This window comes from Pelagimonas phthalicica (genome assembly GCF_004364805.1).
GTDB classification, from domain to species: Bacteria; Pseudomonadota; Alphaproteobacteria; order Rhodobacterales; family Rhodobacteraceae; genus Pelagimonas; species Pelagimonas phthalicica.
Genome location: NZ_SOAP01000008.1, coordinates 1 through 42,299, shown reverse-complemented (window position 1 = coordinate 42,299; position 42,299 = coordinate 1). Strand labels below are relative to the sequence as shown.

Genomic DNA, 42,299 nt, shown 5'->3' with positions numbered 1-42,299 from the left:
ATATCGGATTTAAAGGCAAAATATCATATTTAAGGGCAAAGCAAGGCCGTTGATTTCGTTGGATTTCTCATCTCACAATTAAGGGCTACGCGACACCAGGCCTTCGTCCATCAGACGATAGATCTCGGTCAGCATGGCGAACTGGATCCGGTTCACAAGAAAGCCTGGACGTTCGAGGATCGCGACACCAACATGTTCGATGTTCTGCACCAGCTTGCGGCTCCATGCCACCAACTCCGCCGGTGTATCGGCCGCGTGGATCAACTCGATTACCGGAACGATATGACCCGGAGTAACATAGTGAATGCCCATCATCCGCTCTTTGCGCGTCATTTGCGCGGCGATGTCGGAGATCAGGAAGGACGAGGTGTTGGTTGCCAGCACCATGTTTTCTGGACAGATTCTGTCGAGTTCCGCGAACAGGGCCTGTTTGACTTCCAGGGATTCCTGCACTGCTTCATGCACGAGGAAGGCCCCTTCGACTGCGCTTGCAAGATCCGGCTCAAGTGTCACTCCGGCTAGCATGGCCTCCGATGCATCCGAATTCTCGACCAGTCCTGCCGCGATCGGGCGGGCCCGCTCCACATAAGTGTCAAGCATGGTCTGATTGCTGTCGCAGATCACCGCATCATAGCCGTGATGCGCATAGAGTGTCGCGATGACGCATCCCATGAATCCGGCCCCGACGACGCAAATCCTACCGGACCCGGGCGGCTCCGTACCGAACGCAAATTCCTTCAAACTTTCCTCCTCCCTTGAAATGGTATGAACCTTCGCCTCTTCTGGACGACAGGCTTATAGCCGACTGTTTCACCCGAGCCGCTGCGATAGCCGCGCGAGGATCAGGAATGTTCCGATTGTGCGATGCCGAGCGGCCTCGCGTCCAATACGCAAACGTCGACAATATATATGGCTATGGTTATGATTTAATGCCGGGCGCTCAATCAACTGAGTTGATTCCTGAACTTGCCCGACTGATTTATTGTGGTTTTGGTATGCTTCCGAGCCATCAAACCGGATGCCTGACACAGGAGAACAGGAATTGCCCAAAGATCGGCCAGAAGAACCGAACGACACGCTGTCGAAAGACTTGCTTCGGTCGCGCAACCTCACGCTGCACAAGCTGCACGTCTTTTGCACGATCGCCAAATTCAACAGTGTAACCCGCGCGGCGGAGTATCTGAATATCGCGCAACCCGCAGTTACCGCCCACCTGCGCAGTCTTGAGAAGAGCCTTGGTGTCAAGTTGGTGCGCAAGGCTGGGCGCAACATCGAACTAACACAAGCCGGGCGTCGCACTCTTGCCTGGGCGAAGGAAACTATTCAGCGCAGCTCAGATATGTTTCTTGACCTTGCAGACATCAAGAAAGGTCTGGTTGGCCGAACGCGGATCGCCTCGTCGATGGTGGCCGGCACTTACAAATTGTCTGAAACTATAATTGCGTTCAAAAAGGAATTCCCATCAGCCAGGATTTCGGTGTCGATGGCCAGCCCCTACCTTGCCACGGAATCAGTACTGCTTGGGGATTGCGACTTCGGGATCACTTTGGTTGATCACAATCGCGACACCTCACGGTTGGAGATCGAATTGCTCTGGCGCGAGCCGCTTTATCTGGTGGCCGCGATAGAGAGCCGATTGGTCGGCGATGTCGCTTATATCGATGAGCTAGGGACATTGCCGCTGATCACCCCGCCGAAGGGGCAAATGGCGCGAGAACTCATCGACGAGGTGCTGCGCGCCGCTGGGGTTGTGAGAACCAACAGCGTACTGGCCTTCGGGCATCCCGAGCCGATCCTAAATGCGATCCGCGCCGATGTCGGGGCCGGTTTCGTCTTCAAGAGCGCATTGCCGAGGGACCCAGAGGCGTCGGGGCTTCGCCTTGTGGATACACCAGAGCTGGAAATTGCGATGCCACTGTTCCTAGTCTACGACAAGAAGACGGTGTTCTCCGCGCCGCAAATTCAGCTCATGGATCGAATCCGCCAATCCTTCGCCGAGCCTGCATGATCATGTACAGAAGGCCCCGCGCGGGGGGCGACACTGCGAGCCATGCAAAGGACACCCTCCGAAGGGCACGACGATGCGGTCAGTGGGACATGAACACCGGCACTTGGCTGCTCCTGATGACTTCGTGGGTAACGCCCCCGAACAGGTCTTGCGAAAACTTGCTGTGTTCGAAAGCCCCCATCACGATCAACTTTGCCCCCAACTCGGCAGCGGTCCGTTGAATAACGTCGGCTATGCCGTTCTTGCCTTTGGGGCGCTCGACCTGTTCCACGTCAACACCATGGCGTCGGAGGTGGGTGACAATGTCTGTTCCTTCGGGCATTTTCGGCAGGCTCGCGCCAACGCTCAAGATCGTGACCTTGCGCGGTCTCTCCTCCAAGATCGTCATAGCGTCGTTGAGCGCTCGGGCTGCCGAGCGCTTTCCATCCCAGGCGACGAGAGCATGTGAACCAAGTTTGTCGGTGGAGTATCCATTGGGTACAACAAGGACTGGGCGGCCGCTTTGTAGTGCCATGAGATCGGGGTTCACAGCACGAAATTCATCGGTAGGAAGGTTCGAGTGGTAGCCTGTCACCACAAAATCAAAATTACGTGCGATTTCGGGCAAACTTAACTTTCCGATCTCGCTTGGCATAACAAAACGCGACCGTTCGGCCACTCCAGCCGAAGAAGCTTGCTCCTCAAAAAAGGCTCGAGCAGCTTCGATTTTCTCATTCCGCACATTTCCGAGCTTGCCGAGAAGGTCTTCGGTCAGGCCGAGAACATGTTCGAAGTAGGAAGAAGTGCTGCCATATACCGCCGTCAGCCATGCATCGTGCTTGGCCGCAATTTTTGTCGCATGACCTACGCCACTCGGGAATCCAGCACTCCCGGAATGCGTAATAAGGATATTCTTGATGCTCATCTTCGCCTCACTGATCGAACGCTAAGGCACGCTATCATCTGATTACTTAGATGTCTATGTTTTTTGCCGCACTTCAAGAGATAGCCGGGTCGCGATCGCCGCTAGTAAGCGTCCGATAGCCCCGGCCATCAGCGGTGCGGTCCTGGACGAAGTCGTAGGACCAGACATGGTTGGGTCGCTCGGGCCGCAGGCGCACACACGACCCGTCGTTCAGCCAGAGCCGTCCCTTTTTATTCTGCTTTTTGGGGTCCTTCAGCCCTTCGCGTCGCCAGATGCGCTCGACCCGCTTGTGGTTCACCAGCCAGCCCGCGTTGTTCAGCGGACCCGTCACCATCCGATATTCATAGCGCCCATATTAATCGGCCAGCTCGATGATGTCGCCTGTCAAACGTGTCTCATCAACACAGCCCAGCGGAATTTTACACTGCGTGAATCGGTGCTGGGCCAAAGTACGGCAGGCGCGGCGCTCAGACACGCCCAGTCCCTGCCGAACTTGGTCAATGCACTTGCGGCGACGCGAAGGTTAAGAAGTTTCCCCTGGTTGCCTCGGTTGGAATGAGCTCGTCCAAGCTCAGATTAGACACCGCCCGTCTCAGCCTCTGGTTCTCTTTCTCAATCTCTCTCAGCCGAGCAAGTTGTGACTGCTGCATCCCGCCATAAAGTTTACGCCATCGATAAAACGTTTGCTGCGTCACGCCGATCTGACGCACCGCCTCGACAAGTGTCACACCTTGTCCCTGCAGCACTTCAACCTGTCGAAGCTTAGATACAATATCTTTCGGCTTCTCTCGTTTTGCAGCCATCGCTGATCCTCCAATCTATGGGACAAAGCTATCCCAGTTGGTGGACCACTTTCAGGGGGCTGCTCCAGAGTCACAGGTTCAATCCCTGTCATACCCACCATTTTCTCAACTGGACGAGCGCTGAGCAGAGCCCGTATCCTGTGTTTGCGTTGGGCTGATTCTCTACGACTCGTTGATAAGAACTAGGATAAGATCAAGGATCTGATCGCTGTTGCGTTCGAGCATCATCATGTGTCCGTTTCCGGTGATGTCATGGTCGGGTAAGTATACAAAGCGGCTGATCATCCCCTGTTCCGTCAGGAAATCGCCGATAGCGGAGTCCGTAGCGGGGGGATGATCGGGGTCGCTGTCGCCGGTGACAATCAGAACCTGGGTCCCGGCCAGTGCATTTGGGGTCAACATTCGCAATTGCTGACCTTCGAAATTGACACGCTCCAGAAAAAGTTGTCGAGGGACTGCCTGCAGTCCGGCAAGGTAGCTGTCAGTGTGTTGACGGGGAAACTGCGTGCTTGAGCCTATGAGTTTGGCGCGGGCTGCCTCATGGCTGAGCACAACCGGCCCGTTCGGATGTACATCGAGTGGAACGCCGGCAAATTCCATGGTCAATCGATCCGGGCCTTGAGACATCAGTTTGGCGACTGGCTGGATGTTGCCAGGCGGGCCAGGCGCGATCGCGACCAAACGGCTGAGCCGGCCGGCCAGCAATTCGGCAATCCGCCAGCCAATGGCGCCGCCCATAGAATGGGTCCAGAGGATGATTTCGCCCTTGAGAGTTTTTACCGCCGCAGCTATCTGGTCGGCAACGAGCTGTCCCGTCAACTTTTCGGGCGGGACATAACCGCTGCGGCCGCACCCCGGCCAATCGACGCATATGACGCGATCACCGGTGCGAGCGAGCCGTAAAGCCCAACCTTCCCGGTTATCCGGCGTCCGCATCCAGCAGGCGCCAGTGTGCATGCCGCCGTGTACCATGACGTGGGTTCTTGCGAAATCGGTGTCAGCCGGGGCAATGATGTCGGCGTAAACGCAATCCAGCCCAAGGGGGCCGGATGTTTTGGACAGGCATGCGTCCTCAATCATTGGATTCCATTGCCTTGGGGCAACCTGAAGCTGCACCCTCCAGGGATCAATGCATTGGGACGCATCAGAGGACGCTGTCGATGGCGTCGGCCAATTCGCGTGGGCGTGTCATCATCGCCTGATGGCTGCCGGGACTTTCGGCGGTTTTGGGATTTTCCAGGCGGGACGCCATGTTGCGATAGACCTCAGCAGGCATGGCCATATCTTCTTTGAGGAAGACGTAGGCAGATGGGTGTTTCTTCGCCCAGAAGCTGTTGAGGCGGATCGGTTGATCGAGCCATCCCATCGGGCAGGGTATCAACCGCTGCGCAAGCCGGTCCAAGCTTTCCGCATTGGCGTCCTGCATGAAAGCTCTGCCCCACAACTCCCGGGTCATGGGGACCGTGTCGTCAGGAGATGCGCTGGCCATCGCGGTCAGACCTCCCACGAGTTCTGCGGGCAGTACATCATTTATGCATTCGCCATCGTGCAGGACCCAGGCGTCCACAAAGGTAATGTTTTTTACTGCATCCGGCATAGCGTCAGCCACCAATTGCGCCAGCGGGCCGCCGCCGCTATGTCCGACTATTGCGAACTCTGTCCAGCCTTGGTCCTTGATCCTGGCAATGAGGTCGTCGGCAATTTTGGAAATTGTCACCCCGGCCCTGTCGTCGTCCTTTTCGTGGCCCAACATTGTGGGGTGGAAGGTCTCATGGCCCTTCTCTTCAAGCGCTGCGGCGACGTCGTCCCACGCCCAGCCGCCCTGCCAGCCTCCATGCACCAATATGATTTTCATGATTACCTCCCATGGCGTTAAGATGTTATTCAGTGTATATATGATAGGATGAATTCGTTCCATATGCAACTATAATTAGTCCCAATTGCAACTATGAAACCCGATGAAAGCAAAAATGAGAAGGATGTGGGTTTACAGGACCGCGATGTGATCCTGAACGGTACTGAAATACCGTTCGCCTACAAAGCCTCCTATATTCTCAACTTCTATCGAGAGCCCTTATTCAGGGTTATTGAAAATGAGCTTGGCCTGAAGCGATCCGAGGCGATCTTGCTGCTTTTTTTGTCGTTTCGCGATGGCGTGGCGGCCCAGGAAATGTGCGATCTGACCGGTCATTCCAAGACCAATGTAAGCCGTGCAGTTAACGCGCTGAACAAAAATGGCATGATTACACGAGATGTCGATCCGGGTGATAATCGCCGTCAATTGCTCTACCTGACCGATCTGGGACGGCGTGCGTATAGTGCATTCATTCCCGAACTCATGGCCAGGGAGGCGTCCATGCTGGCGCCCCTTTCAAAGGCGGAGCGGCGGCAATATATGTCGCTACTGACGAAGATCGCTGGCGGCGTTCCAGGTTGGACTGGCAAGAGCGACGATCTGGATGCGAGCGCACGGCGCATGCGCCGTAAATTCGTCGATTAACCCCAAGCGTCAAAGGGGCACTTCTTATTGCATGTGCAGTGGGCGGCTATTTCCTTTGGAAACCTAGGACCTCACCCGTCAGCGATAAAAAAGCCGACATTCCAATCGGCGGTGACCAGTCAAGTGGGCAGAAAATTGCTGAAGAGTGGAACCGCAAGAGCATGCTCACCTAAAATCAGAGGCCATTTCGAATGACCGCAGATCGGAGGAAGATATAGACAACAACGACCAGATTTTCTCCATCAAACGTGTGACAGAAGATTTCCTGGGCCGCCTATGTAATGTGCTACCCAACGCGCCCTCGGCGGTTGTCAGAGTTTCCGCCCTTTGATCAGGTACACGGGCTGGTGTCGTGCGCTGTTTTCATCAGGTACGCCGGGACTTTGTGCCCGATGGCGCTGTGCGGCCGTTCCTCGTTGTAGTCTCTATGCCAAGCCTCCAACTTTTCCGCCGCATCTTCAAGGCTCATGAACCAATGGCTGTTCAGGCATTCTCCCCGGAATCGCCCATTGAACGCCTCGATGAAGGGATTGTCCGTCGGTTTGCCTGGTCTCGAGAAGTCGAGCGTGATGCCGCGCTGGTAGGCCCAAAGGTCCATGTCGCGCGAGATGAACTCGCTGCCCTGGTCGACCCGGATCGTGGCCGAATAGCCGATACGGCGGCATACCCGCTCGAGCGTAGCGACCACATCCTCGCCTCGATAGCTGAACCGCGGATCAAGCACCGGCACGAAGCCTGAGAAGGTGTCGACAACCGTCAGAACTCTGATCTTCCGCCCCGTTGCCAGTCGGTCATGCACGAAGTCCATGGCCCAGACATCGTTCGGCCCAACGGCTTCCGTACAGTCCTCTCGTAGCTTCGCCTTCACCCGCCGCTTGGGCGTCTTGTTCCTGAGCTGCATGCCCAATTCCTTGTAAATGCGATAGGTCTACTTAGCATTGATCTCCTAGCCCTCGCGCTTCAACAGCACATGGACACGACGGTATCCGAACCGGATCACCGCACAGGCCTGGCGGATCGACACCTGCCAATCCGCCAGCATCTCATCGACCAGCGTCCTCTTTCGGGCAGACCTCCGCGACGGGCGTCCCGTCCTCGGCCTGCTTGATGATGAACGCCTTCTACGCGTCCGTGAACTTCGATGCCTTCATGCGTTTCCGCTCCTCTCCCAGCCTGGGAAATCTAGCGAAAAACCCTAACCAGAATCGAGGGCGATTCCGGGGGTCACATCATCCTCGACACCGTTAGGGCGGGTTCAACGGACGCTCACGCCGTTAGACAAACTGCGCGCCGCTCGAGCATGAAAAAGGCCACCCGGATGTTCTCCGGGCAGCCTCGCAGCGATCCGTATATGCGTGTCCTGTTGGAAACGGACGACGAGAACGGCGTCAACCTTTGGCGTTTGCCTCCAGTTTCCACTCGGACATAACTGGGTCAAGATTGAACAGTTTCTGCGCGTTTCCACCTAGAATGCTCCGCTTGGCCTTCTCGTCCAAGAACGGAAGATCATAGATCGTGCTCGGAAGATCCATATCCCAATGCGGGTAGTCGGACGAATAGAGCAACTGCGATTCTGCGTTTATCATCTTGAAGGTGACCTCCAACGCTTCGCGGTTGTCCACCAGCTCCATCGGCTGCGTAGAGTAGAACATCTCGCGCATGTAATCGCTGGGTTTTTTCTTCAAGAGCGGGGCATCGGATGTACGCATCATGTACTCGTTGTCCAGCCGTTGCATCAGGAAGGGAACCCAAGCCAGACCACTTTCGATCCACATGGTTTTCAATTTTGGGAAACGCTCGGGCATGCCGTTCATAACCCAGTTGGTCATGTGGATGATGTTACAGAAGCTGAAACCAAGCGCGTGAACTGAGATAAACTTGTTCAGCTGTGCCAACGAGGTGTCGGCCCAGTGATAAGCCGCGTGGAAGCCAAGAGGCATTCCATGCTCTTCCAGTTTGGCATAAATACGCATGTTTGCGCTGTCATGCACTGGCCGCTTGAGATACCCAGTCGAAAGGAACCCAACGACGCCTTTCTTTTCGGCGAACTCGTCAATCATCTTCTCGGCTTCGTGCGGCTCGTTCATGGGCAGATAGACCATGGATACGAGGCGATTGTCTTCTTCAAGAATGCGCTCGCTCAGCCAACGGTTATAGGCGCGGGCCATTGCCACCTCGACCTCGACTTGGGGGTGCGTTGCCAACAACAGCATTGGGGTTGGGAAAAGGCACGCCATATCCGTACCCATCGCGTCCATCCAGCGCCGTGCCAAAGTGATGTCGCGGTGCGGCTCTTCGGGGACAATTTCCTTGTTCCGACCCGCATAGCGCGTCACGCGCCCAGCCATGTCCTGCGAACCGATCGCCTGCGGAATAAGGCCGGCGCGGCCAACGTTACCGGCTGACAAGCCAAGATGGCGCATCACCGGGTCGTCCATGTATTGCAGGATTTCCGGCAAGGCCTCAGTCTCATAGTGGTGGCTGTCCACATCGCAAATGAAGAAGTCTTTGTAATTGCGATCTTCCGCTTGCTTACGTGCGTTCTTCAGCAGCTTGCTGGTGTTAAATTCCTGGATTGCCGGATCGTTATCCGAGCTGTAGTTCATCGTGGTGCCCGTTAAAGACATTTTATCTCTCTCCCCTCGTGTTACGGATTCAGCGTCTGCCACATGCCCAACTCGAACACCGCCATATCGGCAGCATCGAGAATGCCGGTCGCGGCGATGGCGACAGCTGTCGCCGAGACATCGTTGTCTCGTGGGAATGCGGGCAAGCCGTCATTGGTTTCGCGAAGTTTCGCATATGCGGTCACAGCGTGTGAAAGCAGCGCCTGAAGTTGCTCGGCGCGCAGGCCACTGCTTTCGGGGTTGCGAAGTGCATTCAGGACAGCATCGACCGATGCCTCCAGAGCAGGAGCTTCAGCGGTTATCTGGTCAAACTTCGACATAGACCTCTCCTCCTTTTTCCACCACGTTGTAACGTTTCATTTTGTACTTCGGATCGCCGACGGCTTCGCCCGTCGCAATCTTGAATTCCCAGCCATGCCACGGGCAAACGAAATGCAATTCGTCTTCGTTGAAGGTCTGCCGGAGCGCGCGCTGCTGGTCGTCGAGTTCGACGCAGACCTGCGGCATCTTTAGGCCTTCGCATACCGGGCCACCTTGGTGCGGACACACGTTCTTATATGCAACGATGTCTCCTTTGTGCCGAATGACCCCGATCTCGACCCCGTCGACCTCGCAAATCTTTGCCGTCTTGTCGCTCAAGTCCGACACCGCACATAGCAATCTTTCTGGCATTATAGCTCCTCCGTCTGTTGCCCAGTCTTGCTTCAAGTTAGTAAGATTGCCTTACTATAAGAGTGGCTTTAGAATTGTCAAGAAATAAGACATCTAAATTAGGGGGCGCAAATCGTGCCGCAATCACCTTCTAGGAAACGTGGTCTTGGGGCGTCACTCCGCCTGGCGCATCATCTTTATGGTAAGCTGCTGCAGGAGCAGTTGCGCGAAACCGGGCTCAGCATGGCGCAGTACATTCATCTCCGGTGCCTGAGAGAGGAAGGCAAACTAAAACAATCCGAGCTTTCCGGGTTGCTGGGCATCGAAAAGGCGTCATCTACACGCGTACTGGACGAGCTCGAAAAGCGAGATCTTATCACGCGTAACCGCAGCCAGTCCGACCGGCGCGTGGTTCATGTCGACCTGACTGACTCAGGCCTTCGAAGGATAGATGGCGCAATGAAATCTGCGCGTCTCGCGGCAGATCACGCCTCGACGGGATTTGAACCCGACGAGTTGGGTCACCTTTTCGCTGCGATGGACAAGCTTCTAGATAATCTCGCAAGCGCGTGTTGCCAGTCCCGCTAACCAAACCTTGGCGCAAGGGCGAGAAGTGTCACACCGGTCGCGGCTAGTGCAGACGACAGGTAGAATCTGGGACCCGGGCGCCGTTCGGTTTTGAAGATGTGGCCTGCGAGCCAGGCGGCAAAGAACATCTCGATCGAAGACATGATCGCGACGACGGTCACATCAGTGAACATAAGTGAAAAGAACAGCGCCACTTGCCCAACGGTCATCGAACTGCCAGCCAGCAGTTGCCACCTGCTCGGCCGCTGAATTCGCCAGGACAACGCGTTGCGCGATTTGAACCGGAACACCCAGGAGACCGCAAACCACATTAGACCCGTCATCGCACCGATGAAAACTCCGGCCAGAGGGTCCGGCAAAGTCTGCATCGCGAGCTTTCGGGAGACGAAAGAGCCGCCATACCCGGCGGCGGACGCTACGGCCATCGCCCGGCCCTTGTTCTTCTCTCGAGGGTCAGGATCTCCGACCGCCAAGTCAGAAGCCGATTTGACCGAAGCGCGTGACATCATGATTACCACGCCGCTGGTAACCAGGAAGAAGGCGATGACCACAGGTGTCGTGATGACCTCACCGAGCAGAAAGAACGCCAACAGCGCCGCAAACACTGGTATCAGGCGTCGGATGAAACCGGTCTCGATGGCTCCGGCAAGCTCTACCGAGCGGAACAGCGTAAGACGGCCGACAACGTTGCCAAGCACCCCGGCTGCAACGAAATAAGCCGCACCAATGAGCGCACCGAGTCCAAGTTCCGGCATCGTTGGGCCCAGGAGCAGCCAAAGCGCCCCGGAGACAACGGCGGTCATCAGCACAGAGATAAGAACGTCGTTGCCGCGGCCCTGAACCGATTGCGAACTCTTGGCAATGGAAACCGAACTCAAGGCGTAGCAGAACGCTCCGAACGCGGCCAAGAGGCCGCCGAACCCTGCGGTGGTCATCGCGCGTGTCGGCGCGGATTGTACCTGCTACTTGTCATGGGTCAGCAACTGATCCAGGAAGTGGTCTGAAGACATAACCTCGCGCATTGGCAGCGTCTCCTGCTGCGCCATCAGCTCGGTAGAATAGGTCAACCCCTGGCCGTCCCAGAACCACCAATAGATGATCTTGCCTTGCTTGTCGCGAATCGGCATCCGGAAAATCGGGAAACTTCTTTCCGAATGCGGAATGTCCGACCGTCCGGCAAGCGCGTGCTTCAACCCTAACCGATTCAATGCCCCCGTTAGGGGGACCATGGCCATCGGTGCGGGTTTTTCGGCCAATACAGTCACATTGTCGGGCCGGTGTTCGTAAGACCCCGGGAGGAACTTGACCACGGGAGGATAGCTCGGGTGGGTATGCGTGAGCTGTACGTAAGCCAGCCCCTTCGTTGTTTCGACCTCGACGATATCTCCGGGTGCGTACTCTTCCATTGTGGCGCTCCTCTTAAAGGCTGTAGGCTTCTAGGGTCGAGGGATGGAACAGTTCTTCGATCTCCACTCGGCGCGGCGACAGTCCCTGACTCGCGTGGTAATCCAAAAACTTGTTCAGGACATGGGCGTTGCCGCCGACGCCATAGCTCCAGGGGTCGTCACCCATTAGCGCATGCACGCGGTTGAGATTATCCTCGACGAAGGGCATCGTTACTTTCGTTGCAGAGGTATCCGACAGGGCCTCTTCTGCTAGCAGCTTCGATTGCGTGAACGCCTTGAGCAGGGCGGCGGGTAAGAACGGGTATTCCTCTGCGAGGCTGCGGCGCACCCCAAGAACATGCATGATCGGAAAGATCCGGGTCTTTTCGAAATAGGCTTCGGCCGTAGCGATGCTGTCTGCAAAAAGCCGACCTACGTGCGGATGCCGCTCGGCGAAACAACGCGGCCAACGCGGGCCGACGAAGCCGTCGATCTCACCGGCTTCGAGCATGCCATTCAACGTGCTGCCGACCGGCGCCTCTTCCATGCGGATATCGCCGGGTAACTGAACCTTGATCTTTTCGGGCCGGCCCGGCGTATCCATACCGCCGCGCACCCAGATGATGTCGGAGGGTTTGACACCGTATTCCTCTTCGAGAATGCCGCGCACCCAGACATTGGCGGACAGCTGATATTCGGCGATACCAATGCGCTTGCCCTTCAGATCCTGAGGCGTTTCGATTCCTTTGTCGGTTCGAATGTAGACAGAAGTGTGACGGAACGCCCGGCTCAGAAAGACCGGGATCGCGACATAGTGCGGATTTCCGCGGGCGACCGAGATCGAATAGGAGGACAACGAAATTTCGCTGATATCGAACGCTTCGTGGCGGAACGCCCGGAAGAACATTTCCTCTGGGGACAGGAGCATGGGCACGGGATCGACACCGTCTATCTGCACTCTTCCATCCACGATGGCACGCGTTCGGTCATAATTTCCCATGGCAAGGGATAGTTTGAGATTGCTCATCCTGTTTGTTCCTCCTCATTTGTTTTGCATTGTTGCCGCAGGTCGACAGGTTGGCCGGTCGAGGCGGACTGCAGGATCGCATGGCAAACCTCCAGGCTTGCCAGACCCCACGCGCCCGTCTGGACGGGGGCCTTGTTCTGGCGGACAGCGGCTACCAGTGCATCGTTCACGGTTCTACGTGGCGCGGGCCCGAATGTCGCTTCGATGAAGCCACGCTCGGTGTCACCAAATACTTCAACTCCGTCCGGAGTCAGCTTTAGGTCGGCACGGTCGCAAAGCGCGATGACTGGGCCAAAATGCTCGTTGTGCTTTGCGTCGACCGTCTTACCGCTGCCGAATGTGCGCGTCGTCTTGAGGCGCGCCTCGTCATCGGGATCGAGGGCCATCAGCGCCCGCCTTGCATCGCCATAGGCGCCGGCGAGTTTTCGCTGCCCCAGCTCTCCGACGTCGTTCATCCAAATGTCGCTATCGAAATGGGCATAGCCCGAATAGGTGAGATTGGCGACGCATCCACCCTCAAAGTTCATCAGCGCCGTAAAGGCGCCTTCTGTTGGACGCTTTGGATCCCATGCCCCCGTCATGGCATAAATCTTCTCTCCCATGCCGCCCGCAAGCCGTCGGACCACGTCGATCTGGTGGATGGCCTGGCTGAACAGCACCCCTCCTCCTTCTTCGGTGCGCAGCTCCTCCGGGCGTCGGGGACGATACAGGAAGTCGGTGTAGTTAAGGGCCTGGATCATTCTCAGCTGGCCGAACTTGCCGCTCGCGATCAACTGCGCGGCCAGCTCGACCGGCGGATCGAAACTGTGGCTGGGCCCAACGATCAGGTGAACCCCCGCCTCGTTCGCGGCGGCGACCATGGTCTCGGCGTCTTCCATCGAGATCGCGAGCGGCTTTTCCACGAGAATGTGCTTTCCAGCGCGCGCCGCGGCCAGAACGTGATCTACATGCATTTGGTGCGGGGTGGCGATGTAGATCGCTTCCACAGATGGATCGGCGCATAGATCCTCGACAGTCGGATAGGCGACACCGCCGTATTGCTCTTCGAATGCGGCCCGGCTTTCCGCCCTCGGCGCGGCCGCGGCCGTGAGCTTGACGCGTGCGTCGGCATCAAAGGTGGGGACCATCAGCATGAAAGCCCGCCCCAACCCCGCAACTCCGAGGCGGACGGGATCAGAGGTCAAGAACCAGCCTCCCCGATAGCGCGCGGGATACACAAATCATTATATGGTCGCTTTTTTCCTCTTCCATAAGCACCATGTCGCGATGGTCAGCTTTCCCCTCGAGGAGGCGGGTCTTGCAGGTGCCGCATGTGCCACTTTCACAGGAGCTGGACGTTGCGAATCCGGCGTCACGCAATGCCTCCAAGATCGAACGATCTTCGGGCACCGTGACGGTTTCGCCACTTTTTTTCAGCTCCACTTCGAAAGAGACATCGTCTTGGCGCACCACATCGATGGGCTTGAAATCCTCGAAGTGAACTCGCCCCTCCGGCCAGTGCCCGGAAACGGCCTTGATTTCATCCATCAGCGGTTTCGGACCACAACAGAAGACGTGAGTGGCACGGGGCGTGACGAGATCGTCCCAGAAATCGTAGACTGCATCCGGAGCGCCGCCGTCATGGTGCACAATGATCCGGCCATCGAAATCTCTCATCAGTTCATCCAGATAGGCCGATTCCTCCGGACTGCGGCTGACGTAGATGATTCTGAGCATCTTGCCCTTCTTGTCGAGATACCGTGCCATCGACAGAATCGGCGTGATCCCGATACCGCCGGCGATGAGCAGGTACTTCTGAACATCGGTTAGCGGGAAATCGTTTTCCGGGAATTCGACTGTCAACTCGGACCCGACGGTCGCCTGTTCGTGCATCGACGCGGAGCCCCCACGCGAATTCGGTTCTTTTTTGATCGCGACAACAAATTCCTTTGGGTCGCTGCCATCGTTGATCAGCGAATAGCGACGCATCGCTCCGGACGGAGTTTCCAAGGTGATGTGAGCACCAGGATCGAAACTAGGGAGCACATCGCCCCCAACCGGCACCAGGGTGAATTCGGCGATGCTCGGGGTCAAGTCACGCCGTTTCTCGACGCGCATCTTGATATTCTCCATGAGGTCCTCCCATTTGGTCGTGATTGTGAAATTGTTTAGATAGCTAAGTTATGTGTGTCAACAGACCATGTGCTGCGCAGTCATCCTCAACCTTGGGCGAGCCATCGAGAACGTGCAGGTGCTACTAGTGGAGGAACCTGTTATGGCCGTCGCGTTTCGACGTTGACACCTGAGACAGCGGACACGGATCTTGCGCCCACAAAGGTCATGGTCCTCGTCATCTCCTCTTCAAGGATCGAAAGCGCCCGTGACGCGCCCGCCTCGCCTTGCGCCGCCAAGCCATAGAGCGGCGCGCGACCCAGCAGAACGCCCTTCGCGCCCAGGGTGAGCGCTTTCACGATGTCACTGCCGCGACGAATGCCGCCGTCCAGCAGAACCGGGAACTTCCGATCAAGAGCCGCGATGATATTTGCGAGTACGTCGATGGTGGCAGGAGCGCCATCAAGCTGACGGCCACCATGGTTCGAGACGACGATTCCATCCACACCGGCGCGTTGCGCGTCAATCGCATCTTCTGGGCACATGATACCCTTGATCAGCAGCGGGCCTTTCCATTTCTCCCGAATGCGGCGAACATGTTCCCATGAAAACTCCGGGTTCCGCTGAGATCGGGTAAACTCGGCCAGTTCTCTGTCGCTCGCGCTGTTTCCGACAAAGTCCAAGAGGTTCTCAAGTCTGGGACGGTGCGGCCCGAGCCATACGGAGGTCAGCCAAGCAGGATGCAGAAGCCCATCGAGAACAGTCCGGGGGCCAATGCGGATTTCGTGGGCGAAGCCGTGCCGCAGATCACGTTCGCGCTTGCCGCCCACGAGTGAATCGACAGTCAGTACCAGAGCCGAGTAACCGGCCGCCTGCGCCCGGTCGATCAGCGCATCAGCGAATGCGCCCTTCCCCCAAGGATAAAGCTGGAACCAGAGGGGACCCTTGCTCCTCCGCGCGATCTCTTCCAGCGTCGTGTTCGAGGCGGTCGAAACCGTGAAACCGACCCCAGCCCGTTCGGCCGCAGCGGCGAGGTGCAGATCTCCCTGGGGCCAGTAGAGCCCATTCAGCCCTGTCGGCCCTATGAAAAACGGCTTCGAGTATGTTTCCCCGAACAGCTCCAAGGTGAGATCGACGCTCCCCCCTTTGAGGATTCGCGGCGTGAGAACGATATTCGTGAAGGAACTGCGATTGCGCCGCAGCGTCACCTCCGATTCCGCGCCCCCATCCAAATAATCGAACACCACCCGTGGCAGGCGACGCCGTGCCTGCGCTCGCAAGTCTTCGATATTGATTGCTGTCGTCATAACGCCTGTCGCCCGTCGAGCAGAAACCGTCGAGGGAAGCTATGAAAGTCCGACGGCACCACGAAAAAAGAGCCGCCCAAAACCCCTTGAGGCTTTGGACGGTTCAGGGAGGAAACATGTGCGCAAGTTATTCGGCCGCTTCCGTCTTGCTCGACGTGTCTACCAGTGTTCGCCAATCGACGTCCTTAGGATACACGCCCTCGTGAGAGGCGATTACCCTTTGCGGAATCTTCGAGTCGGTGCCGATTGCCTGGCCACCTTCGGCGACTTTCTTTGCCGCATCGGCCATGAGCCGGCGGAACTCGACAATCGCTAGGTCGGAGGCCCCAAGAATGTCCGTGTGACGCTGCACGCGGCTACCCATCGAAACCCACATCACAATATCTTCGTTCGGAATGCCGTCCACGCCGGTAAAGTGGCCCTCTTTCATCCTTTCGCGGTCCTGCTTGAAGTCGTTCTCCAACGTCCGGAGAGAGCGCCATTTATGGTCCACGTCCTCACCCGGTACGGCATGGGCAAACTTGCGCCACTCTTTGGTGGAGGGAACGTTCGGTCCGTCGAAGGCTATGAAGTGAAACGCTGTCTCATCGTCATTGATCGGCACGATGACGCTGGCGACCCGGTAGTTGTTGTTCGGCGGAATCAGCGAATAATAGGGCGCGATAAATTCGGTGATCCGGAGATAGTTATGCGTCTGAGCGTTTTTGATCGGCTTACGGATCGCCGCGTAATGGAAACCGTAGCTCGTGGTTTCAGTCTGCATACGCGGAGATTTGTCTGTCGACGGGCGGTACCATGATTTGTCGTCCGCCGCGGCGCCCTCGACCCGTGCCGGAACCATATTCGAGGAATGGAGCGATGATGAATGCGCGCTATCGATCTGGCCCTCGTGAATCTGCGCCCAGTTGGCGGGCACGCGAATCTTCAGGATCGAAACTGGGGTGTCTTCGGTTGGCGCAAAGGCCGGCGGCTGGAACTCGGGCATATCATCTTTCTCGCCGAGCCAAGCCCAGACGAAGCCGCCCCACTCCCGCACGGGGTAGGAACGATGTTTGACCTTGTCCATCAATGGACTGCCTTCCGGCTCTGAAGACATTGCGACGACATTGCCTTCAACATCCATCTTCCAGCCGTGATAGAGGCAGCGCAGCCCACATTCCTCGTTACGGCCATAGACCAGAGAGGCCTTTCTGTGCGGGCAAAGCTCATCCAGCATTCCCAGACGACCCTTGGTATCCCGGAACGCGACATAGCTTTCGCCGAGAACTTCGACTCGAAGCGGTTTGCCGTCCGACTCTTCAACCTCTTCGATCAGGCATACAGGCGTCCAATGCTGACGCATAAGTCGCGCCATCGGGGCATCCCCCGTTACGCGTGTAAGCAGTTCATTCTCTTCGGGTGTAAGCATCTGGGCTCCTCCAATGGCATCCGACTCTTTCAGTGGATGAGTGGTTTTCGACCTCTCAATTATTCTTAGCTCTCTAAGTTTTATCTGTCAACGTAGCCTGCCACTTTTTTTGCCCGCGTTGTAGGTATCGACCTAACTTGTTGTCCGAAATAGCGGGTTCTGAACTAGATCAAGCTGACGAGATCGCAAAACCGAGATACTTTCGCGCAATTGTGGTCCGGAACCTCCCCGACAGCGGCTTGCCGGGCCCGTCACTGAGGTGTCATGGCGGCCAGCCTGTGCATGAGTCCCGGCAAGCGCACCATCTCGCTTCACCGTGAGAGCCATGGATGCAAGCTTTTGCCCAGAAACGGCGCAACGTAGACACCGTTCACTCCGGTGAGCACCAGCGCAACAAGAAACAGAGACATCGGCCCTGGAAGGTTTTGCGTGAGCGGTTGCAGCGCGTAGTAGATAAGGATCAGCAGAGGATAGACACCCAACATGCTGGCGACCCAGGCCTTCCAGTAGCGCGGCGCGGCTGGCGGTTTCGGGTCCGTATCGTTGGCCGACACCTGGTGTCCTTCCGCCACCAAAGCAAAGCTCAGTCTCTCTTCGAGGTCACGGGCCAATGCGGCCATTTCGTCTCGGAGCGACTCGGATATTTCTTCCCCACGCAGGGTAAGCAAAAAGGTGAACTCCTCAGAGCTAGTCTGGTTCTGCACCGACACTGGCCTGTCAGGTCGGCAGCAATCTAGGTGATCGGGAACGAAATCGTTGATCGCCTTCGCGACGACCGCAGCCTGTACAAGGGGCGCTCTGATTGAAACCGACAGCTCGGAGATCGCGTCGGCGCCAATACTAAGCTGTTTTGGCCCAAGTTCTTCCGGCCCCCGTGTTTCATTCATTTTCTGAACCTCGACATACTTTGCGCCGGTTGCGAAATGATCAGTTCCCACCTACGGAAGTGGCCGCCTGTGTTCGGTGTCATAGGCCGACCGGCCCGGACCAACCTTAAAAATTGGCCCAGACCAAATGCCGCCTCTGGGTTGAATCCCTCGATGACCAGACTGCACTTCAATAGGGGCAACCTGCTGAGGCGCCACAGCTAGGCACTGTCGACGTGGGCGCTTTCTGTCGTGAAAGCGATCTGCCGGATTAGCATTGCGACAATCACCAAAATACAGATCGCGGATACCGCCAAATATGGGCTTACGGCGCCAATCGCAGCGATGGGAAGTACGCCCCTTTCGATTGCAGTGAGTTGCGTCTTGACCAAGCCTTCCAGAGAGGCTGCGACCGCGAGGGCTCCGGCAAACGCACCCACGACGGCCAAGGTGTTTGCCAGGGGGCCAAGTTCTAGGAGGATACCCGGGTTCCACACGAAGGCGAAGGGCAGCAGGAAGCCGACGACGGCTAGCCGGACTGCAGAGAACGCGATCTTGAAGGGGTCTTCGTCGGCAATCGCTGAGGCCGCGATTGCAGCCACAGCAATCGGTGGCGTCAGTGCCGAGAGAATCGCGTAGTAGAGCAGAAACATCTGGCTCGGCAACGTCGGGAAACCGAGCTTTGCCAGCGCCGGTCCGACCAGCACGGCTGCCAGGATATACGCACTGGGCGTTGGCATCCCGAGACCGAGAACAATCGTGACGACCGCGGCGATAACGAGTGTCAGCAGTGGTTGCATGTTGCTGACAGTCAAAATGACGTTCGCGGATTTCATTCCAAGGCCGGTCATCGACAAGCCGCCAATCACAAGACCGGCCGCGGCACAAGCGCCGGCGACTGGCAGAATCTGGAGCGTAGTCGCCCCCAGCCCTTCCACCAACTGCCACAGTGACAGCCGTGTGTCTTTCAGCATCATCGCGGACAGGATGGTTACCAGAACTCCGACACCGGCTGTGAAGGTCGGGGAATACCCCAGAATGAGGGCGACGATGATGCCGATGATCGGCAGCAGGAAAACCCATCCGGTCCTGAATGTTTCCTTTGCTGAAGGTATTTCGTCTGCAGAGGGTCGAAGGTTGTGCTTGACTGACCGGAAGTGAACCTGAGCGAAGACACCCGTGTAGTATAGAAGCGCCGGCACCAGAGCGGCGAGCACGATGGCGTTGTAGGAAATGCCGGAATACTCGGCCATGATGAAGGCTGCTGACCCCATGATCGGAGGCATCGCGCTTCCGCCAGACGACGCCGCGACTTCCACCGCCCCCGCGAACCGTGCCCGATAGCCGAGTCGCTTCATGACAGGGATCGTGATCGACCCCGTTGCAACAACATCGGATGTTGGGCTCCCGGACATCGTGCCGTACAGGCCCGACGAAATGATCGCGATTTTGGCGGGGCCGCCGCGCGCATTGCCGGTCACAAGCGCTGCAAGGTTGAAAAAGAAGTCCCCTCCCCCGGCCTTGGCCAGGAATGTTCCAAACATCACGAACAGGAAAACATAGCTGGCAACGACCTGAAGCGGCACGCCAAAAAGTCCATCGGTGGTGAAAACCAGAATATCCAAGAGATAGCTGAACTCGCTGACGCGATGCCCGAATGGCGGCGGCAGAAGAGAGCCAAACAGATTATAAATCAGGAAGAGGGCGACAACGCCGGTCAGGCCTAGGCCGGTGGTCCGGCGGGTCGCTTCGATGGTCAGAAACAACAAGGCTGAGCCAAAGAAAAACTGATCGGTTGTGAATTCGTCGAGTAGACTGATCCGGTCCGCAATCGCTCCCGAGGTCACGTAGAAATACACCCCTGTGGCCAGGCTCAGCGCAGAGAGAACCCAATCATAGATCGGAATGCTGTCCGGCGCGCGCGAGGTCGCGCCGATCGCGAGGAAGAGAATCGTGAAAATGCCCGATACGAACAGAATGCCCTGAATGAGCGGATCGGAGATGATGAAGAGGTTCGAGTGGATTACCCAAACCGCGAATGCCGCCGCCAGAACCATGACGATGGTTCTCATCGGCGAGCCTAAATTTCTACGACGACCGGTTTCTGTAAGCGAAGGAAAATTCATGTAGACCCCGTATAAGGCAGAGAAGAGAAAGAACCGCGATGTATGGGCCGCGCGATGACATGACGTGACATCTCACGTAGCCACCGCGGGGCATTGCTCTGTGCAGTCCATGAGTGGGCCGGCGCGTGTCGTTGCAGCGCGCGCCGGCCGGATCGCGGGATCGACCTTACTTGAGCAGACCCAGTTCCTTGTAGGCACGCTCCGCACCAGGATGGAACGGCAGCGTGGTCTGCGACGTCAGAAGTTCCGGTGTGAGCGCCTGCATCGCCTTATGCACGCCGCGGATCTCGTCGATATTGGACGCGATGCTCTTTGCGAGCATGTAGCCAGTTTCTTCCGGCAGTACATCGGAAGTGATTACCATCGCACCCAGTGCGAGCGTGACGACATCTTCGGTCTGGTTCTTGTAGCTGTCGGCTGGAATTGTGAACGTGCCGGTTCCGAAACGCTCGTTGGTCGCAGCGATGATGTTTTCGGGAACGCTGAGCAACACGACGTCATTGCCCTCGTCAACTTTACGGAACGACGAATGTCCGATGAAAATGCCGTTGATCACCATATCGGTGCGGCCGTCTGCAATCAGATCTGCTTGCTGTGACGAACCACCGCGGACAAGCACGCCGCCATTGGACTCGATCGTGGCTTCGTCGTAGCCCGCCTCTTCGAGCATGAAGGTCGTGATGTTGGCGACGATGTTCCCGGCATTGTTGTTCGCAACACGGATCGCCGCGCCGGACGTCGCGAGGTCGTCAATGCTGTCGATGCCATATTCTTCGGCAAGAGACTTCTTGATGAAGAAGTGCATCGGCGCCCAGTTGTACATGTAGCCGATGGCTTGAAGGTTCTCGATCGGCGCGTCAAACGGTTCGTCCCCTGCGAGGGCCAGCTTGATCTCGGCATCATGTGCCATCCCCAGGTCGGTCCGTTCACGGCCCAGAAGGCCGATGTTCGCAAAGCCACCCCCGGTGGCCTGATAGGTCACCACGCCGCTCGGGTCATCCGCCTTGACGGCACGGTCAATACCAGCGCCCAGAAGCGACCAAAGCCCCGAGGGATTGCCGCCTGAAAGGGTCACATTAACGCTTTCTGCGGAAGCAGCGCTCGCAAGAACCGCAAGGCCGATCGATGCGGCAACGGCTTTGATTGGAAATTTCATGTCTTCCTCCCTGTTTTCAGTAGACATCTAATATTAGATATCTATCTTTAATGCCAATAGTCTATCCACTCGCACCCGTCAACCCTGATTGAAGTCGAGATTATTGTTCAGCGAAAGCCACTCAGGTCATAGTTCCTGACGCGGAACACGCCGAAGCCGTGTGTCCGGCGTAGGTGCTTTGTCGTGACGCACTATCAACCCGTGGAGCCCCGGAGCAGCAGGCCTCAAACCCCCGCCCCCATAGGCTATCTATGTCCGCCACCGCCATTGAATGGCCCGCGCCGGACCCTCGGCACGCATGGCTCGCGATTCAGTTTTCTGTGTTGCCCTTGGTCGGGGGAACACGGACCCCTCTGGCGGCCGCATCCTGTTCGTCATTTTCGAGGTTCCGGATCATCACGGCAAGTGCGTGTCGCAAGTCTTCCTGAGCTTTCTTGGACAGTCCCGCCATCGCTGCATCGTTCACTTCGAGCGCCAGAGGTTCGAGAACGTCGCGCAGCTCCAAGCCCTTCCGCGTCAGAAACGCGTGCTGGCGCCGTTTGTTGCCCTCGACGTTGCGTCGCTCTATGAAACCCAATTCTTCCATTTTGATGAGCGCGGTGTGGGCGGTGGGTTCGGTGAGATGCGCCCGGTCGCTCAGTTCGCGTTGCGACAACCCGTCTTCCTGCCAGAGGATGCGCAGGAAAATCCACTGACCGAACGTAACATTTTCCGTTTGCAGGCGAAGTTGAAGAGCCCGGTTGAAACCGCGGGCCGCCAATCGCACCAGTCGGGCCAAGCGCTCGTCGGGGCGGACAGGCACATGGCTTGTTTGCTTTTCTTTCATCGCATCGCTCACGGCCTGTCTCCACACATGGTTTTTATCCAAACAGCGCGCCCGCCCGGACTTGATAGCTAGGAACTCCAGAGTTCTGCCGCACGCCTTTGGCGGCGGCACAACCCTAGCGTGGCGCGCGCAACATAGGTGCCGAGCCTTGGTGCAAAGTCAAGACATGGAAGACGGGGTGCCTATCGTTGGGCCCGAGTATGGACTTTCTTCCGGGGTGGTTTTGCCCCTGTGTCGGGATTGTGCGCCGGTTGCTTTCCAGAACGCGACCATCATGCGCCGACACCTGCCTTGCACCACTGTGCCGCACAGCGCCGGGCAACCGTTGTGTAACGCCTCCGGCAAACCCGGCGCGGTTCACGGCCATTCAATAGGTGCAAGGAACATAGGCTCTGCAGTTCAGCTGTGCACACCGTTCGCGCGGAGGGGCTGGTCAGTTCAGATCGTTCAACTTTTGTCGCCAGCGTTCCACCACATCGGGGTTCCTGACATATGTCGGCAGATCACCTTTCATGATGCGTGTTGCGTTTTCGACGAGGACGTCGGGCATGACCGTGTAGAGATCAATGGTGTGGCCCAGGATATGCGGGGTGAGGATCACCCGGTCGAGGCCGCGCAGCGGGTGGTCGGCGGGCAGCGGTTCGGTTTCCGTCACGTCCAGCCCCGCACCAGCCAGGTGCCCTGCGGTCATCACCCGCACCAGCGCATCCTCGTCAATGAGACCCCCGCGCGAGGTGTTGATCAGAACCGCATCCGGCTTCATCATGCGCAGTTCAGCCTCGCCAATCATGCCCCGTGTCTGCGCGTTCAACGGCACATGCAGGCTCACCACATCACACGTGGTCAGCAGCGCGTCGCGCTCCACCAACCGTACGCCCGTAGGCGCGGTATCCGGTGTCAGGAACGGATCGTGCACCAGGATCTGTGCCGGCTCGAACGCCAGCAGTCGCTCGATCACCCCGGCCCCGATCCGGCCAGACCCGATCAGGCCGATCGTCCGGCCCCGCACCATCCGCGCATACATCTGCTGCGGCCGGCCCGCATTTTCGCGTAGCAGGCGTTCGGATTCATGCAGCCGGTACAGCAGCACCAGCATCAGCATCACTGTCGCCTCTGACATCGCCAGAAAGTTCTCGGGCGTTGCACCATTGGCCACGATCAGACCACGCGCGGCACAGGCCTCCAGATCGACCGCATCCACCCCGATCGTCGGAAAGACCAGCGCCCGCAGCCGTGGCGAGGCATCCAGATCCGCCTCGCTCAGCCGCGACCGCGAGCTGGCCACGATGATATCAACGTCCGACAGCAGCGCCTGCCGTTGCTCTCCCGTCAGCCGCAGCGGAACACCCGGGGTGATCTGGGGGCCGCGAACGACCTCCCAGCCTTCGGCCCGCAGCCGATCCGTTGCGGTGTCCAACACCTCTTCCAGCACAGGATCCTGCGCAATATAGATCTTCGGGGTCATCATCAGTCGCTCCGCGTCAGGCCAGCGACCATGTTGGGGTTATACCCCGGCTGGACACGTGCATCGATCACTACGCTCTTGCCCGCGCGCACCATCTCGACGCCCTGTTTGATCGCCTCGACCAGCTCGCCCGCGGTAAAGACCGGGCCGATCCCTTCGCAGCCCTGCGCCCGCGCAACTCCGGCAATGTCGATATCCGGATCACCGATACGCTGGCCGATCCACTTGTTCTCGACCGGGCGGTTGCGGGCCACGGCCACGCGTTCCTGGTGCACCTCGTCATTGTAGAACGAGCGATTGTTCGACACCACCGCCAGGAACGGAGTGCCATAATGCGCCGCCGTCCAAAATGCCGAGGCCGCCATCATGAAGTCGCCGTCCCCAAGAACCGCAACAGGCAGCCGGTCGCTGTCTTTCAGCGCCAGCGCCGCCCCGATCAGCATCCCAGGACCCGAGCCGATCCCCGCGCCGCCATCCGAACCCAGGAAGTCCAGCGGATGACGGAAGTGCCACGCCTCGCCCGCCCAACCCAACGGCAAACGCACAAAGCTGGCACAGACACCTTCCAAACCTTCGCCAAGCGCCCCGGCCAGCGTCATGATATCAAGCTCAACATCTGCATCGGGGGCGTTCAGCGCGGGTTTGACCGGCAAATCACCGGGCATCTCGCCCGCCCCTACACCCAGGGCATCGGCAATCGCATGCATCGCAACATCCGGGCCACAGGCCAGGTGCAGATCCAGCGCAGGCAGCGCCTGATGCTCCATCCCCCAGCCATTGTGCAGCTGATAATCCAGCGACGCCTGGATCACCTGCGCCGTCACTTCGCCCGCCAGTTTCAGCGTACCCGCGACATCCAGCCAGTCCAGGCTCAGGATCACATCGGCCTCGCGCAGCACCGCGCCCGCCGCGTCGTCGATGAAGAAGGCTGGTTTACCCCGATGCTGCGGGTGATCCGTCGGGAAAGACGCCCCGATCCGGATATCCGTCAGAACCTTCGCCCCCAGCCCCTCGACAAAGGCCACACGCCGCGCCCAATCCGCCGGATCGCGCGACACCCGCCCCGCCAGCACCACAGGCGCCTTGGCGTTCTTCAGCAGGTCCGCCGCACGTGCCACGCCTTCGGCCGAAGGAGCCGCAGGCAAAGGCGGCTGGTAACGCGCAAAATCCGGCAGCGCCGGGGCCTGCGCGTGCTGCTTTTCCTGGATCGACACATCAAAGTTCACATAGGTCGGCCCTTTCGGCTCGCTCCGCGCAATCACATCCGCCCGCAACATCGATTCCAGCGCCGCCTCCATCGAGCCAGGCTGATCGTCCCATTTCACATAATTCCGGATCATCGACGCCTGGTCACGGCAGGTATGCAGCCAGTCAATCCAAGGACGCCGCAGCGCCGCATCAACCGGCCCCGTCGCACCATAGATCAGCACAGGAACCCGATCACACCATGCGTTGAAGATCGCCATCGTCCCGTGCATCAGACCCACATTGCTGTGCAGGATCACCGCCAATGGCTCCCCCGTCACTTTCGCATAGCCATGCGCAATCGCAACCGCATGCTCTTCGTGCAGACACAACAGCATCTGCGGATCTTCATTACCAAGGTGGTTCACAAGGCTGTCGTGCAAACCTCGAAAGCTCGACCCAGGGTTCAGCGCAACATACTTCACCCCCAAACCTCGCAACATATCCGCAAATACATCGCTACCCCAAACTCCCAAACTATCCGACGATACTGGGCGCTCAACCGGCAATGGAATTCCTTCACTCATATCTTCAGACCTCTCTTTACGATGTGTTGGTGCGGCAACCCCATTTGGAAAGGCGCACCAAATAAGATTTCGTTGTCCGCCGAAAGGACGGGAATTGTTCAGCACTGACAGTCTGGAGTGGTTCAGAGGATCAGAAATCCAAACCGAAATCGACGGTTCCCGCCGAATGGGTCAAAGCACCGGAGGAAATATAATCCACATTTACCGATGCGATTTCGCGCAAACGGCCAAGGGTCACATTCCCGCTGGCTTCTGTCTTCGCCCGCCCGTCAATGCGCTTTACGGCTTCGGCCATGTCTTCGGTCGACATATTGTCAAACATGATGACATCTGCGCCCCCGGTCTGAAGCACCTCGTCCAACTGATGCAAACCGTCGATCTCGATCTCAACCACGACCATGTGACCCACATTTCGCTGAACGGCTTCCAGCACCTGTTTGATGCCACCAGCCGCTGCGATATGGTTGTCCTTGATCAGGATTGCATCGGACAGGGAAAACCGGTGATTGTGGCCGCCGCCATGCAAAATCGCGAGTTTCTCGACAAGCTTCAGCCCCGGTGTGGTTTTGCGCGTACAGGTGATACGTGTCTTGGTACCCGCAAGTTCCTGCACATAGGACGCTGTCAAAGTTGCCGTCCCGGACAACCGCCCGGCAAAGTTCAGGGCAACACGCTCTGCGGCAAGGATCGACGCCGCCGATCCCTCTATACGCATCAAGGTATCGCCCGTTTTGCAGGCCGTACCATCCGCGACAACAGTCTCGACAATAAGATCGGGATCAATCAGCCGAAACGCCAGAGAGGCCACCTGCATCCCAGAAACAACCGCGTCCTGCCGTGCACGCATTTGCGCCTTGTAGCGCGTGCCTTCAGGCAGAACGGAACGGGTTGTCACGTCGCCTGCTGCACCCAGGTCCTCCACAATGGCGTTCCGAACCATAGGTTCGAGGATGATATCGGGGACGTTCGCAACATTGCTCATTATTTTTCAGATCCTTGTCGGTTTGCAGAAGGGGCAGGAAGGGATGGTCTCATCCCGGCCAAAGCAATCAATAAAGAAAAAGCTTTTGGATCCCAGACCCCGTTCGCACATTACCTACGCACCGGGTCACTGACCCGACAGATTGATATGCACATTCTTTTCATGGGTGAAGGAAATCAGCTCGCCAATACCTTCTTCGCGCCCGATACCCGATTGTTTGACCCCGCCGAACGGGGCACCAAGGAAATGCCGGCCAACTTCGTTAACCCAAACAAACCCGGCCTCGACGCGTGCAGCCGTACGATGAGCCGTCACCAAGTCCCGAGTCCAAATTGCGCAGGTCAGCCCAAGCTCAAGTGCATTGACCTCGTTCAGCATGGAATCTTCGTCCGACCATTTGCGAACCGCAAGAACTGGCCCGAAAATCTCTTCACGGGCGATACGCATCTGCGGCGTTACATCCGCAAAAATCGTCGGCGCGATGAAGCTTCCCTGTGCCAGCGCACCTTCGGTCACCGCATGGCCGCCGGTTACGGCACGCGCGCCTTCGCTCATGGCGGATTCGATGAAGTCCATGATCCGATCGAACTGTGTCCGGCTGACGATCGCCCCCATCGTGGTCTCCGGCTCTGTCGGAATGCCTGGCTTGTACCGTTCGACAGCCGCTTTGAGATGCGAGATGACCGCATCGTGGATGTCTACATGCAAGAAAGCGCGGCTCGTCGATCCGCAAGATTGCCCGCACCAGCCGAAATTCATGCCGCCGACGATCGCATCGGCGATCATCTTCGGATCGCTGTCCGGATAGGCGATCAGCGCGTTCTTGCCGCCGAGTTCGAGCAGCACTGGTTTGACGGTGTCGCTCGCGCTGCGCATCACCGCCCGGCCCGCGGGTACGGAGCCGATGAGTGTGACCTTGGCGACGTCGGGATGTTCGGCCAGCCCAGCTCCTGCCTCGACGCCGCCCGGCAGAACATTGAACGTGCCTTTAGGCAGCAGGCCATCGATGAGCTCCGCCAGCCGCAGCGAAGACAACGGAGCCTGAACCGGCGGCTTGATGATGACGGCATTGCCTGCGGCCAGAGGCGCTGCCATCTTTCCGCCGCAGAACATGAACGGGTGATTAAAGGCAAGAATCCGTGCAACCACGCCCATCGGCTGGCGTAGGGTCATGTTGATGCGCTCTGGTCCCATAGGGATCGTATCGCCCTTCATTTCGGTCACAAGACCGGCGAAAAACTCCATCTGCGCTGCCGCAATCGCGGCGTCGCCGCGCATTTCAGTATAGGGGTTGCCACAGTTTGCAGCGTCCATCATCGCCAGTTCATCGCCATGCTTTCGCAAGAGATTTGCGATTTCCTTCAGGATACGTGCGCGTTCCAGCGGCACAACATCCCGCCATACCTCGAACCCTTCTTTCGCTGCCGCAACCGCCGCATCGACATCGGCGCGACTTGCCGTCGCAACCGACCCGATCCGCTCGCCGGTTCCTGGGTTGAAAGTGTCTTCGTACTTTCCCTCTAGTGGCGGCACCCATGCGCCGCCGTAGTAGAGATGGGCTGGTTCTTGAAGAGAGAGCTTCGCGTCTAGTTTCAGATTTTCCATCTAAGGTATTCTCCCGGCTTGAGGCCCTAATAACTTAGACTTCTAAATAATGTCAATCAGAGAACCCGCCCGAGGGCCGATTGGACGCCAAGCAAGTGCGGCAAGTATGTTTCAATCGTCTGCTTCGGTGTCCAGCCGGCAGACGACAAACCGATATTGAGAGCAGCGACGGTCAAACCCTTGCGATCATTCAGCGGAACAGCGATTGACCGTAAACCCGTTTCCACTTCCTGGTCCACAAACGCATATCCGTCCTCTCTCGCAGCATCGATCCGGCACAAGGTCTGAACTGGGTCGAGTATTGAGAACTTGGTCCGCGGGGTAAGGTCCGAGCGTCTGACAAGCAGGTCAGCCTCTTCGCGAGGCAGCGCAGCCAACAGAACCCTTCCCATCGAGGTGCAATGGGCGGGGAGTCGTGACCCAGGCATGAGCCCGATGGACATCACACGTTTCTGCGCCGCGCGCGCGATATACACGATCTCGGTCTCATCGAGCAGTGCCACGGAACAGCTTTGACCAATTTGCTCGGAGAGTTGGTCAAGCCAAGGTTGGACAATCTGCGAGAGCGGTAGGGAAGCAAGTGCGGCCACTCCGAGCCGTAGGATGCGCGGGGTAAGAGTAAAAAACTTACCGTCATAGTCGGCGTAACCTTCGCGGTGGAGCGTCAACAGTACGCGTCGCGTAGCAGCGCGATCCAAGCCACTGGCGACGGCAGCTTCGGATATCGAAAGACGCGGGGATGTGGGTCCGAAGGCTTCGATCACTTTCAGCCCCTTGGCGAGCGAGGCGATGTAGTCGGTGGGATTGTTCAACATGCGAACGTTGATATACACATGTTGAAAAAAGATCAATATATGAACATTTTACTCGCTACGGCGGTAATCTAGGGATATTTCGAAGTGAATGTAAGGAGGATCCTGATGAACAAAACATCGCCCAGCCTCGCTGACGCGGTTGCGGATATCCCCGATGGCGTACAGGTTATGATCGGTGGCTTTGGAGGCTCCGGAGCCCCGATCGAACTGATCCACGCTTTAATCGACCGCTTTCGTGCCACCGGCAGCCCCAAGAATCTTACCGTGATAAACAATAACGCGGGAAACGGCGCGATCGGAATCGCCGCGATGATCAAAGCGGGGATGGTCAGGAAGATGATCTGCTCTTTCCCGCGCAGCTCCAACGCCGAGGCATTCAACGAAAAATACCTGGCAAGCGAAATCGAGCTCGAGTTGATCCCGCAGGGTACATTGGCCGAACGCATTCGCGCGCGCGGAGCAGGCATTCCCGCTTTTTATACGCCAACTTCTTTTGGTACCGAGCTTGCCGAAGGCAAGCCGACAGAGACGTTCGACGGCAAGATGTACGTGCAAGAGTTGTGGTTGAAGGCCGACTTCGCCCTGATCAAAGGCCATGATGGTGACGAGACCGGCAACCTTACCTATCGTTTGGCTGGCCGGAACTTCAATCCGTTGATGGCGATGGCTGCCGATCGCACGATTGCGCAGGTCTCCAACCTCCGCGCACCTGGCTCCATCGATCCTGAGGCGGTAGTTACCCCCGGAATCTTCGTCGACAAGATTGTCGAGGTTCCCGCGCCTCAACAAGAAGAAGTACTCGTGCGTAGGGGGGTGGTCTACTGATGTCCGGTTTCAATTTAATGGAAGACAAACTGACGAACGCGCAGATCGCGTGGCGTGCCGCTCAGGATATCGAAGATGGTTCCTATGTGAACCTCGGTATCGGATTTCCCGAGATGATCGCCAAGTTCCAGCCCGATGGCCGCGATGTAACCTATCATACCGAGAACGGCGTGCTGGGATTCGGAAAAGCCCCTGCGGAGGGACAGGAAGACTGGGATCTTATTAATGCGGGCAAAAAGGCGATTACATTGAAGCCCGGTGCATCCTTTTTCCATCATGCCGACAGCTTTTCGATGGTGCGCGGTGGCCACCTCGATCTGGCCGTTCTTGGCGCGTATCAGGTCGCCCAGAACGGCGATCTGGCGAACTGGCGCGTAGGCACCAAAGGCGTGCCGGCCGTGGGTGGAGCAATGGACCTTGTGCATGGGGCCAAGCGTGTGGCGGTTGTAACTGACCATGTAACCAAGGATGGCGGCCCGAAACTGGTCGAGGCCTGTACTTTCCCGCTGACAGGCGTCGGGTGCGTGACCCGCGTCTACACCTCTCTGGCCGTGATTGACATCGAAGATAGCAAATTCGTGCTTCGTGAAAAACTGCCGGGCATCACTTTGGACGCCTTGCAGGCGGTGACTGGCGCGACGTTGCACATTGTTGGCGAAGTTGCCGAACTCAATGTTCCCGAGGGAATCTCATGACTGACGTATACATATGCGACTACATCCGCACACCAATCGGCCGCTTTGGCGGTGCGCTTTCCTCCGTCCGCGCTGACGACCTTGCCGCGATTCCGCTTCGGGCCATTGCCGCGCGCAATCCGGGCCTCGACCTTGCCGCGATCGACGAGGTGATCTTCGGCTGCGCCAATCAGGCTGGCGAAGACAACCGCAACGTCGCCCGCATGGCGCTGCTTCTCGCAGGCTATCCCGAGACGGTGCCGGGTACGACGATGAACCGACTTTGCGGCTCGGGTATGGATGCGGTCATCACTGCAGCTCGGGCGATCAAATCCGGCGAGGCCGAGCTGCTTGTCGCCGGAGGGGTAGAGAGCATGTCGCGCGCGCCATTCGTGATGCCCAAGGCCACCTCCGCCTTCTCGCGGGCCAATGAGGTCCACGACACCACTATCGGCTGGCGTTTCGTTAACAAGCTGATGAAGGAACAATATGGCGTCGACAGCATGCCCGAGACGGCAGAGAATGTGGCCGAAGATTTTGGCATCTCGCGCCCCGATCAGGATGCCTTCGCCTTGCGCTCGCAGCAGAAAGCGGCCAAAGCCCAAGTCAATGGCCGTTTGGCCCAGGAGATCGTGCCGGTTACGATCCCGCAGCGCAAAGGTGATCCTCTGGTCATCGACACCGACGAGCATCCGCGTTCCACGACTACATACGAAGGCCTGAAAAAGCTTCGGCCCTTCGTGAAAGCCGATGGCACTGTGACAGCGGGCAACGCCTCTGGCGTGAATGACGGGTCTGCCGCTTTGATCCTTTCGACGAAAGAAGCTGCCGAAAAGCATGGGCTTAAGCCGATCGCCAGAGTGCTCGGCGGGGCGACCGCCGGCGTGGCGCCGCGCATCATGGGCTTCGGCCCGGTTCCGGCCTCGAGAAAGCTTCTGGCGCGTCTTGGCCTGCGCCAAGAGGAGTTCGCAGTGATTGAGCTTAACGAAGCTTTCGCCTCGCAGGGCCTCGCCACGTTGCGTAATCTTGGGATTGCTGATGATGACGTGCGTGTGAACCCCAATGGCGGGGCAATCGCGTTGGGTCATCCGCTGGGCATGTCGGGTGCGCGGATTACTGGCACCGCGATGCTTGACCTCAAGCCTGGTGAGAAATCGCTATCCACCATGTGTATCGGTGTAGGACAGGGTATTGCTATTGCGCTAGAAGCCGTCTGACTGGCTCAACGACGGGCGCAATCCTCTTCAACCCGCCGGTGTAGAAGCCGCGCCAGCAGATCGGCATGGCTGTCTTCGTCGAACGTGAACTTGCGTGTCAGACCTACCGCCCCGGCCATGTAATCCGACTTTAGATCGAGCGCAGCAAGGCTGCCGCGCGCAATTTCCCGCGCCACGACGCCGCGCGAGATGAACCAGAGCATCTCAGAACCTTCGAGAAGCGTTTGCGCCGCCGGCAGGGCCACCGTCTCGAACACCGGTGTGAGATCGGATAACCCCATCGCGGCAAGGTATTGATCCACGCTCTGACGGATGATCGCGCCAGGGTTGGGCAGGATGAGGGGATAGCGTAGCAGAGCGTCGGTCACCGGCAGATCCAGCGCTGGATGTCCGGCGCGCGCCACCAGCAAGATCGGCTCGTCATAGAGATACTCGAAAGACAGGCCTGCCATGTCGGCTGCCCGTGGCATGCGCCCGACCATAAGGTCAATCTTGCCGCCGCGCAGTCGTTCGAGCAGGTAGTGGTTCGGCCCAGTGATTATACCGATCCGCGCATCCGGGCGCGCCTGCGAGAATGCAAGAGCGACCGAGGGGAAGAACCCACCGGCCACGGTCGGCAGCAACCCAACCTTCACCAGCCCCGCCGCCACCTGCCCCGACAGGTCGCGCACCCCTGCCTCGAGGCTTTGCAGCGCGGCGCGGGCATGAGCACGAAAATTCTCTCCTGCCGGGGTTAAGACGGCCCGCCGCCCTGTACGCTCGAAGAGATGCGCGCCAAGCAGCCCCTCCAGTTCCGAGATCGTTTTTGACAGTGCCGGCTGCGACACGTTCCGTTGCCGCGCCGCAGCAGAGATTGTTCCGGCTTCAGCAACGGTCAGGAAAGCTTCGAGATGGCGCAGTTTCAGACCATTAGGTATATTCATTTGGTTATAGTTTTTAGCCAAGATCATATTTTTGTAAAGGGAAAAGTTATGCCAAATTATCGGCAGGAGGATACCATGCAGGCATTGAAACGCGATTGGGGCACCACGCATCTGCGCGCCACTGACGGCGAAGGTGTCGCGCTTGTCTTCATCAATTCGCTCGGCACAGACCTGCGGATGTGGGACGATGTCGTCGCGCTTCTACCCGCGGGCTGGTCGAACTTGCGCATGGACAAGCGCGGTCACGGGCTGAGCAGTACCGCGCCGCAGGGATATGGCATTCCAGAGCTGGCCGAGGACGTGCTGGCCGCGATGGACCATATCGGTCTCGCTCAGGCGGTGATCGTCGGTTGCTCCATCGGCGGCCTGATCGCGCAGCACATCGCGCTCATGGCGCCGGATAGGGTGATCGGCTTGGTGCTTTCGAATACCGCCCCAATGCTGGGAAATGCGGATAGCTGGCTGAGTCGGATCGAGGGTGTACGCGCTAATGGCATGGCGGCAATGGCAGACGGCATCCTACAGCGGTGGTTCGGCCCCGATATGCTTGCGACTCTTGAAACCGATCTGTGGCGGGCGCTGCTCACCCGGACAGATACGGAAGGCTATATAGCCACTTGCGCGGCGATCGCCGGCACCGACATCACCGACCGCCTTCGCGAAATCACCCAGCCCGCGCTGGTGATCGGCGGCTATCACGATCAGGCGACGCCGCCGGACGTGGTCGAAAAGCTCGCCGCCGCCCTGCCCCGCTCCGATTTTGTCATGTTCGACCGCTCCGGCCATCTGCCTGCGGTAGAGCAGCCAAAGGTATTTGCCCACACCCTGATAAATTTCGTGGAAAGGATCATCCCATGACAGAGACGTTCGACAAAGGCATGCAAGTGCGCCGCGAGGTGCTGGGAGACGCCCATGTGGACCGGGCAGAGGCAGGCAAGACCGAATTCGACTTGCCGTTTCAATCGTTGATCACGGAAAGCGCATGGGGAACTGTTTGGGCGTCGGAGCGGATCACCCGACGCGAACGCTCGATGTTGACCCTCGCACTGCTGGCCGCGACAGGAAATTTCGAGGAAATTCCAATGCATATCCGGGCTACCGCCAATACAGGTGCCTCGAAAGCGGATGTCGCCGAGGCGCTGCAACACGTCGCGATCTATGCTGGCGTGCCGAAAGCCAACCACGCGCTAAAGCTGGCCAAGCAGACTTATGCGGAAATGGAGGAAAGTATCTAATGACTGACCATGGACCACTGATTCCGCGCAACCGCGCGATCCACCCCGAGCCCTATGATCCTGGCTACAAAACGAGCGTCGCGCGCTCGCCCTTCCTGCCGTTGCTTTCGATGGAGAGCACCCCCTCGGAAGAGACTGGTCCGAGATTTGGCCACACTAAGCTCGGCGCGCTCGACAACAACCTGATCTTGAACTGGACAAAGGGTGCTGCTCCCGCCGTGGGCGAACGCATCCTGGTGCATGGCCGCTTGCTGGACGAGATGAACCGCCCGATACCGAACGCGCTAATAGAGATCTGGCAGGCTAATGCGGGTGGGCGCTACCGGCACAAGAAAGACACCTATTTCGCACCGCTCGACCCAAATTTCGGCGGCTGCGGTCGGACCATCACGGATGAAAACGGATACTACGAATTCTTGACCATTCGTCCAGGGGCTTACCCCTGGCCTAACCGTGCCAATGACTGGCGTCCGATGCACATCCACTTTTCGATATTTGGCCACAGCTTCGGCCAAAGGTTAATCTCGCAGATGTATTTCGAGGGCGATCCGCTCATCAATCACTGCCCGATCGCCGCGACCATCAAGGATCGCAGCCAGCTCGACCGGCTGGTCGCGCCGCTCGATTTCTCGAAATCGCGCCCACTCGATTTTCTCGCCTATAAATTTGACATTGTTTTGCGGGGTCGCCGTCAGACCATGTTTGAAAACAAGCTGGAGGGCATGTGAAATGGTTCAGAAACTTGAAACACTGATCGAAAGCGCCTCGCAAACGGCGGGTCCTTATGTCCATATCGGCCTGATGCCTACCTATGCGGGAAACGCAGGATACTATGACGAAGAGATTGGCACCACGCCTTTTCTGGATGAAAGCAAGGCCAAGGGTGAGATCGTTGAGATCGTTGGCTCCGTATTTGACGGCACCGGCTGGGCGATGCGAGATGCGTTGATCGAGAGCTGGCAATGCGATGCTGGGGGCGTGTTTCCGGGCGATAAAAGCGCCGATCCGGCCTTTACAGGCCATTGCCGCTTTGCGGCCGACGCGGAAAGCGGCGAGTTTACCTTGCGCACAGTCAAACCTGGCTCTTACCAGGGGCGCGGTGGAGTCGAGAGCGCGCCTCATATTTCCCTTTGGGTCGTCGCACGAGGGATCAACATTGGTCTCAATACTCGGATCTATTTCGAAGACGAGGACAACGCCAATGACCCGTTGCTGAACCGAGTCGAACAGCGTCCACGGGTGAATACCTTGATAGCCAAGAAAACCGGTAACGGCAAATACCGCTTCGACATACGCCTGCAGGGCGAGGGCGAAACGGTCTTCCTCGACATCTGACCAGATCGGGAAATGAGGTATCGAATAGGTTGGTCATCCCGCCCCTTTCGACGCACCATAAGGAGCTCGATATGAGCGCTTCAGTGTTTGAGAGTCCGTGGCTATCCGGTCTGTTCGGCGATGACGCAATGGCAGCGATCCTCGCCCCGGAACGGCAGCTTCAGCACATGCTCGCCTTCGAGGCAGCATGGTCGCGGGCATGTGGGCGGGCAGGACTGATTGACGCAACCCTGGCCGAGACAGCTGCACAAGCCATCGAAGTTGCCAATCCCGATCTAACCGATCTTACCAAGGGTACTGCGCAGGATGGTCTGCCGGTGCCGAGTCTGGTCAAACAGCTGAAGGCTATCGCACCTGGAGAAGCCGTCCACATGGGCGCTACTTCTCAAGATGTGGTCGACACCACGACAGTCCTGGTTCTGCGAGAGGCTTCATTGCTCATCACCAACAGATTGATTGAATTGGAGAAATTACTCAAGGGGCTAGAAGAGCGGTTCGGGGATGAACCGTTAATGGGGCGCACAAGAATGCAGGCCGCCACGCTAATCACCGTACGTGATCGGGTTCTACCCTGGAGATTGCCTTTGGCCGAGCATCGGGTGCGGCTGGATCAAATTCGCCCCCGTATCGAGCGGGTACAGATTGGCGGGGCCTCCGGCGACCGCCAGGCCCTTCGAAACAAGGCGGATGAAATTGTTGCCGATGTCGCCTGCCAGCTCGATCTGGCTCCGACTTACAAGGCCTGGCACACGATGCGTGACGGGATTGTGGAATATGCCTCTCTGCTTTCAATGATTTCTGGCACTCTCGGCAAGATTGGGCAGGACATCGCCCTTATGGCGCAGCAAGGCGTCGGTGCTATCGCGATTTCAGGTGGTGGAACTTCGTCCGCAATGCCACACAAGAACAATCCGATTTCCGCCGAGCTCTTGGTGACGTTGGCACGATTCAATGCGGTGCAGGTCTCGGCTATGCATCATGCTTTGATACATGAACAGGAACGGTCTGGCACAGCCTGGGCTTTGGAGTGGATGGTCCTTCCTCAAATGCTGATGGCAACCGCGAGAGCGTTGGATGCGTGCTGTTCACTCAGTCGATCAATAACAAGAATTGGTGAAGCAGAACCGAAAAAGTAAAACACCTGACGGGCCTGTTCCTGCGCATGCGACACGTTTTGTTTGTTCTGAAGGAGATTGGGCAGTCCGGTAAACGCCGTCCGGTCAATGCGAAGCTGGTTGCCGACCAAGTATCAGCCGCTCTCAAAGTCCCAACAGTTTCGGTAGGTCAGCCATATCAGTTAATCGGCGTGCCCCGAAGAGATTCTCTGGTTTCAAAGTCGCGTTCGGGTCGTAGGCAAAACAGGTCATCGCAGCGTTGGACGCCGCTTCGAATCCGCTTGCGCTGTCTTCGACTACCACGCAGTGCTCGGGCGCAACGCGATTCATTTCAGCCGCATGCAAAAACACATCGGGCGCGGGTTTACTAGCGCCGACATCATAAGCCGAATACATCTTTCCTTCGAACCAAGGAAGCAGACCCGACCGCTCCAGAGTGACATGCATCTTTGCCAGAAGCCCATTGGAGGCTACGCAGAGCGGAATGCCAGCCGACGAAATCATCGCCACCGCCTCACGGGCGCCCGGAATTGGCGCGACCTCTGTCCTGAGGGCGTCGAGAACGCTAACGTAGAAGTCCTGTGGCCATTTCTCAGTAAGGCGCAATCCCCTATCACTCACATAACGTTCGACATCATGTCTGCACTTGCCGACGAACAGACTGTGGCATTTGTCGAGTGACAAGCGCGCGCCACTCGAGAGCAAATATGCGTGCAAGACGCGATTGAAGATGGGCTCGGAGTCCACGAGCACACCGTCACAGTCAAAAATTACGAGTTTCGGAGTGCGTCGCGAAATTGGCAAATCTAGTTCCCGTCCTCTTTGTTTGGTTTTAGTCCTCCGAAAAGACTTGGAAGACTTTACGCCAAGTAACTGAATTGCGTCCGGCGTCACCCATCCACAAAGTTTTAGCCTATCGCCTATACGGAACCACAAATAGATGACCCCGGCACGCTTGTCACGCAAGGTAACCCGCATCAGGAAGAAATTCCATAGGTCACATATATTTAACCGGTTACAGGCAGTAGATGAGTTCGGCAACAGTTTGTCTTCAAACCAATTTTCACTGTTCCCATAATATTGGGAAGCTGATATACTGCTGCAGATATGGACGAGCTTTGAACCCTTAATTGCTGAAAATCCACAGGTTGCAGATTGAAGGATTCTTTCGGCGTGCCTTAATAGTTCACCGCGATCCGCGGTCACATCAAATCTTATGATCGCTTGTCTTCGCGCTGCGAGATATTCCGGCGGAGGTGAACCGGCGATGTTTGGAGGCTGCCTCTTTGACCGGTCTTTGTGAATCTCGCCATAACCACTGTCGAGAATCGGCAATTCGCTGGCAAGGCTGCCCGTCCGATCTACCATCTTCCGTTTATGCGAGAAGGCCCCACTAAGTCTGGTTGCGAAGGCGGGATCGTTCTTCTCCAACAACGCGGTTGCGATCAAAGGTTGGGTCATTCCGAGATTGATGGCAGCGAGGGCTTTGAAGCGATCTATTCGGTTCTGGGAAAAGCGCGCACCGTGACGGAGTTCCGGCGCGAGCACAGCAGCGACTTGCAGCGTCAGATCCATCCGTCGACTAGCATGGCGGTCCCCGTGTTGATTGGCTAGCATCAACCGCTTCGCACCTTCTTGGGCGCGGGCGCCAAGCCGGTTGGGATGGTTCACATGTGCCGCTGGATCGCGGCCCACTGGCGACAGTTCGGACCCGCAGATTTCGCATCGCAATGACCATGCGAAGCGCCAATGGCGAAGCGATATCCCAGGCTGACTGTGTGCACATGCCGGGCATCTCTGAAAATCCGACCACGAAATGCACTCGATCGGGAAATCAGCCTGTCTCTAGATCAACATGCTGTCGAGCTCCTCGGGAGGGAGACGTATCGTTGCACAGAACCCGCCGATGTCTACGCCAGCTAAATCTGATTGCGTTTCCGGAGGACGTTCTTGCGCAAAGCCCAGATATCGGCAGAGCTCTGAGACCAAACAATATTTGGCCTCTGCTAGGCGGGCGATTCAGCTGCACAGCAGTTCGTCCTGAAAAGGTGCCGGACACCTTGGCAGAGGTTTGCAGGTCACTAATATGCCGGTTATGGTTGGTTCCGAACGGTCCAGCTGTGCTTGGCCCAGACCGGTTGCCAGGATTGGACGGCCTCGTCCGTGATCCGTTCCTTTCCTGTCTCGATGGCGTCGATGGAGAGCGCTTTGATCATTGTGAACACAAGCGATGTGACGCCACCTGTAATACCAAGAATGATACGTGGAGACTGAACACTCAGACCAGATCCGCGCTCCAATTGCATGGCAGCGATCAGAGTCTGGACCAACCGGGAAAACTCAACATCGTCATCCCAGAGTGGCAGAAAATGTTCGTCCATCCTTCGCGCAAGTTGCCCCTCACCGCGAACCGCCTCAGCAGCCTCATTAACACCAAAGACGACAAGTGATGCGCACAGATCGTTGGAAATGAAGCGTAGCATGTTCAAGAACCGGCGTTGTTCCCGATAACTTCCTGGTCTTCCCCCACTGAAGTGGTCCTCCGCTATGTTTAGGAAAAACGGAGGAAACACATGGCCAACAAGCGACCGAAGCCCGAGGAAATTGTAACGAAGTTACGGCAAGTTGAAGTTCTGACAGGGCAAGGCATGCCGCGTCTGGATGCGATCCGGCAGATTGGCGTGACTGAACAGACCTACTACCGCTGGAAGAAGAAGTACGGTGGAATGGGCACGGACCAATTGAAGGAACTGAAGCGTCTGCAAAAAGAGAACGAGCGTTTGCGCAAGGCCGTTTCTGATCTGACGCTGGACAAATTGATCTTGGCGGAGGCAGCAAAGGGAAACTTCTAAGCCCCGCTCGTCGCCGTGCCTGCATTGATCGTGTTCGAGCTGAGCTGAACGTCTCGGAACGTCGGGCTTGCCGCGTTTTGAAACAACACCGATCCACGCAACGGAAGGTGCCTGTCGGTCGTGCTGATGAAGAGCTGTTGGTGGCTGATATGATCGAACTGACCCGGCAATATGGTCGATACGGCTATCGTCGGATCGCAGCGCTGCTGAGAGATGCGGGCTGGCATGTGAACGACAAGCGCGTCGAAAGGCTGTGGAGACGAGAGGGGCTGAAAGTGCCAATGAAACAACCAAAGAAGGGGCGGCTCTGGCTGAATGACGGATCGTGCGTTCGGCTGCGGCCGGAGCATCGCAATCATGTCTGGTCCTACGACTTCGTGCATTGCCTTACTGATGACGGAAAGGCGTTCCGCACGCTCAACATCATCGACGAATATAGCCGGGAGTGTTTGGCCATCCGCGTGGATCGCAAGCTGAACTCAGGCAACGTCATCGATGCCCTGAGCGATCTGTTCATCCTGCGCGGTGTGCCCTCGTTCATTCGGTCTGACAATGGTCAGGAGTTCATTGCTCTAGCCGTGCAGAACTGGATCAAAGCCGTCGGCGCAAAGACAGCTTACATTGAACCAGGGCAGCCCCTGGGAGAACGGTTATTGCGAAAGCTTTAACGCCCGGTTCCGCGATGAGTTCTTGAATGGCGAGATCTTCTACAGCCTGCGTGAGGCGCAAATCGTGATTGAAGCATGGAGAAAACACTACAACACAAAACGACCTCACAGTGCTCTGGGCTACCGCCCTCCGGCCCCGGAAACCATCATCCAGATGGACCCAAGGCCAGTCATGCACTAACATTCAAATTGGACCTCTCAGGTGGGGCTGATCAGGCGAAACGTTTGACCCTGCATAGAGCGGTAGTTTGAATGCCTTATCGATGCCCAATCTTAAACTCCCTTCATTGCCGGACGGATTTTGTTACGACTTTTCGTCAAAAAACTTTCCTATTGAATGCAGCCTCGATTGCAAGACTATTATAGTATGAAGTAAGCCGAACTCACTGGACATGATCAACGCATCGGCAGACCAATTTTGGTACACGGTGCGCTGAAGAACAAACGCTTAGAAAACACCTATAGTCTTGATATTGCTAAATAATTTAACGGCGGATTAAGTATGAACTACTCAATGAGCAGGTTTCCTTCAGTCCTCATGAACCTCAGATTTTGATTGACGAAGAGAGATAGTATTGTGTCAGCAAAAGACCATATAGAACATGAAGCTACTGCTAACCAGTGCCGAGAACCTATTGATTGATTGCCTAGTAGGAAACAAAGAAAATTGCAAAAGGCACCATCTCATGACAGTGATGGTGCCTTTTCATCTATACCGCGGGAGGAAATACGGCACAGAGCTATATTTGGCCTCCTAGTATAGACACAAAGGACCAAACTCGCTCATATCATGCCAGCAATGCTACGTTGCAGCAATTAGTCTTGGAGTGAAGATCTCCTATTTTTCGATCAACGTTCAAAACTTATTCAACCATTTCAAATTATGCTGCTCAACTGAGCACATTTTAGAATGAACTTCCTGCCATTGTATTGTGATCCGCCCCCAAATTTAGGTGTCCGTCGTCAAAATATTAAAGCTAAAGATCGCTTAAATTAAGTAAAATTTCGTCTATTTGACTTGTGCGAGAATTCTTAGCGTTGGCTGTGACTAAACCCCACAAAATCCGGCCATTGAGGTTTTTGTAATTCATCCAATTAACGTATGGACGATGCCGCGCAGACTTTCAACGAATAGCTCATCCGAATAATCAAAGTATTTGAAGTGATTTCAAACATGCAAGGTTCGTGCCATGGCCAGAGTATCGGCGATCCCAATCTCTTATAATACAAAGCAGAGTTTTGCGGATTGAAGGTGTCAGAAACCAAAAAGCTGCGCGGATTGGAGACCGAAAAATGAAAGCGCGAGCGCATATTGGCTGATGCAATACTCGACAATGTTTCTTTGAAGGATCTTGCGACAAGTCACGCTGATCATACTTCACAAGCAGCGCACCCTACCCGCAGCCGACCATCAACGTGAAGGTTTCACTCCAGTGATGGTCCCCAGAAAACGTGACGTCACTACAATAGAGTGTCCGTCATCAGAGAGTTTGGCTCATCTGGTTGTTGTGATTATGCGGCGCGTTTTCTGTGATGCAAGCGTCGCGCTTCGAAGGTCTTCTGTTTAATCCTTTCTCGTCGTTTTAGAATGGCTTTGTCACGTCCGAAGTAGACATCGGCGGGTGTGACGTTGTTCAGGCTCTCGTGATAGCGTTGGTGATTGTAGTGATCGACGAAGGCTTCGATCTGAGCTTCAAGATCACCGGGCAGGAAGTAGTTTTCCAGCAGGATGCGGTTCTTCAATGTCTGATGCCATCGCTCGATCTTGCCTTGGGTTTGCGGATGATATGGCGCACCGCGAGAGTGCTTCATGCCCTTGTCCTGCAACCACTCGGCCAGGTCGCCCGAGACGTAACTTGAGCCGTTATCGCTGAGCAAACGTGGCTTGTGAACGACGTGAACCTGATCACAACCAGATGCCTGCAAGGCCAGATCAAGGGTTTCTGTCACATCCTCAGCCCGCATGTTCGTGCAGAGTTTCCATGAGATGATGTAGCGACTGTAATCGTCCAGAACTGTGCTGAGATAAAACCAGCCCCAACCCAGAACCTTCAGATAGGTAAAATCGGTTTGCCAAAGCTGGTTTATGGCCGTTGTCTTATGCTCAAATTCATTCGCGGCTTTCAGCACGATGAAAGCAGGGCTGGTGATCAGGTCGTGCGCCTTGAGCGTGCGATACACTGTAGATTCCGACATCGAGACCTTTGTCCGCCATTGGTCCGAGGACAATGGTCGAGGGTACCGTTCTCGGTCTGAGAACGTGACAGCCAGCTCACGCGGCGATAGCTCCGTTTCTTTCAGAGCGAGTTTCACAACCTTGCGCTTCACTTCGGTGGGCACTCGGTTCCAGACATGCTTTGGTTTGGGAGACTGATCATGCAGACCAGCCTCACCGCGCTGCAGATACCGATCATACCAGCGGTAGAATGTGGTGCGGGGAATACCCAGTGTCGCGTTGCCCTTAAATCTGAGACACGACGCGTTCGGGGATATTTTTTGCCCTTAATTATGAGATTCCACTGCCATCGCGCCTATGCTTTTCG

At 57.0% G+C, this 42,299-nt stretch carries 37 protein-coding genes and 4 pseudogenes; 12 read left to right on the top strand and 29 right to left on the bottom strand.

The window, feature by feature from the left end; genetic code table 11:
• Positions 1 to 78 precede the first annotated feature (78 nt).
• Positions 79 to 741: a 3-hydroxyacyl-CoA dehydrogenase family protein gene (locus CLV87_RS23305; RefSeq protein ID WP_099249681.1), complete on the bottom strand. Its 663-nt coding sequence runs from the start codon at positions 739 to 741 to the stop codon at positions 79 to 81.
• Between the two features lie 301 nt (positions 742 to 1,042).
• On the opposite strand from CLV87_RS23305, the gene CLV87_RS23300 reads away from it, so the two are divergent.
• Positions 1,043 to 2,008: a LysR family transcriptional regulator gene (locus CLV87_RS23300; protein WP_235872054.1), complete on the top strand. Its 966-nt coding sequence runs from the start codon at positions 1,043 to 1,045 to the stop codon at positions 2,006 to 2,008.
• Between the two features lie 79 nt (positions 2,009 to 2,087).
• Here CLV87_RS23300 and CLV87_RS24240 read toward each other — a convergent pair whose 3' ends face one another.
• The 4 genes and pseudogenes from CLV87_RS24240 to CLV87_RS23275 form a co-directional block, all read right to left on the bottom strand.
• A complete protein-coding gene (locus tag CLV87_RS24240) occupies positions 2,088 to 2,912 on the bottom strand; it encodes a universal stress protein (protein WP_235872053.1) in 825 nt (274 codons plus the stop codon).
• Positions 2,913 to 3,015: 103 nt separating this feature from the next.
• Positions 3,016 to 3,715, bottom strand: a pseudogene (locus CLV87_RS24235) (transposase); the annotation flags it as partial.
• A 162-nt stretch (positions 3,716 to 3,877) separates the two neighbouring features.
• Positions 3,878 to 4,795 (bottom strand): alpha/beta fold hydrolase, encoded by a 918-nt coding sequence (locus tag CLV87_RS23280; RefSeq protein WP_099249683.1) that lies wholly within the window; start codon positions 4,793 to 4,795, stop codon positions 3,878 to 3,880.
• A 64-nt stretch (positions 4,796 to 4,859) separates the two neighbouring features.
• Complete coding sequence (locus tag CLV87_RS23275; RefSeq protein WP_099249722.1) at positions 4,860 to 5,570, bottom strand: alpha/beta fold hydrolase; 711 nt, start codon at positions 5,568 to 5,570, stop codon at positions 4,860 to 4,862.
• A 93-nt stretch (positions 5,571 to 5,663) separates the two neighbouring features.
• Between CLV87_RS23275 and CLV87_RS23270 the strand changes: the two genes are divergently transcribed.
• The gene (locus CLV87_RS23270) at positions 5,664 to 6,215 is read left to right on the top strand and encodes a MarR family winged helix-turn-helix transcriptional regulator (protein ID WP_082032860.1); all 552 of its coding nucleotides are present in this window, start codon (positions 5,664 to 5,666) and stop codon (positions 6,213 to 6,215) included.
• 331 nt (positions 6,216 to 6,546) lie between these two features.
• Here CLV87_RS23270 and CLV87_RS23265 read toward each other — a convergent pair.
• From CLV87_RS23265 to CLV87_RS23250, 4 genes and pseudogenes are all read right to left on the bottom strand, one after another.
• Positions 6,547 to 7,209: pseudogene (locus tag CLV87_RS23265) on the bottom strand (IS3 family transposase); the annotation flags it as partial.
• A gap of 394 nt (positions 7,210 to 7,603) precedes the next feature.
• Positions 7,604 to 8,821, bottom strand: a complete 1,218-nt coding sequence (locus CLV87_RS23260; protein ID WP_235872052.1) for an amidohydrolase family protein — start codon at positions 8,819 to 8,821, stop codon at positions 7,604 to 7,606.
• Positions 8,822 to 8,862: 41 nt separating this feature from the next.
• Complete coding sequence (locus tag CLV87_RS23255) at positions 8,863 to 9,162, bottom strand: hypothetical protein (protein WP_040104531.1); 300 nt, start codon at positions 9,160 to 9,162, stop codon at positions 8,863 to 8,865.
• Complete coding sequence (locus tag CLV87_RS23250) at positions 9,149 to 9,514, bottom strand: Rieske (2Fe-2S) protein (protein ID WP_235872051.1); 366 nt, start codon at positions 9,512 to 9,514, stop codon at positions 9,149 to 9,151. The genes CLV87_RS23255 and CLV87_RS23250 overlap by 14 nt, the downstream gene beginning before the upstream one ends.
• Before the next feature lie 114 nt (positions 9,515 to 9,628).
• Here CLV87_RS23250 and CLV87_RS23245 point away from each other — a divergent pair, with 114 nt between their 5' ends.
• The gene (locus CLV87_RS23245) at positions 9,629 to 10,081 is read left to right on the top strand and encodes a MarR family winged helix-turn-helix transcriptional regulator (protein WP_235872050.1); all 453 of its coding nucleotides are present in this window, start codon (positions 9,629 to 9,631) and stop codon (positions 10,079 to 10,081) included.
• On the opposite strand, the gene CLV87_RS23240 is transcribed toward CLV87_RS23245, so the two are convergent.
• From CLV87_RS23240 to CLV87_RS23165, 16 genes are all read right to left on the bottom strand, one after another.
• Positions 10,078 to 11,016 (bottom strand): EamA family transporter, encoded by a 939-nt coding sequence (locus tag CLV87_RS23240; protein WP_096705142.1) that lies wholly within the window; start codon positions 11,014 to 11,016, stop codon positions 10,078 to 10,080. The two genes, CLV87_RS23245 and CLV87_RS23240, sit on opposite strands and share 4 nt — an antisense overlap.
• 27 nt (positions 11,017 to 11,043) lie before the next feature.
• Positions 11,044 to 11,487: a hypothetical protein gene (locus tag CLV87_RS23235; RefSeq protein WP_096705143.1), complete on the bottom strand. Its 444-nt coding sequence runs from the start codon at positions 11,485 to 11,487 to the stop codon at positions 11,044 to 11,046.
• Positions 11,488 to 11,500: 13 nt separating this feature from the next.
• The gene (locus tag CLV87_RS23230; RefSeq protein ID WP_176556057.1) at positions 11,501 to 12,493 is read right to left on the bottom strand and encodes an ABC transporter substrate-binding protein; all 993 of its coding nucleotides are present in this window, start codon (positions 12,491 to 12,493) and stop codon (positions 11,501 to 11,503) included.
• Positions 12,490 to 13,710 (bottom strand): Gfo/Idh/MocA family protein, encoded by a 1,221-nt coding sequence (locus CLV87_RS23225; RefSeq protein WP_255301772.1) that lies wholly within the window; start codon positions 13,708 to 13,710, stop codon positions 12,490 to 12,492. Before CLV87_RS23225 ends, CLV87_RS23230 begins: the two co-directional genes overlap by 4 nt.
• Positions 13,667 to 14,605, bottom strand: coding sequence for a PDR/VanB family oxidoreductase (locus CLV87_RS23220; protein ID WP_099249685.1), 939 nt, complete (start codon positions 14,603 to 14,605; stop codon positions 13,667 to 13,669). The genes CLV87_RS23225 and CLV87_RS23220 overlap by 44 nt, the downstream gene beginning before the upstream one ends.
• Positions 14,606 to 14,745: 140 nt before the next feature.
• Positions 14,746 to 15,891, bottom strand: a complete 1,146-nt coding sequence (locus CLV87_RS23215) for an alpha-hydroxy acid oxidase (RefSeq protein WP_099249687.1) — start codon at positions 15,889 to 15,891, stop codon at positions 14,746 to 14,748.
• Positions 15,892 to 16,018: 127 nt separating this feature from the next.
• A complete protein-coding gene (locus CLV87_RS23210) occupies positions 16,019 to 17,299 on the bottom strand; it encodes a Rieske 2Fe-2S domain-containing protein (RefSeq protein WP_040104545.1) in 1,281 nt (426 codons plus the stop codon).
• Between the two features lie 311 nt (positions 17,300 to 17,610).
• Positions 17,611 to 18,186, bottom strand: coding sequence for a hypothetical protein (locus CLV87_RS23205; RefSeq protein ID WP_099249690.1), 576 nt, complete (start codon positions 18,184 to 18,186; stop codon positions 17,611 to 17,613).
• A gap of 200 nt (positions 18,187 to 18,386) precedes the next feature.
• Complete coding sequence (locus tag CLV87_RS23200; RefSeq protein WP_235872049.1) at positions 18,387 to 20,291, bottom strand: TRAP transporter permease; 1,905 nt, start codon at positions 20,289 to 20,291, stop codon at positions 18,387 to 18,389.
• Positions 20,292 to 20,457: 166 nt separating this feature from the next.
• Entirely contained in the window at positions 20,458 to 21,447 is a 990-nt protein-coding gene (locus tag CLV87_RS23195) for a TAXI family TRAP transporter solute-binding subunit (RefSeq protein ID WP_076626055.1), read from the bottom strand.
• A gap of 310 nt (positions 21,448 to 21,757) precedes the next feature.
• On the bottom strand, positions 21,758 to 22,285 hold the full coding sequence (locus CLV87_RS23190) for a MarR family winged helix-turn-helix transcriptional regulator (protein ID WP_235872048.1): 528 nt from the start codon (positions 22,283 to 22,285) through the stop codon (positions 21,758 to 21,760).
• A 421-nt stretch (positions 22,286 to 22,706) separates the two neighbouring features.
• Positions 22,707 to 23,741: a 2-hydroxyacid dehydrogenase gene (locus CLV87_RS23185; RefSeq protein WP_099249693.1), complete on the bottom strand. Its 1,035-nt coding sequence runs from the start codon at positions 23,739 to 23,741 to the stop codon at positions 22,707 to 22,709.
• Entirely contained in the window at positions 23,741 to 25,510 is a 1,770-nt protein-coding gene (locus tag CLV87_RS23180) for a thiamine pyrophosphate-binding protein (RefSeq protein ID WP_099249695.1), read from the bottom strand. Before CLV87_RS23180 ends, CLV87_RS23185 begins: the two co-directional genes overlap by 1 nt.
• Before the next feature lie 130 nt (positions 25,511 to 25,640).
• A complete protein-coding gene (gene nadC / locus CLV87_RS23175) occupies positions 25,641 to 26,492 on the bottom strand; it encodes a carboxylating nicotinate-nucleotide diphosphorylase (protein ID WP_099249697.1) in 852 nt (283 codons plus the stop codon).
• A gap of 126 nt (positions 26,493 to 26,618) precedes the next feature.
• Positions 26,619 to 28,097 carry an aldehyde dehydrogenase family protein gene (locus tag CLV87_RS23170; protein WP_099249700.1) on the bottom strand — a complete coding sequence of 493 codons (1,479 nt, stop codon included), beginning with the start codon at positions 28,095 to 28,097 and terminating at the stop codon, positions 26,619 to 26,621.
• 56 nt (positions 28,098 to 28,153) lie between these two features.
• Positions 28,154 to 28,912 (bottom strand): IclR family transcriptional regulator domain-containing protein, encoded by a 759-nt coding sequence (locus CLV87_RS23165; protein ID WP_008335451.1) that lies wholly within the window; start codon positions 28,910 to 28,912, stop codon positions 28,154 to 28,156.
• Positions 28,913 to 29,017: 105 nt separating this feature from the next.
• Between CLV87_RS23165 and CLV87_RS23160 the strand changes: the two genes are divergently transcribed.
• Genes CLV87_RS23160 through pcaF form a run of 3 tightly spaced genes read left to right on the top strand, consistent with a single transcriptional unit; the run spans position 29,018 to position 31,628 of the window.
• Positions 29,018 to 29,737, top strand: coding sequence for a 3-oxoacid CoA-transferase subunit A (locus CLV87_RS23160; protein ID WP_007803187.1), 720 nt, complete (start codon positions 29,018 to 29,020; stop codon positions 29,735 to 29,737).
• Positions 29,738 to 29,754: 17 nt separating this feature from the next.
• The gene (locus CLV87_RS23155) at positions 29,755 to 30,432 is read left to right on the top strand and encodes a 3-oxoacid CoA-transferase subunit B (RefSeq protein WP_008335453.1); all 678 of its coding nucleotides are present in this window, start codon (positions 29,755 to 29,757) and stop codon (positions 30,430 to 30,432) included.
• Positions 30,429 to 31,628, top strand: coding sequence for a 3-oxoadipyl-CoA thiolase (pcaF, locus tag CLV87_RS23150; protein WP_099249702.1), 1,200 nt, complete (start codon positions 30,429 to 30,431; stop codon positions 31,626 to 31,628). Before CLV87_RS23155 ends, pcaF begins: the two co-directional genes overlap by 4 nt.
• A 5-nt stretch (positions 31,629 to 31,633) precedes the next feature.
• Here pcaF and CLV87_RS23145 read toward each other — a convergent pair whose 3' ends face one another.
• A complete protein-coding gene (locus CLV87_RS23145; protein ID WP_166652834.1) occupies positions 31,634 to 32,551 on the bottom strand; it encodes a LysR substrate-binding domain-containing protein in 918 nt (305 codons plus the stop codon).
• A 75-nt stretch (positions 32,552 to 32,626) separates the two neighbouring features.
• Between CLV87_RS23145 and pcaD the strand changes: the two genes are divergently transcribed.
• The 5 genes from pcaD to CLV87_RS23120 all read left to right on the top strand — a co-directional run bounded on the left by pcaD (position 32,627) and on the right by CLV87_RS23120 (position 36,257).
• Complete coding sequence (gene pcaD / locus CLV87_RS23140; protein WP_099249707.1) at positions 32,627 to 33,409, top strand: 3-oxoadipate enol-lactonase; 783 nt, start codon at positions 32,627 to 32,629, stop codon at positions 33,407 to 33,409.
• A complete protein-coding gene (gene pcaC, locus CLV87_RS23135) occupies positions 33,406 to 33,786 on the top strand; it encodes a 4-carboxymuconolactone decarboxylase (RefSeq protein ID WP_065818607.1) in 381 nt (126 codons plus the stop codon). The genes pcaD and pcaC overlap by 4 nt, the downstream gene beginning before the upstream one ends.
• A complete protein-coding gene (pcaH, locus tag CLV87_RS23130) occupies positions 33,786 to 34,514 on the top strand; it encodes a protocatechuate 3,4-dioxygenase subunit beta (protein ID WP_076626050.1) in 729 nt (242 codons plus the stop codon). The genes pcaC and pcaH overlap by 1 nt, the downstream gene beginning before the upstream one ends.
• 1 nt (position 34,515) lies before the next feature.
• Entirely contained in the window at positions 34,516 to 35,121 is a 606-nt protein-coding gene (gene pcaG / locus CLV87_RS23125; protein ID WP_099249709.1) for a protocatechuate 3,4-dioxygenase subunit alpha, read from the top strand.
• Between the two features lie 71 nt (positions 35,122 to 35,192).
• Complete coding sequence (locus CLV87_RS23120) at positions 35,193 to 36,257, top strand: 3-carboxy-cis,cis-muconate cycloisomerase (protein WP_099249712.1); 1,065 nt, start codon at positions 35,193 to 35,195, stop codon at positions 36,255 to 36,257.
• 123 nt (positions 36,258 to 36,380) lie between these two features.
• Here CLV87_RS23120 and CLV87_RS23115 read toward each other — a convergent pair whose 3' ends face one another.
• Together CLV87_RS23115 and CLV87_RS24230 are read right to left on the bottom strand one after the other, a co-directional pair.
• Positions 36,381 to 37,907, bottom strand: a complete 1,527-nt coding sequence (locus CLV87_RS23115) for an HAD family hydrolase (protein ID WP_133840907.1) — start codon at positions 37,905 to 37,907, stop codon at positions 36,381 to 36,383.
• A gap of 422 nt (positions 37,908 to 38,329) precedes the next feature.
• Positions 38,330 to 38,809 carry a TniB family NTP-binding protein gene (locus CLV87_RS24230; protein WP_255301773.1) on the bottom strand — a complete coding sequence of 160 codons (480 nt, stop codon included), beginning with the start codon at positions 38,807 to 38,809 and terminating at the stop codon, positions 38,330 to 38,332.
• Between CLV87_RS24230 and CLV87_RS23105 the strand changes: the two are divergent.
• Positions 38,810 to 39,937, top strand: a pseudogene (locus CLV87_RS23105) (IS3 family transposase).
• 1,331 nt (positions 39,938 to 41,268) lie between these two features.
• On the opposite strand, the pseudogene CLV87_RS23100 reads toward CLV87_RS23105, so the two are convergent.
• Positions 41,269 to 42,204 (bottom strand): annotated as a pseudogene (locus CLV87_RS23100) (IS3 family transposase); the annotation flags it as partial.
• Positions 42,205 to 42,299: the final 95 nt, after the last annotated feature.

Bases quoted from the DNA above. Each gene is read 5' to 3' on its own strand.
- CLV87_RS23240 (WP_096705142.1), bottom strand. From the start codon at position 11,016: ATGACCACCGCAGGGTTCGGCGGCCTCTTGGCCGCGTTCGGAGCGTTC.
- pcaF (WP_099249702.1), top strand. From the start codon at position 30,429: ATGACTGACGTATACATATGCGACTACATCCGCACACCAATCGGCCGC.
- CLV87_RS23145 (WP_166652834.1), bottom strand. From the start codon at position 32,551: ATGAATATACCTAATGGTCTGAAACTGCGCCATCTCGAAGCTTTCCTG.
- CLV87_RS23275 (WP_099249722.1), bottom strand. From the start codon at position 5,570: ATGAAAATCATATTGGTGCATGGAGGCTGGCAGGGCGGCTGGGCGTGG.
- CLV87_RS23170 (WP_099249700.1), bottom strand. From the start codon at position 28,097: ATGGAAAATCTGAAACTAGACGCGAAGCTCTCTCTTCAAGAACCAGCC.
- CLV87_RS23255 (WP_040104531.1), bottom strand. From the start codon at position 9,162: ATGTCGAAGTTTGACCAGATAACCGCTGAAGCTCCTGCTCTGGAGGCA.
- nadC (WP_099249697.1), bottom strand. From the start codon at position 26,492: ATGAGCAATGTTGCGAACGTCCCCGATATCATCCTCGAACCTATGGTT.
- pcaC (WP_065818607.1), top strand. From the start codon at position 33,406: ATGACAGAGACGTTCGACAAAGGCATGCAAGTGCGCCGCGAGGTGCTG.
- CLV87_RS23120 (WP_099249712.1), top strand. From the start codon at position 35,193: ATGAGCGCTTCAGTGTTTGAGAGTCCGTGGCTATCCGGTCTGTTCGGC.
- CLV87_RS23260 (WP_235872052.1), bottom strand. From the start codon at position 8,821: ATGAACTACAGCTCGGATAACGATCCGGCAATCCAGGAATTTAACACC.
- CLV87_RS23160 (WP_007803187.1), top strand. From the start codon at position 29,018: ATGAACAAAACATCGCCCAGCCTCGCTGACGCGGTTGCGGATATCCCC.
- pcaG (WP_099249709.1), top strand. From the start codon at position 34,516: ATGGTTCAGAAACTTGAAACACTGATCGAAAGCGCCTCGCAAACGGCG.
- CLV87_RS23165 (WP_008335451.1), bottom strand. From the start codon at position 28,912: ATGTTGAACAATCCCACCGACTACATCGCCTCGCTCGCCAAGGGGCTG.
- CLV87_RS23270 (WP_082032860.1), top strand. From the start codon at position 5,664: ATGAAACCCGATGAAAGCAAAAATGAGAAGGATGTGGGTTTACAGGAC.
- CLV87_RS23230 (WP_176556057.1), bottom strand. From the start codon at position 12,493: ATGAGCAATCTCAAACTATCCCTTGCCATGGGAAATTATGACCGAACG.
- pcaH (WP_076626050.1), top strand. From the start codon at position 33,786: ATGACTGACCATGGACCACTGATTCCGCGCAACCGCGCGATCCACCCC.
- CLV87_RS23185 (WP_099249693.1), bottom strand. From the start codon at position 23,741: ATGATGACCCCGAAGATCTATATTGCGCAGGATCCTGTGCTGGAAGAG.
- CLV87_RS24240 (WP_235872053.1), bottom strand. From the start codon at position 2,912: ATGAGCATCAAGAATATCCTTATTACGCATTCCGGGAGTGCTGGATTC.
- CLV87_RS23200 (WP_235872049.1), bottom strand. From the start codon at position 20,291: ATGAATTTTCCTTCGCTTACAGAAACCGGTCGTCGTAGAAATTTAGGC.
- CLV87_RS23220 (WP_099249685.1), bottom strand. From the start codon at position 14,605: ATGGAGAATATCAAGATGCGCGTCGAGAAACGGCGTGACTTGACCCCG.
- CLV87_RS23195 (WP_076626055.1), bottom strand. From the start codon at position 21,447: ATGAAATTTCCAATCAAAGCCGTTGCCGCATCGATCGGCCTTGCGGTT.
- pcaD (WP_099249707.1), top strand. From the start codon at position 32,627: ATGCAGGCATTGAAACGCGATTGGGGCACCACGCATCTGCGCGCCACT.
- CLV87_RS23155 (WP_008335453.1), top strand. From the start codon at position 29,755: ATGGAAGACAAACTGACGAACGCGCAGATCGCGTGGCGTGCCGCTCAG.
- CLV87_RS23250 (WP_235872051.1), bottom strand. From the start codon at position 9,514: ATGCCAGAAAGATTGCTATGTGCGGTGTCGGACTTGAGCGACAAGACG.
- CLV87_RS23210 (WP_040104545.1), bottom strand. From the start codon at position 17,299: ATGCTTACACCCGAAGAGAATGAACTGCTTACACGCGTAACGGGGGAT.
- CLV87_RS23180 (WP_099249695.1), bottom strand. From the start codon at position 25,510: ATGAGTGAAGGAATTCCATTGCCGGTTGAGCGCCCAGTATCGTCGGAT.
- CLV87_RS23235 (WP_096705143.1), bottom strand. From the start codon at position 11,487: ATGGAAGAGTACGCACCCGGAGATATCGTCGAGGTCGAAACAACGAAG.
- CLV87_RS23280 (WP_099249683.1), bottom strand. From the start codon at position 4,795: ATGATTGAGGACGCATGCCTGTCCAAAACATCCGGCCCCCTTGGGCTG.
- CLV87_RS23215 (WP_099249687.1), bottom strand. From the start codon at position 15,891: ATGACGACAGCAATCAATATCGAAGACTTGCGAGCGCAGGCACGGCGT.
- CLV87_RS23205 (WP_099249690.1), bottom strand. From the start codon at position 18,186: ATGAATGAAACACGGGGGCCGGAAGAACTTGGGCCAAAACAGCTTAGT.